Raw genomic sequence first — 57,671 nt, 5'->3', positions numbered from 1 at the left:
ACCGACAACACCTCGCCCACCAACTCCGGATCGAGGGCGGAAGTGGGTTCGTCGAACAGCATCAGCTTGGGCCGCATCGCCAATGCGCGAGCGATGGCGACCCGCTGTTGCTGGCCGCCGGAGAGTTCGACGGGGTAGGAGTGGCGCTTGTCCGCCAGTCCGACGCGGGCCAGTAGCTCGGCGGCTTCTTCGTTCGCCTCTTTGGGGGAGCGCTTGAGCACCTGAATCGGGCCTTCGATCACGTTCTGCAAAGCGGTCATGTGCGGGAAGAGATTGAAGCGCTGAAACACCATGCCGGTGCTCAAACGCTGACGTGCGATCTGAGCATCCGTCAGTTCGTGCAGTTTGTTGCCGACGATGCGGTAGCCCACCAGTTCGCCGTCGACCCACAAACCGCCCTTGTCGATTTTTTCGAGCTGATTGACGCAACGCAGCAGGGTGCTCTTGCCCGAGCCCGAGGGCCCGATGATGCACAGGACTTCGCCTTGTTCGACTTCAATGCTGACGTCTTTGAGGGCGTGAAACTGATCGTAGTATTTGTTCAGGCCGACGGCTTTGACGATGTTTCTCATGTTCACTCTCCTGGGCCTGACTTACGAACGCTTGCCGGCGCCGCGGGCAAAACGCAGCTCCAGCCGGCTTTGGCCGAACGACAGGACAGTCACCACCGCCAGATACCAGATGCCCGCGACGATCAGCAACTCCATGACCCGGGCGTTGGCGTAGTAGATGTTCTGCGCGTTGTGCAGTAATTCGGAATACTGGATGACGCTGGCGAGGCTGGTCATCTTCACCATGCTGATGAATTCGTTGCCGACCGGCGGGATGATTACGCGCATCGCCTGGGGCAGGATCACCCGGCGCAGTGCCTGCAGACGCGGCATGCCGATGGACTTGGCGGCTTCGTACTGACCGGTGTCCACGGATAACAAGCCTGCGCGCACGACCTCCGCGGTGTACGCGCCCTGATTGATGCTCAGGCCCAACAGCGCGGCAACGAAGGGTGTCATCAGGCTGACGGTATCGATCTCGAACACGCCGGGAATGCCGATGACCGGGAAGATAAGCGCCAGGTTAAACCACAGTAGCAACTGCAAAATCAGCGGCGTGCCGCGAAACAGCCAGGTGTAGGTGATCGCGACGTAACGCAAAATCGGGTTCGCCGACATGCGCATGATGGCCGTGATCACGCCGATCACCACCCCGAGGATCATCGCCAGAATCGACATGATGATGGTGTTCAGCAGGCCCCACAGAATGGCCTCTGAAGTCAGGAACTGGCCAATATAACCCCACTCGATCTGCCCGTTGGCAAACGCACGGGCCAGGCCGGCGAGTGCAACAATGATCAGGGACGCGAAGAAAATGCGCCCGTAATAGCGGCGTGGGACGTGTTCGTACTGGGTGATGTCAAACGCATTTTCGGTCTTCCTGCGCTCGGCTTGCAGCTGCTCCGCCTGATTCTGATTCATGTGTCTCTCCGAAGCTGTATGCAGACCGCGCCTGCCTGATCTGGGCAACCCTACCCAGCCTCCGCCGCAACGCAGGCCCGCTGCTGCAGCATGGAATCGTCCTGGATAGAGGGCAGTTACGAATTTAAAGTCCTGATCAAAGTGTCAGGTTATTTGATGTTGGATCCGCTTTCGGCCTATGTAGCGGAGTGCCGCGTGCGCGGTTGCCAATCAGGTTTTTCTGTGTTCATTATTATCAACCGGGCACGTATTTGTTGTGAGTCAGAGCCTGTTGAATCCAATAGGCGAGGTCAATAAGCATTATGGAAACTCCACTTTCCAATTCTGGAAACGTGCCGCCTAAACCGGGAATACGCCCCCCTCTTACTCTCAGCGGAATGGACTTCAAGCTGTTACGGGTGTTTCAGGCGGTGGTGGAGGCCGGTGGCTTCAGTGCTGCCCAGAACGAGCTGAACGTGGGCCTTGCAGCCATCAGCAAGCAGATATCAGACCTCGAAATTCGTATCGGCATGCGCCTCTGTACACGAGGCCGGGAAGGGTTTCATCTCACTGAAGAAGGCAAGCTTGTCTATCAGGCGGCTATCGAACTGTTCGCCTCGGTGGACAGTTTTCGCGACCGGATTAGTTCAGCTCAGAATGAGTTGATTGGCGATTTGAGTGTCGGCGTAATTGATAACACCCTGACCGATAAAAGTTCGCCGCTCATTGCCGCGCTTAGAGTAATGCACGATGAAGCGCCCAAAGTCAGACTGCGACTGCAAGCGTCCCAACTGGATGAAGTCGAGCGCGCAATGGTCGAAGGGCGCGTGAGTCTTGGCATCGTGCCGGTGTATCAGCGGCGCGAAGAGTTTGATTATTTCGAGCTGTACGAAGAGACCTCCCACGCCTATTGCGCAGTAGGGCATCCGCTGTTCGAAGTGGATGAGAGCGCGCTGAGCATCGACAGCCTGCGCGCATTCGATATCGTGAATCATCGCTATGCGATTCATCGCGACAAGGCGAGCTTCGTCAATTACGACAGCCAGTGCGCTTCGGCCTCGCAAGTCGAAGCGGTCGCCATGATGATCCTGACCGGCCGCTTTATCGGCTTTCTCCCCGAACACTACACGCGCAATCTGATCCGCGACGGCCAGCTGCGCGTGCTGCGGCCCGACCTGATCTTTCTACGCACACCGGTCAACCTCATCCTGAGACACAACGCCCCCCGAAGCCCGCTGGTCAAGGCGTTCGCTCGGGCTTTGGGGGTGGAATTGAGGGTGGGGCTGTAGCGTTAATATCACGCGATTGCCGCGAACGTGAGGCCGGTGGCGTGCAGCAAACACCGTCCCTGTGGGAGTGAGCTTGCTCGCGAAGCCGCCTTTTCGAGCGCGGGAGATTTGGCAGATGTGCCAACCTCATCGCGAGCAAGCGCGCTCCTACACCTATAGCGTGATCAGCGGGAAAACCCCGGCAAACCCCAATCCTCCAGCGGAAACTCGGTCAGCGAACCCAATATCAGGTCCGCATGCGCGTACTGCTCGATCGGCATGTGCGAGTCTGGCACGGCCACGGCGTACATCCCTGCAGTCTTGGCAGCGGTGACGCCAAAAGGGGAATCCTCAAACACAATGCAATCCTTCGGGTCCACGCCCAAGTGGCGCGCTGCAGCCAGGAAGATATCCGGCGCCGGCTTGGCCGCCGTGACTTCGGCGTGATCCGCCGTCACCACGTCTTTGAACAGCTCGAACCAGGCGCGGTGATTGCTCGTCTTCGCGTGGAAATAGTGAAGGGATGAGCTGGTGCCCACCGCGATCGGAATGTTGTGCTCGGCAAGATGCCGCACCAGTGCCTCGGCGCCACGCATCGGCACGGCGTGGGGGAAGCGCTCGTCCAGCATCGGTTGGCGAACGGTCAGGAACTCCTCGGGAGACATCGGCAGCTCGAGCGCGCTGATCACGTATTCGGCGAAATCCTGAGAGCCGCGGCCAATGGAATGCTGCTTCACGGCCCAGTCGAACGTCTTGCCATACCGCTTGGCGATGGTGTCGGTCACTTCGGTATAGATGCCTTCGGTGTCCAGCAGCAGGCCGTCCATGTCGAAGATCACCGCTTTGACCGGACCCTTGGGCTTTTGCACTTCGCTCATCTCATCGATCCCGTTAGCAAATTGGCGTCCAGCCTAACGCTTCGGCGAACGTCGTGGCTAGGCGCAACGGCTGCAAAACGTTCTCGCCAAGTGCTAATCTCGCCGGGCTCTCGGCAGCGCAAGGTGCTGCTCGGCCGCTTTGTGTGGCGCCGAAACCCTCCGGGGTCAAGGAAGGCAAGACCTCTCTTCAAGAACGGACATCTTCGAGTCGACACATGAAAAAATCAGTCAACATCGCCGTAGGCGTCATTGTGGTTGCGGGCGTCCTTATCACTGCAGGCGCCTGGTACACCGGAAAACGGCTGGAAGGCGCGCTCAACGACGCCATCCAGCAGGGCAATCAGCAGCTTCAAGCTGCGTTTGTCGGCCATGAAGGCAAGGCGAGTGTTGAGCTCCTTTCTCTGGACCGCCACTTTTTCACCAGCACTGCGCACTACAAGCTGAATATCCAGGACCCCAAATTCAATGACGGTCAGCCGGTCGAGCTGCTGTTTGTCGATAACATCGAGCACGGCCCATTGCCGTGGAGCCGCGTGAAATCGCTGCAACTGCTGCCGGTCATGGCCGCCAGCAACATGCAGATCGAGAAGAACGCCTTCTCCGAAAAATGGTTTGCCATGACCAACGGCCAGCCGCCGCTGACCGGCCACTTCAGCATGGGGTACGACCGCGCCGCATTGGGTCGTGTTGAATTGCTGCCGTTTGAATTCACCGATCAGACCGGCGCGTTCAAGTTTTCCGGTTTCACCCTGAATGCCTCGGGCTCGGGTGACGGCCAGAAGCTCGAAGCCAACGGTGTACTGGGCAGCGTCGACGTCACCGCAACTTCCGAAGAAGGCCCTGTGCACCTGACGCTCAAGGACTTCACCTTCAACACCGTTGGCACCAAGGGCAAATCGGGTTTCTACCTGGGTCATACCGACGCGAAAATCGCCTCGGCGACATTCCAGGCGGCGGGCCAACCGGCCATTCAGCTCAAGGACTTCGTCAACACCAGCCTGTTGCAGGAAGTGGAAGGCAACTTGAATGCTCAGGTGACCTATGACGTCGGCAACATCAGCTTCAACGGCAGCGACATCGGCGCCATGCAGATGCTCTGGAAGTTCGGCAATTTCGACATCGCGTCAACCCAGGCGCTGATGAAGATCTATCAGGAGAAAGTTCAGCCTCAAGCCCAGGCCGCCGCAGCAATGGGTGAAACCTACACGCCGCATTTGAGCCCGGCTGATGAGGCGCTGGTGCAGGCCGAGGTCAGCAAACTGCTGAGCGCCAAGCCGCACATCGAGCTGGAGAAGCTTTCGCTGAAAACAGCCAGCGGCGAGAGCCAGTTCAGCCTGTCGATGGACCTGGGCAACCCTTCGGCGCTTGATCAGCCGGGTGCGGAATTGCTCAAGCAGTTGCTCACTCAGCTTGACGCCAAACTGGTGCTCTCCAAGCCGATGATCAAGGACCTGGCCGCACTGCGTGCCAAGTCTGCCGGTCTGACCGACCCTGCCGCCATCGCGCAACAGGCGCAGGGCGCAGCGGAATCGGTCGGTGGCATGGCGGTCATGTTGCAAGTGGGCAAGGTCGAGGGCGACAACATTGTCTCCAGCCTGCATTACGCCAACGACGTGGTGGACTTCAACGGCGTGAAGATGCCGGCGCAACAGTTTGCCGCAATGATGATGGGCAAGTTTGTGATGTTCAGCGGCGGGCAGTGAGTCTGGTCCGGCCACCGCTGAGGTGGCCGGGCAACTTGCTTTTAACTGTCGTCAGACCGGCGGCTGACGCGCGATTTCTGTGGGCGCTTCGTGGCCTTCGCGCTCCGGCTGCACGGTGCGCGAGGACATCTCCGCACGCAGCTGAGGCAGGCACTGCGGATATTGCCGGGCGACGAAACTGATCAGCCGCTCGCGCATGTGGCATCGAGCATCCCAGCTGCGTGATGAGTCCGCCGAACTCAACAACACCCGCAATTGCATCGCCTTGGCGGTGGTGTCAGTCACCTGCAACACGCAGACGCGGCCATCCCAGAGGTGCGGGATTTCCTTGCAGATGCGCTCCGCCTCTTCGCGCAACTCCTCCAGTGGCAACGCGTAATCCACCCACAAAAACACCGAGCCAATCAGGCTCGACGTGCTGCGGGTCCAGTTCTGGAAGGGCTTCTCGATGAAGTACTGCAGCGGAATCACCATCCGCCGTTCATCCCAGATCTTCAGCACCACGTACGTGCCGCTGATCTCCTCGATGCGACCCCACTCACCCTCAACGATCACAACGTCATCCAGGCGAATTGGCTGAGAGATTGCGATCTGCAGGCCTGCGATCAAGTTGCCCAGCACCGGCTTGGCGGCGAAACCCGCCGCCAGCCCCGCGAGACCTGCCGATGCCAGCAGACTCGTGCCGATCTGTCGCACTGGCGGGAAGCTCATCAGAATCAATCCGGTGCCGAACAACAGCACCAGCACATTCAGGCAGCGCACCAGCACCCGCACTTGGGTCTGGATGCGGCGGGCCTGGAGGTTGTCTTCGATGTCCAGCGGGTTGCGGATCGCGACCGCTTCGCCAATCGCCTTCACGCAACTCAACGCCAGCCAGGTAAACCCGGCCACCACCAGCATGCCGTTCAGGTGCCGGACGCCGTTGATCAACATCAGGTCATCGGGGGCGGAGGTCCAGACCGTTTGCAGGGCCAGCAGCGGGATCAGCCACAGCGTGGGCGGTTCGGCGCGGTGAATGAGCTGCTGGGCGAAGACGAACGACTTGGCGACGCGGCGGAGCAAGACCAGCGCAATCCAGCGTCCCAACAGTGCGATGCCGATCGCGACGGCGGCGGCCACGAGGGTGTTGAGCCAGGGCAACGGCAATGCGTTCAGCCAGGCTTCCGGAAGTACGTGTTCCATAGAGGGGTCACCAACAGGACGGTTCAAAGGCAAGAGGTGTGAGCTCCCTCAGCGCTCATTGTTCCCCTGATCAACCCGCCGGCTTAGAAATCGTGACGGGCTGGAATCAGCGAGCCAGAGCATCCGACACCTGTACTCCATGTCGAATGCGCTGGCCAGTCCAGACTAATGGCCGGGCGACGCCTGACTGTCCAGTTCACGCTGCAACCGGGTTCGAAGCCGCCAGCACTGGCTGATCTTCTGCTCTCGCGAATAGTTCGCGCAACGCTCAGGCAGCACCGCGTTTCTGCAGTCCTTGTCCATCAAATCCATTGCCTGCTCGCTGCTGCAATCAAGCTGGCCGGGCAGCGCTTTCGCAACTTGTCCGGAGCTGGAGGTCGGCACCGGCTTCGGTGCCAGCGGGTAGAGACTGAAATAGATCGCAGAGGCCGCGATGACGATGATCGACAGGAATATTTTGCGCGCGTTTACATGCAGGAATGTCCTCACCGCTTCGCGAATAGGGGCGTAAATCTGCGGGTGGCGATAGGGCGACAGAAAGATCCAGGCCAGCATCAGCAGCGCGTAGCACAGCACCGCGGCAGGCCCTTGGGACGAAAGGATCACCCCGATCAGCACCAGCGGCACGCCGTGCCGAACGACCAGTGCCTGCGATGCCGGCCAATGCAGCCATTCCGGAAGCAGCAGGTCGCTGAGCCATTCATCAGCGTCTTCGATGGCCAGGCACACCGGGCGCCAGACCCGCATGGCAATCCGGCACAGGCCGGTCATGAAAAACGGATACATCAGCAGCATCACCGCCGCTTTCACGCCATCAAGAGTGCCTTTCATCATCTCGTTCGGGATCATGAAAAGAGCTGTGAACAGTACCCAGCCAATCCATGTCCAGACAGCCGGGTTCATCGGCTCAACCCGCAAGGTTCGCCAGCTCTGCAGATCCGCCTCGGGGAAGACGTCGAGCATTTCCGGATAGCGATTGTTGATCGTCGAGCACAGGCGCTCGCAGGCAATCCACACGTCCGCGCTGCAGAATCTCGCCAGTCGCAGCCGATCAACCTTGCGCCCCGGCTGGAGCACCAGCCGCGCTGCCTTCTCTTCGACGCTGTCAGTCTTGCCGCCCGCCAGCAGGCGCTGCCAGTGTTCGATGTAGGCGTACTTCTCGCATCGTTCGATCAAATTCCGCCAGATAAACTCCGGCTCGGGAAACACGCCCTTGCGGTCGTCCCAACCAAAAAGCTCGCAGACCCTGTCGAACAGCGCAGCCGTCCACCCTTTGTGATTGTGCAGAAAGAACATGACCCAGCGCTGCAGCTGATCGCGGCGTTCCAGCGAGGCCAGCCACGGTTGCTGAGCCAGCGCCTGCAACGCCGCAAGAAACTGGCGCTCTTTGCCTTCGGCCAGCGCGCGTTCGAGCCGCGCGCCTTCGCTGTCGAGCAGCCGCTGGGTCAGCTGGATTTCCCGGTCTGCGCTGATGCGTAACGACTGCCACGGCGTCAGCCATTGCAGCTGGTTGATAGCGGCTTCAAGCAAATCGCCGTTAGACGAATTTGCTTCCAGACACCGATCAAGCAAGCGTTGTTGGAAGGGCAAATCGCGGCCTTGTTCCACCGCGCGCTGATGCTGGCGCGGCAGATTTTCTGCGGTGGTCTCTTCCACCAGCACGCGTGCAGCCTGCCGCGCCATGGCTTCGGCATCCGGTGCCGGCTGAACCAGATCGGCCGTAGTGTGCGCTGACGTTACGGTCTCGACCGAGAGCGCCGATGCCTGGCCGATGGTCACCGCAGGCGAGTCGAACTCATCGTCTTCGTCGGCACGATTTCGTGACCAATCGAGCGCTCGCTCGTAGGCTTCCCGCAGGCGCTGAAACGCCTCTGGATCCTCGTCCGGTCGTGTGACTTTCAACAGTTTTGCGTATTGACGTTTGACGGTCCGCTCATCGGCATCGTCGTTCAGGCCCAGCAAAGTCCAAGGGTTCATGGCGCTTACCATTCCCCTCGCTCGAAGCGTTCGACCTGCTCGGTCAGCCGCTTGCGCACTTCGCTGATCTGCCGTTCATCCTGGGTTTCGAGCACGTGCTGAAACTGGCTGGCCCATGCCCCGACCATCTCGCGCGCCTCACCCAGGTACTCCTGATACAGGCGCTCGAGCTTTGCAGTCATGTGCGTGTTCACTTGCTGCTCGCGAGGATGCGTCTTCAACGAGTCGAGGGCTTTAAGCCGCTCCTGAATCTCGGCAGGCGTCAGCACGCCGGGATTGTTTTCAATCACCAGCGTGTGCGCTTCCCCGGTCATCGGAATGCGCACGTCGGCTTCGAGAATGCCGTTGTTGTCGTAGGTAAACCGCACGTCCAGGTCGACTTCACCAGCAGGACGGCGAGGCACCTTGATCTCGAGTTCGCCCAGGGCCACGTTGTCCTTCACCTTGCGGCTCTCGCCCTGAAAGATCCTCACAACGACGAATTGCTGATGATCGCTGAGGGTGCTGACAGTCCTGACCCGGCTCACCGGAACGACGGTATTGCGCTCGATGATGGGCAGGTAGTGGCCGCTTTCGAAGTGCTCGCCGATGCGTTGGGTGGTCTCGATGCCCAGCGTGTACGGGCACACATCCGTCAGCACCACTTCCTCCAGCGCCGAGTCGCGCGCTTTTAGGGCGGCCTGAATTGCTGCGCCTTGAGCAACCACCTCGTCGGGGTTGAGCGTGATGGACGGGAAGCGGCCGAACAGGCTGGCCGTCAGTTTACGGATCAGCGGCATGCGCGTGGTGCCGCCCACCAGCAGGATTTCATCCAGATCGGCAATACGGATGCGCGCGTCACGCAGCGCTCGTTCGATCGGGGCGCGCAGACGGTCCAGCAGGGGCGCGTAGAGCTCGATCAGTTGCTCCTGGGTCACTGGCTTGCGCCACTCGCGATCGCCATGACGCAGCACGAAATCAACACTCGCTTCCTGGCCCAGCGCTTTACGCACGCGCTCGGCTTCGCGGCGAAGGGATTGCTTCACCGTCAGTGCAGGTGGAAATTCACTCTCTTGCTTGTGCAGCGCCACGAAATGCTCAAGCAGCACATTGTCAAAGTCCTCGCCGCCGAGGAAGTTATCCCCGGCGCTGGCGCGCACTTCCATGACACCGTCGAACAGCTCCAGGATCGACACATCGAATGTCCCTCCGCCCAGGTCAAATACCAGAAACGACGTCTCGCCTTCTTTCTGATGCAGCCCGTAGGCCAGCGCTGCCGCGGTCGGTTCATTGATGAGTTTTTCGACCTTCAGGCCGGCCAGTTCGCCGGCCACTTTTGTGGCCTTGCGCTGCGCATCGCTGAAATATGCCGGCACGCTGATTACCGCTTCAGTCACCGGCTCGCCGAGCGCCCGCTCGACGTCTGCTTTCAGGCTTTTCAGCACCAGCGCCGACAGCTCTTCCGGACGATATTTGCGCGCGCCGAGCTTCACTTCATGCGCGCTGCCCATGTGCCGCTTGAACAGCGCCGTGGTTGTGCCCGGATGAGTTTGCAGACGCTCCTGGGCTGCCTTGCCCACCAACACCTGTCCGTCGTCATCCAGCCCGACGACGCTGGGCGTCAGCAGTTCACCCAGCGCATTGCTGACCAGTTGCGTGCCGCCATCGCGCCATACGGCGACCAGACTGTTGGTGGTGCCGAGATCTATGCCGACGATCATGCCGAATATGCTCCTTGCGGGACTGCTGTGTGACTGTCCGAATAAATGAAAATGACGCTCTAGGTAAGGCGTATCGGCGACAGGTGGCGCGGCTTTAGACAGAGCATTGGACGATGACCGGCTGGCAGTGACAGGGGACAGCGCGCGGCGAATACATTAACGGAGCAGGCGAAAGGTATCTCGCACATGCTCGGTGAGCGTTGTCGGGTTCTCCATGGCAGCGAAGTGGCCACCGTGCTCGGCCTCTGCGAAGAATCGCAGGTCGTCGAAACGCGCCTCTGCCCAGCGCCGGGACAGGCGAAGCAGCTCGCCCGGGAACATGCTCACGCCTGCCGGGATGGGTATGGCGCGTGCAGGGCCTTGCTGTTGCATTTCGCGCATTCCTTCCCAATAGAACCGGACCGAGCTGGGTCCCGCATTGGGCAGCCAGTACAGCATGATGTCGTCGATCAACGCATCGACCTCAATGACTCGCTCGGGCTCTGCGCCGCTGTCGGAGGCATCCTGGAACAGCGCGTAAATCCACGCCGCCAGGCCAACGGGCGAATCTGCCAGGCCGAAGCCTATCGATTGCGGCCGGGTGCTTTGCACCTTCATGTAGCCGGACAGCTCTCGCTCATAGCGTTGCGCATCAGCCAGCATGCCTTGCTCTTCAGGGGTGGCCTGCGCGATTTCATCTTCAGTGGGTTGGTACATCACCATATTCAGGTGAATACCGATCAGGCCAGGCGGACGCATGTGCCCAAGCGCGGTAGTCACTGCCGCGCCCCAATCCCCACCCTGGGCGGCCCAGCGCTGGCCATATCCCAAGCGGTCCATCAATTGCGCCCAGGCCGAAGCGGTCTTGCCTACGCCCCAACCGGGTGAACGTGGTTTATCACTGAAACCAAACCCTGGAAGTGCGGGGATCACCAAATGGAATGCATCGCTGGCGTCGCCGCCATGGGCGGTCGGGTCGGTAAGTGGCCCGACCATCGCCCTGAACTCCAGAATGGAGCCAGGCCAGCCGTGGGTCATTAGCAAGGGCAGGGCGTCAGGGTGAGGCGAGCGTATGTGAAGAAAGTGAATGCCAAGACCGTCGATCTCGGTCCGGCTGCTGTTCCATTGGTTGAGTTGCGCTTCAGTGGCGCGCCAGTCATAACCGTTGCGCCAGCGTTCGACCAGCGCGCGAAGGCGTTCAAGCCGTGGCCCCTGGCTGTTGTCGGAGACGGTTTCCGGGTCAGGCCAGCGGGTTTGCGCCAGGCGCTGGGCCAGATCGTCGAGTTGCGCCTGGGGAATTTGAAGAGGAAACGATTCGATAGGGTGTGTCATTGCTTGATCCCTTGCACATGAGTACGGGCCAATGTGTCACGGACGGATGCCCATTCACGTTGGCCATAACGGTCGTTGTCCAGACTGAGCAGCTTGCCGCGTCCACTCATCATGTCTCGCAGGTATTGCATGCCTTGCCAGGCGGGGAAGGGCTTGTCACTGGCAGGCGTGAGCGCACGCACCATGTAGATCAGGGCGGACAGCGTGCCGATATTCCCGGGGCGCAGGGTGCGGTAATGCTGCCCGGTCAGCGCGGTGAGGATGTTGGCAATCTGCGCGGGGGAGACGCTGTTGCCGGCAATGCGCAGGAAACGCGGCGTGTTGTGATCGAGCGCGGCATCGGCGGTGAAGGCAGCGACGTCGTCCTTCGCAGTGAAGTCCAGCGGCTGTTGCGCATCGCCGAAATGCAGCACTCGGCGGCCGGGGAGCACAATAGGCGCGTCGCCTTCGAGCAGCTCCAGAAAGCCACCGTTGAGGATTGAGGTGACGGCGATGTCGGCTGTATCGAGACGGGTGGCGAAGCGCCGGCGAAGGTCCAGGTTGCGGTTCTCCCCAGGACGGGTGCGGGTGTAGTCGAGCGAATAATCCGAGGGAATGAACTTGGGGACCCCAGCGGCAACAGCGGCCTGCAACAGCCTGCCTTGCTGCTCGATGATCACCTCTTCCAGGCCGTTGAGCGTGGACACCACGCAACCTGAGCCGGCAATGGCACCGCGCAGGCCTTGAGCGTCATCCAGGGAAACGGGCGTGACGGTGACGCCGCTGCTGCGCAGAGCCGTCAGCCGGGCTTGTTCAGTGCCTGGCCTAACCAGCGCGAGGACATGGGCGCCGCGCTTAACCAGCGCCCGGACCAGACGTTGGCCCAAGTCTCCTGTTGCGCCAGCAACCACAATGGGTAAAGCAGTAGTTTGATCCACAAAGCGCCTTCCTGGTCGGTGTGAAAGGGGTGAGGAGGAGCGGCTGCCTGCGCCGATTTAACTGAACGTTACCGTTTAGTTGACGCGCAAACAAGGGGCAGGTAAGTTGCCGCCCATGACGTTGATCACGACCAAATCCAAAGGTGGCAGGCCCAGGCAAAGCCAGGCGGGCGATGCCGAGCGTCGATTGCTGGATGCTGCGCTGCAGCGCTTTTTAGCCAAGGGCGTCGAAGGCACTTCATGCGAAGACATCGCCCGGGCGGCCGGCGCCAGCAAAGCCACCCTCTATGCGCGCTATGCCAATAAAGAAGCGTTGTTCGAAGCCGTGGTGCGCCGCCATGTCGCGACCTTGTTGGCGCCTGCCGAGGCGATTCCCGCGCTCCCGCTGGAAGGTCGCCTGAGACACGTGGGCCAAGGCATCCTCGAGCATGCGCTGCAGCCCGAGACCCTGGCCATGATGCGCATGGTGATAGCCACTTCCAGTCGGACCCCGCTGCTGGCGGCCGAAGTGAACCGTATTGGCTGGGAAGGCGGCTTCACCAGAGTGCGTTCGGCCATCATGGCAGGCTCGGACCAACCCTCGGATCCTGATGCGCTGGCCCTTCAATTCATCGACTTGGTGTTCGCGCCCCATCAGCTCAGAGCGTTGTTGGGGGGAGACCGGGAGCAGTTGGTCCAAACCATTCCGGAGCGGGTGGAGTGGGGATTGAAGCTGGTGCGGGCCGCTGGTTTGTTGGGATGAGTGCTTTGTTTCTAACGGGGCATGCGCATAGCACGGCTCGTTTGAGCATGCATGCTGACGACGCTAATGCTGTTAGCTGCTAAAAGCCCTGAGCCCTCACAGTGAGCATCAATCCGACAAACGCCGACACTCGTCCAGCAGATGCGCTTCACCTGAACGTGAGCGTTGTATAGATCCAATACAGCAAAGCGACTGCACTGATGGCCGCCCCCAGTATGCAAACCGCCACCCACCCAAAGTGCGCGTAGGTATAAGTCGCCGCAATGGCGCCCAAGCCACTCCCGACGGAGTAAAAACACATATAAGCCCCAACGAGCCGGCTTTGAGCATCGGGCCGCGCGGCGAAGATCAAGCTTTGATTGGTGACATGAACCGCTTGCACAGCGAAATCCAGCAATACCACGCCTGCGATCATCGCCAGCAGGGAGCTTTCGACAAACGCAGTGGGCAACCATGAAAAAGTCAGCAACGCCAAAGCCACACCAGTGGTGCGATTGCCGAGCCCTTGGTCCGTCAGTCGCCCGGCCCGCGCGGCAGCCAGTGCGCCGGCGACTCCGGCCAAGCCGAAAAGTCCGATCTGGGTATGTGACAGCGACAGGGGAGGCGCACTGAGCGGCAGAACCATTGAAGTCCACAACACACTGAACGCTGCGAAGATGAGCAAGGCGAAAGTGCCCCTGACGCGCAGCGTGCGCTCTGTCAGATACAGCTGGAATACTGAGTGCAATAACGGCCAGTAACCGCCTTTCGCAGGGAGCGTGGTGGAGGCGGGCATGGTCCGGAATAACACCATCGCGATGCCGACCATCAAAATGGCGGACACGAAATAAACGCCTCGCCAGCCCGCCAGGTCAGCGACCGCCCCCGAGACGAAACGGGCAAGGAGAATACCCAGCACGACGCCACTGGTTACGGTGCCGATAGCCTCGCCCCGCTGCTCGGGGCTCGCCAATGTCGCGGCATAGGCAACCACCACTTGAACCACCACCGCCATCAGACCCACCAGCACCATCGCGCCGAGCAGCATGCCCCACGTCTGGGCCATGCCAACGGCGCACAGCGCCAGAGCGGACAGAAGCAACTGGGTGAGGATGAGTTTTTTGCGATTAAGCAGGTCGCCTAGCGGCACGATGAACAGCAGCCCCACTGCGTACCCGGCTTGGGTCGCAGTGACCACGACACCGATGGTGCCGGGCGAGACCGACAGGCTGGCGGCCATGGACTCCAGCAAAGGCTGGGCAAAATAGACGTTTGCCACTGCCAATGCGCAGGTCACCGCGAAGAGAAAGGTTTGATAGCGGCTCAGCGAGGAAGTCGAAGTGCCGCGGGAAGAGTTGGCATGGCCGCCGGTAGCCTTGTTGGCTTCGAGATCCATTATTACCGGGGCAGGAGATTTGAGCGGCATCAGTCCATCCTTGGATCTGGTTTTGAAACAAAACCGGGACGGGGGTTTTAGCAAATCCGGTTATCTGAGCGCAACCATCTCGAAGGCACTGCGCAGCTAGCGATTACTGGGTGCGGACGGAGGCTTTTTGATAAGCCGCTTCGCTTGGCCAAGCGCCTGTACGGAGTTGTAATCACAAAAAAGCCCGCACAATGCGGGCCTCTTCGTCTGTAGCGGATTTTCCAGGACGCGTTGCGCGAACCTGAATCAATAATGGTGCACCTGACGGGATTCGAACCCATGACCCCTGCCTTCGGAGGGCAGTACTCTATCCAGCTGAGCTACAGGTGCAATGCGGGCGCCATAATACTCATCTGGCCGACGTGCGTCCATGCCGGTGACTCACTGTTCTCAATTTCACACGTTTCGGCACATTGGCGGCTACGCTGATTCGCATTCATAACACCCCAACCCCAGCCGTTCTTTTTTTCGAACGCACTCTTGTCCTTTAAGCCTGTTGTCCCTAGGATTCGTTTGAGATTTCAAACGCCCCGCCCGGCCTTTCTTCTATTCTCCAACCAGGGCCGGCGACAGTCTTATCCGGCGGCAGTCTCGGTCGAGGCGCCCGCACACAACCATTCGCTCCGCCGCGCGCGGTGCTGTTCAGGAGGCCGCAATGCAGCTCAAAGACTCGAAGTTGTTCCGCCAGCAGGCGTACATCAATGGCGCCTGGGCTGATGCCGACAGTGGCCAGACCATCAAGGTCAACAACCCGTCGACCAACGAGATTCTCGGCACTGTGCCAAAGATGGGCGCTGCTGAAACCCGCCGCGCCATCGAGGCCGCTGACAAGGCGCTGCCGGCCTGGCGTGCGCTGACCGCCAAAGAGCGTGGCGCCAAGCTGCGTCGTTGGTTCGAACTGATGATTGAAAACCAGGACGACCTCGGTCGCCTGATGACCCTGGAGCAGGGCAAGCCGCTGGCCGAGGCCAAAGGCGAAATCACTTACGCGGCTTCCTTTATCGAGTGGTTTTCCGAAGAGGCCAAGCGCGTCTATGGCGACGTGATTCCGGGCCATCAGCCGGACAAGCGCCTGATCGTCCTCAAGCAGCCAATTGGCGTCACTGCGGCGATCACGCCGTGGAACTTCCCTGCCGCCATGATCACCCGCAAGGCCGGCCCGGCGCTGGCGGCAGGCTGCACCATGGTGCTCAAGCCTGCTTCGCAAACCCCTTACTCCGCACTTGCTCTGGCTGAACTGGCCGAGCGCGCTGGCATTCCGGCGGGCGTGTTCAGCGTGGTGACCGGCAGCGCGGGTGATATCGGCAGCGAACTGACCAGCAACCCGATCGTGCGCAAACTGTCGTTCACCGGCTCGACCGAGATCGGTCGCCAGTTGATGGCTGAATGCGCCCACGACATCAAGAAAGTCTCGCTGGAACTGGGTGGCAACGCGCCGTTCATCGTGTTCGACGACGCTGACCTGGATAAGGCCGTTGAAGGCGCGATCATTTCCAAGTACCGCAACAACGGGCAGACCTGCGTCTGCGCCAACCGCATCTACGTGCAGGACGCGGTCTACGACGCTTTTGCCGAGAAGCTGCAGGTGGCTGTCGCCAAGCTGAAAGTAGGCGATGGCCTGGCGGAAGGCACGACGACTGGTCCGCTGATCGACGAAAAGGCCGTGGCCAAGGTCAAGGAACACATCGCTGACGCTTTGAGCAAAGGCGCGAAAGTGCTGAGTGGCGGCAACAGCCTGGAAGGCAACTTCTTCGAACCGACTATCCTCGTCAACGTGCCGAAAAACGCCGCCGTGGCCAAGGAAGAAACCTTCGGTCCGCTGGCCCCGCTGTTCCGCTTCAAAGACGAAGCCGAAGTGATCGCCATGGCCAATGACACCGAGTTCGGGCTGGCGTCGTATTTCTACGCGCAAAACCTGAGCCGAGTGTTCCGCGTGGCGGAAGCGCTGGAGTACGGCATGGTGGGCATCAACACCGGCCTGATCTCCAACGAAGTCGCGCCGTTCGGTGGCGTCAAGGCATCCGGTCTTGGCCGTGAAGGCTCCAAGTACGGCATCGAAGATTATCTGGAAATCAAATACCTCTGCCTCAGCATCTGAACCCGCTGAGTGGCAGACTGAAGGACTGTTCGACAACCTGCGGGACGCGAGAGCGCCGTTTCGCAGGTTTCAGTGGCACCAACCTATTGGTGGCCGGGAGGCCGCGACAGTCGATCATCGTATGCTGTTGCTGTTGACCCCCGCTGCTTGATCCTTGAACCGCGCCGCCCGATGAGCGGCGAATGAGGAAATGATGAGCAAAACTAACGCATCCCTGATGAAACGCCGCGAAGCTGCTGTCCCACGCGGCGTTGGTCAAATTCACCCGATCTTCGCTGAGTCCGCGAAGAACGCCACCGTCACCGACGTCGAAGGCAACGAGTTCATCGACTTCGCCGGCGGTATTGCGGTATTGAACACCGGTCACCTGCACCCGAAAATCGTGGCGGCCGTACAAGAGCAGCTGACCAAGCTGACCCACACCTGCTTCCAGGTGCTCGCGTACGAGCCTTACGTCGAGCTGTGCGAAAAGATCAACGCCAAAGTCCCGGGCGATTTCGCCAAGAAAACCCTGCTGGTCACCACCGGTTCGGAAGCGGTTGAAAACGCCGTCAAGATCGCCCGCGCCGCGACAGGCCGTGCAGGCGTCATCGCCTTCACCGGCGCTTACCATGGCCGCACCATGATGACCCTGGGTCTGACCGGCAAAGTCGTGCCGTACTCGGCCGGCATGGGCCTGATGCCGGGCGGTATCTTCCGCGCCATTTACCCGAACGAGCTGCACGGCGTCAGCGTTGACGATTCGATTGCCAGCATCGAACGCATCTTCAAGAACGACGCCGAGCCGAAAGACATCGCCGCGATCATCATCGAGCCGGTGCAGGGCGAGGGCGGGTTCTACGTCGCGCCTAAAGCCTTCATGGCGCGCCTGCGTGAACTGTGCGACAAGCACGGCATTCTGCTGATCGCTGACGAAGTGCAGACCGGCGCTGGCCGTACCGGTACCTTCTTCGCCATGGAGCAGATGGGCGTGAGCGCCGACCTGACCACCTTCGCCAAATCCATCGCCGGTGGTTTCCCGTTGGCCGGCGTGTGCGGCAAGGCCGAATACATGGACGCCATCGCGCCGGGCGGTCTGGGCGGTACGTATGCCGGTAGCCCGATCGCGTGCGCTGCTGCGCTGGCGGTCATGGAGGTGTTCGAAGAAGAGCATCTGCTTGATCGTTGCAAGGCCGTTGGCGAGCGCCTGGTCACTGGCCTGCGTGCCATCCAGGCCAAGTACCCGGTCATCGGTGAAGTCCGCGCACTGGGCGCCATGATCGCCGTCGAGTGCTTCGAGAATGGCGACACCCACAAACCTAACGCTGCTGCCGTGGCACAAGTGATTGCCAAGGCCCGTGACAAGGGGCTGATCCTGCTGTCCTGCGGCACCTATGGCAACGTACTGCGCGTGCTGGTCCCGCTGACCTCGCCGGACGAGCAGTTGGACAAGGGCCTGAAGATCATCGAAGAATGCTTCGCTGAAATCGCCTGACTTCATGCCGATGAGCTGCAGGCACATTTGATAAAAATGTGACCGCTCCATCAGGAAAAACCTGCTTCGGCAGGTTTTTTCGTTAATGAGATCAGAAATTTCTCTCTCGGTTTGTCCCCCTTCTCAGTCTTTGACTAAGGTAAGGAGACTGATGCCGGAGAGTCATGATGACCGTTGTAGAGGCGCTAGCCGTTCCCCGCGTGTTGATCGCTGAAGCGGACCCGTGGGCCCGTGAGATGCTCAACGAATTGGTCCTGGATGTACGTTGCGACGCGCAACTGGATATCTGTTCAAACGGCCGTGAGGCCATCGAGCTGATGAGCGGGTACATCCCGGACCTGGTGATCGCATCCCGTGAGTTACCGGGCGTCGACGGACTGAGCCTGCTTCGCGGGCTGCGGCAGTTGCGTCGCCAGCCGCCGGTTCGTTTCATTCTGCTGAGCAGTCGCAGCGACAGCGTCAGTGTCCGCGAGGCCGTGCAGCTGGCGCCCACCGCCTACCTCACCAAACCCCTGAACATGGAAGGCCTGCGCCAACGGCTGGAAACGCTGCTGTTGCAGGATGGCGCGCAGGTTGCCTGTGCGGTACCGGCGTTGGCGCCGGGTGTCGGGCTGGATGCGTTTCTGGAGAAGCGCCGGGAAGTGGCCGATGGCGGGCCGCTATTCGTTGATGTGACGGCGGCGGTGGCCAGCAGTCGAGGGGCATCGGGTGTTGACCTGAAGCTGCTGGAAAAGGCGTTGAGCCACGACCCCCACGTTACCGCACTGCTGATTGCCGCGGCGAGCAGCGCGTCGCAACACCAGGGCAAGCCCGTGCAAACACTGGGTCAGGCGCTTGCCGTGCTGGGTGGCACCCAGAGCGTCAACCTGGTTCAGGGTCTGGCGCTCAAGCGCGGCGCGGTGCTGACGGATGCAGCGTTATTGCTTCACGCCACCGAAATCTGGGAGGTCTCGCAACGCACCGCCGAATGCGCGCGCACGCTGGCGCGCAAGCTGGATCTGGATCATGAGCGTTGTTATTGCGCCGGTTTGCTCAGGGGCCTGGGCGAGCTGACGGTGCTGCGCTGTTTGCAGGGCTGGCTGATTGCCGGCGGTTCGCTGGATGAGGCAACTGTTCGCCGCGCGCTGGCGCAGTATTCGGCCTCGTTCGGCTCGGCTTTGCGTACGCGCTGGCGGCTGCCGCTGGAGCTGCGCGAGTTGATCGCGGCGGTGTATCAATACAACACCGGCGTTTTTACCCGCGAAATTTTGGCAATGAATGTCGCGGGACAAATGGGCTCACTGGGACTTGAAGACCCGCTGCAGGCGCTGGCAAAAAGCAAATCGGCCCGACTGCTGAAGATCAGCGAGTCGGATCTGGAAGGGATGCGTCGCAAGACGGTGGCTTAGCCAGAGGCTGATTTCAGAAAAGCAGGCCTATACCAACACGATCTGATTCTTGCCCTGGCGCTTGGCCTGGTACATCGCGGCGTCAGAGCGGGCGTAGAGCGCTTCAAGGCTCTGGTCCTGTTCGCCGAGGTTGGTCAGCCCCTGACTGGCGGTGATACCGAAGGTTTTGTCATTGCACTGAAAGCTCAGGCGCTGAATCTCACGCTGTAACCGCTCGGCAATCTGCTGGGCCATTTCCGGCGCACAGCCTGGGAATACGGCGGCAAATTCCTCACCACCGATCCGCCCGAACAGATCCCCACGGCGCAGCGTCTTGCGCCCGCATTCGGCAATGCGTTGCAGCACCAGATCACCTTCCTGGTGGCCGTAGGTGTCGTTGACCAGCTTGAAATCATCCACGTCCAGCAACAGGAACGCCATCGGCGTGCCCTGCAGACGCGCCTGCTCGAACTCGCGTTGAGCGCATTCGAAGAAGTGCCGGCGGTTGCTGCTCTGGGTGAGAACGTCGGTGGTGGCCAAACGCTGCAGCTCGTCTTCGAGGTGCTTCTTCTCGGTGATGTCTTCGGCGATGCCCACCACGATCAGGCGCTGACTGTGCTCGACCTGATGACTGACAAAGCATTTGTCGCTCAGCCAGCGGACCTGGCCGTCAGCACGAATGATCCGGTACTCGCGGTCTTCGATGGAGCCCTTCTCAAGCACTTCGCTCAGGCTGCGCTCGGCGTAGTCCAGATCGTCGGGGTAAATGCTGTCGCGCCACTCGCTGTAGTCCGCGAGCAGCAAGCCGGCCGAGCGGCCGAAAATGCGCTCGTAGGCGGGGCTGACATAGATCATGCGTTGCGTCTGCCAGTCGAACGCCCATAACACGGCGTTGACGCTGACCAGCAGAGAACTGAACAGCTGCTCGCGCTCGCTGAGGCGCGCCACTTCCGCCTGGGCATGCATCAGCGCCAGAAGGGTTTCTGCTGCGGCGGGTGTCTCAACGTGGGGAGTCTGGTTGTCCATGAGCACTGCATCTCAGAATAAGGTGCGGCGCATGCCACAACATGTCACACAGCATAGTGCGAAGGTGTTAGTGAGATAGGACTAATGGCACTAAGTTCCGATCGGTGCCACCCAGACGAATGGTCACCGATCAACGGCATCAAGCGTGGTGAGGCCGCAGCGAGTAGGTTTTCAGCTGATCGGCGAAGTCACGCAGCGACTGAATACCGCTGGCTTCGGCCTCGTGGATCCATTCCTTGATGGCCGCCAGCATGTCGTGACCATTGCTGCTGGTCTTCGCCCAGATCTGCTGCAGTGCCAGACGTTTCTCGTAGATCACTTTCAGTGCCTGGCTGTGCTCCAGCATGGTCTGGATGCGCGCTTGATGCTTGTCTTCAAGCAGGCTGGGCTCGCGGGAAAGCAGGCGTTTGGCACGTCGGAACTGATGACGTACAGAGGCATCGGCTTTCGCCAGTTCCTGCGCAACCAACGGCGCGATGACCAACTTGCGGTACTGGGCCATGATCTGGAACCGGTTGTTCAAGATCGCCATCGCCGTGTCCATGTCCAGATGGCCCTTGCCTTCAACGCGGTGCGCAATCGGCGCGACCCGCTGCACTTTTGCCAGGCGCAGCCAGCTGAACACTTTGATCCACGCCCAGCCCATGTCGAACTCCCAGCGCTTGACCGACAGCTTGGCCGAGTTGGGGTAGGTGTGGTGGTTGTTATGCAGCTCTTCACCGCCGATCAAAATGCCCCAGGGCACCAGATTGGTGGCTGCGTCGCGGCATTCGAAGTTGCGATAGCCGACCGCGTGGCCAAGGCCGTTGACCACGCCCGCCGCCCACACCGGAATCCACATCATCTGGATCGCCCAGACGGTGATGCCGATCACGCCGAACAGGGCGAGATCAATCACGCCCATGATCGCCACACCCAACAGGGGATAACGCGAATATAGGTTGCGCTCGATCCAGTCCTCGGGACAGTTTTTGCCGTAGATGCGCAGCGTCTCCGGGTTTTCCGCTTCGGCGCGGTACAGCTCGGCGCCCTTGCGCAGCACGGTTGACAGGCCCTTGATGACCGGACTGTGCGGGTCATCGACGGTTTCGCATTTGGCGTGGTGCTTGCGGTGGATAGCGGTCCACTCGCGGGTGTTCTGCGCCGTGGTGAGCCACAGCCAGAAACGGAAAAAGTGCTTGAGCCCTGCGTTGAGTTCCAGGGAGCGATGCGCTGAATAGCGATGGAGGTAGACCGTGACGCCGACGATGGTGACGTGTGTCATCGCCAGGGTGACTGCGACCAATTGCCAGACGGAAAGGTCGAGCAGACCGTTGTTCCACATAGGCTGAGTTGCCCTCGGTTGTAACGCGTGCGATGTACGGATCCGCCTGAACGGACCCTGAGACAGAAGGGCGCATTATCACTTAGCTCACAGATAAAAACAGTCGGTGTTTCAGAGAAGCGTCGCAAGATGTTTCTTGCTCTATAATTTCCGACTTTCGCAAGGTCGTTTCTATTTATGTCGAGCATTACCCGGGATGCGCTACGCACCGCAACGTTGTACGGGCTTGTGTCGATGGTGTGGCTGGCGATCAATGACTACTTGCTGCCGCGGCTGATTGAAGAGCCGGCCGTGCTGGCGCGAGCGCAACAGGCTGGCGGTTACCTTTGGCTGGCGCTTAGCGCAGTGCTGATTTATCTGGCTCGCTCGCGACTGCTGGGGTTCATGGGCATCGCCGAGTTGGCGCGCCGGGATGAGGACATGCAGCGTTTGCGACTGGCCGCGGCCGTGTTCGATACCACGCTGGAAGGCGTGCTGGTCACTGATGCCACAGGCGTGATCGTGCATGTGAATCGCGCCTTCAGCGAGATCACCGGGTATCAGCAGGACGAAGTGCTGGGTTTGCGCCCGAGTACGTTCAAATCAGGGCGCCATGGCCCTGAATTCTACGAACGCATGTTCAAGACCATTCTCAGCGCCGGGCAGTGGAGCGGCGAGATCTGGAACCGGCGCAAAAGCGGCGAGATCTACCCGCAGTGGCAAAGCATTCGTCCGATCAGGGATGAGCAGGGCAAGATCACTCAATTCGTTGCGGTGTTTTCCGACATTTCTTCGATCAAGCATTCCGAGCGCGAGCTGGCGCATCTCGCCCATTACGACCCGCTGACCGGTCTGCCCAATCGCCTGCTGTTCACTGACCGTGCCGAACAGGCGCACACCCACGCACGTCGCAACAAGCGCAGCCTGGCGCTGTTGCTCGTCGATCTGGACCACTTCAAGCACATCAACGAAAGCCTCGGCCACAGCGCCGGGGACGAAGTGTTGAAAGCTGCTGCCGAGCGCCTCCAAATCCATCTGGAGAAGGGCGTCACGCTGGCGCGGCTGGGCGGCGACGAATTCGCGATTCTGCTCGAAAACGCCCAGCAGGTCGCTCAATCCGCCGAACTGGCGCAGACCATTCTGGAGGGACTGCGTGAGCCTTTTATGGTCAGCGGGCAATCGCTGTTTCTGACGGCCAGCGTCGGCATCAGCATCTTCCCCTACGATGCGCTGACCGCCGAACAGCTATTGCGTAATGCCGACGCCGCGCTGTCTCAGGCCAAGCATCAGGGGCGTGAAAGCTACGCGATGTACACCGCCGAATTGACTGCCCATGCCCAGCGCCGCGTCGAGTTGGCCGCCGAGCTGCGACAGGCTGTCGAGGAGCACGAACTGCGAGTGTTTTATCAGCCGATTCATAACCTCCACAGCCGCTGTATCGAGGGCGTTGAGGCGTTGGTGCGCTGGCAGCATCCGGCGCGCGGTATGGTCTCGCCCGGTGAATTTATCCCCATCGCCGAGCAAAGCGGACTGATCGCCGACATCGACAACTGGGTGCTGACCGAAGCCTGTCGGCAGATGGGGGAGTGGCTTGCGGAGGGCGTGGCGATCTCCTACGTCGCGGTCAACGTGTCCAGTCGACTGTTTGGTCGTGGAGATCTTGATCGTCGGGTGGCCAAGGTGCTGGACGAAACCGGCCTGGCGCCGGAGTTTCTGGAGCTGGAGGTCACCGAAAGCGCGATCATGGACGACCCCGACCAAGCCATCGAACAGATGCACCGACTGCGGGACCTGGGGCTGAAATTGTCTATCGACGATTTCGGCACAGGGTATTCCTCGCTGCTGCGGCTCAAGCGCATGCCGGTGCAGAAACTCAAAATCGATCAGGGGTTTGTGGCCGGATTGCCGGACGACGATGACGACATCGCTATCGTCAACGCCATCATCGCTCTGGCACGGGCCATGGGCATGCGCGTGCTGGCAGAAGGCATTGAGCAGGCCAATCAAGCCGGCTTCCTGCTCAAGCACAACTGTGAACTGGGCCAGGGCTACTGGTTTGCGCGGCCCATGCCGGCGGAACAGATCGACTGGCACCATGCGCCGGTTTTTGTCTCTGCTTAAGACGGCAGCATGGCCACCGCTTACAGGTCCCATCGCCGCTTTTAAAGCGGCTGGCTGAACACACCCTCCGTAAATGCCTTTTGGTTATATCTGCATTCTTAAATAGTCTTTTTAAGAATATCTCTGCGTCTCTAATATCGCGCTCACGCCACAAGCAGCGTTTGCCCCCACGCTGCGGCAAAAATCTTTCAAGGAGCACGAACATGAGCGCATCTCTACGTAGCGTTGACGGCCAGGACGAAGCAAGCATTTTGCGTGAAATTCAAAGCGCGCTGCGTGACCTGCGCTTTGGCGCGGTTGAGATCACGGTGCATAACGCGCAGGTGGTCCAGATCGAGCGCAAGGAGAAATTCCGCCTGCAGAATCCGAGCAACAAGCAGGGTTGAGCCACGCTCCCGCATGACGAACACCGCATGACCTAGAACTAGAAAAATCCAACAACACCATTTGTCCAGGAGCCTGATTCATGTCCATTCGTCGTTATGCGCTGGCCGCGCTCGCCAGTGCGGTGTTTGCCGGTTCTGCTGTCGCCAAGGATTTCACCCTGCTGAACGTCTCTTACGACCCTACGCGCGAGCTGTATCAGGACTACAACGCCGAATTCATCAACTACTGGAAAAAATCCCATCCGGGCGACACCGTGAAGATCAACCAGTCCCACGGTGGATCGGGCAAGCAGGGCCGCTCGGTGATCGACGGCTCGCCTGCCGACGTGGTGACGCTGGCGCTCGCCGGCGACATCGACGAAATCGCCAAGCTGGGCAAGACCGTTCCCGCGGACTGGCAAACCAAGCTGCCGGACTCGAGCACCCCGTACACCTCGACCATCGTGTTCCTGGTGCGCAAGGGCAACCCGAAAGGCATTCATGACTGGGCCGACCTGATCAAGGACGGCGTGTCGGTGATCACGCCAAATCCGAAAACCTCGGGCGGCGCGCGCTGGAATTTCTTGGCCGCTTACGGCTATGGCCTGAAATCCAATGGCGGCGATGAAGCCAAGGCTAAGGAATACATCGGCAAGCTGTTCAAGCACGTGCCTGTGCTGGACACCGGTGCGCGCGGTTCGACCATCACTTTCGTCAACAACGGTCAGGGTGATGTGTTGCTGGCGTGGGAAAACGAAGCCTTTCTGGCGCTGAAAGAAGACGGCGGCGCCGACAAGTTCGACATCGTCGTACCTTCGCTGTCGATTCTGGCCGAACCTCCCGTGGCCGTTGTCGAGAAGAACGCCGAGAAGCACGGCACCACCGAGATCGCCACTGAATACCTCAAGCACCTGTACAGCAAGGAAGGTCAGGAAATCGCGGCGAAAAACTTCTATCGTCCTCGTGACACAGAAGTCGCGGCCAAGTACGAGAAGCAGTTCCCTAAACTGAATCTGCTGACCATCGATAAAGATTTCGGCGGCTGGAAGTCGGCTCAACCCAAGTTCTTCGATGACGGCGGTGTGTTCGATCAGATCTATATCCCGCAGTAACTGCAGCGCCCCACGGAATAAAAGGACCCGGACTTGTTCCGGGTAACGTGTGTAAACCAAGGACTTTTATGTCGCGACGCATATCCCCCGTCATACCCGGCTTCGGGCTGACGCTGGGCTACACATTGGTGTACCTCAGTCTGATTGTGCTGATACCGCTTGCGGTCATGTTCATCCACGCGTCCCAGCTGAGCGCCGTTCAGTTCTGGAACATCGTCACGGCGCCTCGCGTGCTCGCAGCGCTCAGGTTGAGTTTCGGCACCGCGTTTTTCGCAGCGATCATCAACGGCGTCATCGGCACGCTGCTGGCCTGGGTGCTGGTGCGTTACACCTTCCCCGGTCGCAAGATCATCGACGCGATGATCGATCTGCCCTTCGCATTGCCCACCGCCGTGGCCGGTATCGCGCTGACCGCGCTGTACGCGCCGAATGGTTTCATCGGCCAGTTCGCTGCCGATATGGGCATCAAAATCGCTTACACCCCGTTCGGCATCACCCTGGCGTTGACCTTCGTCACCCTGCCGTTTGTGGTGCGCACGGTTCAGCCGGTGCTGGCGGACATCCCCCGGGAAGTCGAAGAAGCCGCGGCGTGCCTTGGCGCAAAACCCCTTCAGGTGTTTCGTCACATCCTCGTGCCGGCCTTGTTGCCTGCCTGGTTGACCGGCTTCGCGCTGGCTTTTGCCCGGGGTGTCGGTGAGTACGGCTCGGTGATTTTCATCGCCGGCAACATGCCGATGAAGACCGAAATCCTGCCGTTGCTGATCATGGTCAAGCTCGACCAATACGACTACACGGGCGCCACGGCGATTGGCGTGATGATGCTGCTGGTCTCGTTCGTGCTGTTGCTGCTGATCAATCTGTTGCAGCGACGCATCGAAACCCCTAACTGAGGAGGCGCACCTATGTCTGATTCATCGCTCATTGCTGCGTCCTCCGCCAATGCTGCCCGTCGTGGCAGCGCGGTGTCGCGGCGCATTCTGATCGGCCTTGGCTGGTTGGTCTTCGCGTTCTTCCTGTTGCTGCCGTTGGTGGTGGTGATCGGCCAGGGCTTGAGTAACGGCCTCGGCGGATTCTTCGCGGCCATTCTGGAGCCCGACGCGCTGTCGGCCCTCAAGCTCACCGTGTTCGCAGTGCTGATTTCGGTACCGCTCAACGTGGTCTTCGGCGTCGCCGCAGCCTGGTGCGTGAGCAAATACTCGTTCCGCGGCAAGGCAATTCTGGTCACGTTGATCGACCTGCCGTTCTCGGTCTCACCAGTAATCGCCGGTTTGATTTACGTGCTGATGTTCGGTGCCCGTGGCGTGTTCGGCCCCTGGCTGCAGGAGCACGACATCCAGATCGTCTTCGCCCTGCCGGGTATCGTATTGGCGACCATCTTCGTGACGGTGCCGTTCGTGGCCCGCGAACTGATCCCGCTGATGCAGGAGCAGGGCACCCAAGAGGAAGAAGCCGCGCGCCTGCTGGGTGCCAATGGCTGGCAGATGTTCTGGCATGTGACCGTCCCTAACATCAAATGGGGCCTGATCTACGGCGTGGTGCTGTGTACCGCGCGGGCCATGGGTGAGTTCGGCGCGGTGTCAGTGGTGTCCGGCCACATTCGCGGCGTGACCAATACCCTGCCGCTGCATGTCGAGATTCTCTACAACGAGTACAACCACGTGGCTGCATTTGCCGTGGCGAGCCTGTTATTGATCCTTGCGCTGTTCATCCTGCTGCTCAAGCAGTGGAGCGAAGCGCGCATTAGCCGTCTGCGCAAAAACGCGGCGGAGGAATAATTCATGTCGATCGAAGTCCGTAACGTCAGCAAGAATTTCAACGCCTTCAAGGCCCTCGACGGCATCAGTCTGGATATCCAGAGTGGCGAGCTCGTGGCGCTGTTGGGCCCGTCCGGCTGTGGCAAGACCACGCTGCTGCGCATCATTGCCGGGCTGGAAACGCCGGACAAAGGCAGCATCGTGTTCCACGGCGAGGATGTCTCCGGTCACGACGTGCGTGATCGCAACGTGGGTTTCGTGTTCCAGCACTACGCGCTGTTTCGCCACATGACGGTGTTCGACAACGTCGCCTTCGGCCTGCGCATGAAGCCGAAGAACCAGCGCCCGAACGAGAGCCAGATCGCCGTCAAAGTGCATGAACTGCTGAATATGGTGCAGCTGGACTGGCTGTCGGATCGTTATCCGGAGCAATTGTCGGGCGGCCAGCGTCAGCGGATTGCCCTGGCCCGTGCGTTGGCAGTTGAGCCCAAGGTATTGCTGCTGGACGAGCCGTTCGGCGCGCTGGATGCCAAGGTGCGCAAGGAGCTGCGTCGCTGGCTGGCGCGGCTGCACGAAGACATCAACCTGACCTCGGTATTCGTGACCCACGACCAGGAAGAAGCCATGGAAGTCGCGGACAGGATCGTGGTGATGAACAAGGGTGTGATCGAGCAGATCGGCTCGCCCGGCGATGTCTACGAGAACCCAGCCAGTGATTTCGTGTATCACTTTCTGGGTGATTCAAACCGCCTGCACCTGGGCGAAGACAACCACGTGTTGTTCCGCCCCCACGAAGTGTCGCTGTCCCGGCATGAAGTGGAAGGGCACCACGCAGCGGAGGTACGGGACATCCGTCCGTTGGGCGCCACGACCCGTGTGACGCTGAAAGTCGAAGGGCAACCCGAGCTGATCGAAGCGGAAGTCGTGAAAGACCACGACAGCCTGACCGGACTGGCGCGCGGCGAGACGTTGTTCTTCAAGCCGAAGGTCTGGCAGAAGCGGGAGAGCATCTAGTTCGCTCTCTAATCAAATGGACAGCTCGGCCACCGCGCTGTCTGGGGGTAAATACAAATCTTGTGGGAGCGAGCTTGCTCGCGAAGAGGCTATTACATCCGCTAGATTTTCAGCGGCTGGAATCCAGCCTTCGTGAGCAAGGTGGAGCGCCACCCCGGTCACTCCCACATTCCTTTATCCGCGGGGACATCAGCGATGTCCTTCGACGATCGATCTGACTGGTTGTTAAAACACAGTTCTAAACCGCAGCCTTCTTCAAATCCCGCCGGTGCGTCTTGCCCACTCGCGCCTCGATGGCGTGCTGCAACTTCTTTCTCATTCCCAGCAGAAAAGCCGCTTCGGCGACGACAAACAGCGGGCCGATGATCAGGCCTGTGAGGTCGTCGACAAACGCGGGCTTGCGGCCCTCGTAATAATGGCCCACAAACTGAATAACCCAACCGAGTACGAACAACCCGACGCCTGCGCTAAGCCAGACCATGGTGCTCTGTTGCGCCAGGTGTGCGCCGAGCCACAGACACAGCGCGAGCAGGACACCCATCAGTACGCCGAAGAAGGCATCCAGCCGCAGGTAGAAAAGCGTCGCGGCCAGACTCACCAGCAAGGCGGGGGACACCCAAATCCCGCCGAGGGACCAACTGGTCCAGCCGGGGCGTGACAACAGCACGGCCACCGCAATCACGATCAGGGGAATGCCGACGAAGTGGGTGACGATATTGCGGGTGTCGCGGTGGTAGGCCGCGTACTGGCTGAGATGATCGACGAGGTTTTTCATTGTTATTCCTCTATGGATGCGTGGATCATGCCGCTGATTTTTTAGGCTGAGCCCGCGGGACGGTTCAGCCTGCAACAAAAACGCCGGCTATCAAAAGGAGATTCACATGACGAATGGAACCCAATGGCGCTCATGGTTTATCAACGACCGATGGTTCCGCGATCTGCCTGCGCTGTTGCAGGATAGCTTGCTGACCGGCATGCGGCAGCGCCGGGTGACGCCCGGCAAATCGATCTTCCAGCGGGGGGATCCGGCGCCTGGCCTGTACGCGTTGCTCACGGGCTCGTTGCGCATCAATCCCCTCAAACCGCAGCAAGCGGACATGCCCCCGGCAGAAGGCTATCGGCCGTTCTGGTTTGGCGAGGCCTCGTTGTTCGACGACCTGCCCGCGACCCACGATGTGTTCGCCCAGGACGCGGTCATTCTCCTGCACATGTCCCATGCGCCACTCAAGCAACTGCTGACAGATCACCCGCCGTTGTGGCGCCATTTTCGCGAGCTGCTGGGGCGCAAGCTCGGGCTCGCCGTCCCCGCCCTTGAAGACATCACCCTGATGCCCACCGAGGAACGCGTGGCGTTTCGGCTGCTGATGCTGGCCGAAGCCTACGGCGAGATGGATCGTTCGGTGCGCAGCGTGCCTCTGTCCGACATGGCCTCCAATCGCTGCCTCGGGCTGAGCGCTGAGGTGGTCAAACGGGTACTTGGCGCGTTCGCCGAACGGCAAATCGTGCGCCGCGATCACGACCTGATCCATGTGCTGGACACCGAATGGCTGCGCGAGACGGCGCTTCATCGCCTGACCGGCGCAGGCGCGTGATGGCGTCGCCGGTCAGCGATTCATACCTTCGCGGTACTGGCTGGGCGTCATGCCGGTCCAGCGCTTGAACGCGCGGCTGAAACTGCTGGTGTCAGCGAAGCCGAGCAGATAGGCCACTTCACTGAGCGAGCAACCGGGGTCGCGCATGTGTTGCAGCGCCAGATTCTGCCGGCACTGATTGAGCAGCAGATCGTAGCGACAACCTTCGTCGGCCAAGTGGCGCTGAAGGCTGCGCAAGCTCAGGTGCAGCGTGTGGGCGATGTGCTCGGCGGACGGCTCGCCTTCCGGCAATTGAGTTTCGATGGCGCCGCGCACCTTGCGCTCCCAGGTCAGTGCGCTGAGTTGCTCCAGGGTGCGGTTGAGCACGGCCTCGTTGTGCTCGGCCAGCTCGGGATTGGCGTCGTCCAGATGGCTGTCGAAATCCTCACAGGAGAAGATCAGCAGGTTCTCCGCCGCACCGAAGAACAGCGGCGCACGAAAGACGGCATGCCACGGCTGCGGATCTTCCGGTTGCGGCCGCATCAGGTGCACTGCCAGCGGCGCGTAATGACGCCCCAGGCGGTTGCGGCAGGTGCGCACGTAGATTGCGGCGAAGGCGTCCATCGCCTCATTGGCCGGCATCGGGCTGCCGTCGGGCACGCGGAAACGAAACTCGTAATGCTCGTCCACGCGTTCAAAACTCATGACCAGCGCGTCGCTCACCACCGGGTGATAACGCACGATGCGCTCGAACACCTCACGCAACGAGCCGCTGGCGACCAGCGCGTAACCGAGCGCATGGAAAGTCGTCGGGCTGACGAACCGTGACACCCGCAAGCCCAGCGCTGGATCGCCACTGGCCTGCACGGCGAGTTCCCAAAAACGGGTGGTCACTGTCACCGGGTATCGCGCGTTGGGATTATCCATCAGTTGCGGATCCAGGCCCGCAGCCTGGCTCAGCGCGAGACTGTCGAGGCCGAGGGCATCGAGTTGCTTGCGCAGGGCGCGGGTCCAGCTGGCGAGGATGCTCGGCTCAGGCATATAGGTTGGCGCTTCCGGTCTACAGATTGGCGTTCACGGTCAGGCAACTTCCCTCCTGAAGCGGCACAGTGGTGCCACGTTTTCTCATCCTGAAACCGGAGAATGGAAGCATGCACGACACTTCTGCAAGTGCTGCCGGACTGAATGCACAACAACGATCAGCGCATATTCGTGCGGTGGTGTCCGCCCATGGCGCCGTGCTGCGAGAACGGTATCCAGTGCTGCGGCACCAGGACGCCATCGGCGCCGGCATCCTGTGCTTCGCACTCATCGGCATGATCGGCAGCGCGGCGCTCTATCTCGGGGGTTACCTGGCCTGGTGGGCGTGTCTGCTGCTGAATGCGTTCCTCGCTTCGCTGACCCACGAGCTTGAACACGACCTGATCCACAGCATGTATTTCCGCAAGCAGCGCGTGTCCCACAACCTGATGCTGGCGCTGGTCTGGCTGGCGCGTCCGAGCACGATCAATCCCTGGATTCGGCGGCACCTGCACCTCAATCACCACAAGGTGTCCGGGACCGAGGCGGATATGGAAGAGCGCGCTATCACCAATGGCGAGCCGTGGGGCTTGGCGCGGCTGTTGATGGTGGGCGACAACGTCATGTCGTCGCTGATCCGCATGCTGCGGGCGAAAACCTGGACGCATAAATTCAGCATTCTGAAGCGCACCCTGCGTGTCTATGCGCCGCTGGCGCTGCTCAATTGGGGCGCTTGGTACGTGTTTCTTGGCTTCCATGCCGCCAACGGCATTGCCGGCCTGATGGGCAGCTCGATTGACTGGTCGGCGAATACGCTGGCGGTCATGCACGTCATCGACGTCGCTGTCGTGGTTTTGGTGGGTCCGAACGTGCTGCGTACCTTCTGTCTGCATTTCGTCAGTTCGAACATGCATTACTACGGCGACGTCGAGATGGGGAATGTCATGCAGCAGACCCAAGTGCTCAATCCGTGGTGGATGTGGCCGATGCAGGCGTTCTGCTTCAACTTCGGCAGCACCCACGGTATTCATCACTTCGTGGTGAAGGAGCCGTTTTACATCCGTCAGATGACGGCGCCCGTTGCGCACAAGGTGATGGCCGAAATGGGGGTGCGCTTCAATGATTTCGGCACCTTCGGACGGGCGAACCGGTTTGAACGGGTGGCCGAGAATGACCCGGTGCTCAAGCCTGCGCGGGGTTAATACCTGGCGGCCCATTGCGCCAGTCTCGCCGGCTTGTGGGGAATTTCTCCGGATAAAAATTTCTGTAACAACCGTCCCTTAATCTCTGCTCATCCCCGGCGAGCTGGGGGCAGACAGCGTGATTCTCAGGGTCACCCCTTTAAGGCAGGGGGTGGCCCTCTTTTTTGCGCCGTCCCCTGAAGTCGCGGCATATGTTTTCGAGCTATTAATAAATAGCTTCTTATTCTTTTTCGAATATATGTCCGATCCCTATACTCGCCCCCATGAACGCAGCATGCAGGAGGCGAAGGCCATGCATAACGAATCGATCCGTTACCTGATCGTGCCAGGCTGGCAAGGATCTGCCGACGACCATTGGCAAACCCACTGGCAGAACAGCCTGCCCAACAGCGTGCGTGTGGAGCAGGCCGACTGGCTCAAGCCGCGTCGAGAAGATTGGGTGGGTGAGCTGCAACGCGTTATCGCCTCTGACAGCACGCCGGTGATTCTCATCGCCCACAGCCTGGGTTGCGTCACCGTCGCCCATTGGGCGCAGCTGGCGCCACTGGCGAGTTTGGGTCAGGTGCGCGGCGCCCTGCTGGTGGCCCCCGCTGACGTCGAACGGCCCAATTGCCCGCCTGCTATTCGTAATTTCGCGCCGATTCCCGAGCACCTGCTGCCGTTCCCGACCCAAGTCGTCAGCTCGGACAACGATTCAGCCGTCAGCGCGTTGCGCGCGATGGAGATGGCCCGCAACTGGGGCGCGGAAATCGGCATCCTCAGCGGCGCGGGTCATATCAACGTGAAGTCCGGCCATCAACGCTGGGAACAGGGTTTCGCTTACCTGTACCGGCTGCAAGGGCGCATCGAACATTTCAACCGCCGCCGCGCATGACCACCGCGTTCGCGCCGGTTGTTGCGCTTGGGACCTCTTTTCTCACGATCACTTTCGCCGCAGTGAACCGACAGGCGCTGCGGCCTTTTTTTTAAAAACGCTTCGGTCAATGGATGGCCGGGGCGGGAGCCTGCCATGAGCCTTTCCGACATTTCGAGCAACCCGCTGTTGACCTTCCCTGATGCTGAAAAAAGCCCGCTGAGCATCCGCGCCAAGGCCTTGGTGTTCATCGATCCGCGATCGCGCCAATTGCGTGAAGAGATGGAGCTGCTGGCGCCGCTGGACTTGCCGGTACTGATCCGCGGCGAATCCGGCACAGGCAAGGAATTGCTGGCGCGTCATATTCACCGTGGCAGCGACCGGGCCGGGTTGTTCGTATCGGTCAACTGCGGTGCTATCAGCTCGACCTACGCCGACGCCGAGTTGTTCGGGTACGCCGCTGGCGCCCATAGCGGTTCTGCCAGCAGTCGGGCCGGCTGGTTCGGCTCCGCAACGGGCGGCACGCTGTATCTGGATGAGATCGCCGATCTGCCCATGGCCATTCAGATAAAGTTGTTGGCCGCGTTGGAGAACCACGAAGTCACCCGCGTCGGCGCCACGCAGCCCAGCCAGGTCGACGTCAGGCTGGTCGCCGCGACCAGCATCGATCTGCGCCTGGCTGTCGCCGCCGGCAAATTCCATGAGCGGCTTTATCGCTACTTGAACGAAGGACGCCTCGACCTGCCGGCGTTGCGCGAGCAGCCGGGCAACATCCTGCCATTGGCCGAGTACTTCCTGGGGATTTACAGCCAGCGCTTCGATTTCGAGATGCCGTTGATCAGCGAAGACGCGCAGCGGGTGCTCGAAGCCCATTACTGGCCGGGCAACACGCGGGAGCTGGAGAACGTCATCCACTTCGCGCTGCTGGTCAGCAGCGGCGCGGAGATCCTGCCCGAGCATCTGAATCTGCCTGTTCGCTGATGGCGCTTCGGCCTTGGCGCCAAGCAGCGGGTGGCAAAATGCTCACTGAGAACGAAAAAGCATAACCATCCGACTAAAAAGTATTGTCTCGGAATAAAAAATCTCGGTACTGTCCGCATCAGCCGCCACCCTGCCAAGGGCCGATCCCGCGGCAGACCGAAGACAAGTCGCCTACGAGGCGACCCGATTTCTATTAAGGACATCGCATGAAGAAGACGTTTTTGTTCACCGCACTGGCGGCTGCTCTCTCCCTGGGCATCAGCGCTGCTCAAGCGGCCGAGAAGCTCGTCGTGGGCGCCACCGCTGTTCCGCACGCCGAGATCCTCGAGCTGATCAAGCCTGAACTGGCCAAAGAAGGCGTGGACCTGCAGATCAAGGTCTTCACTGACTATGTGCAGCCGAACGTGCAACTGAACGAGAAGCGTCTGGACGCCAACTACTTCCAGACCAAGCCTTACCTGGACGGCTTCAACAAAGGCAAGGGCGCCACCCTGGTGACCGGCGTCGGCGTACACGTCGAACCGTTCGGCGGCTACTCGAAGAAGTGGAAGTCCATCGATCAGTTGCCTGAAGGCGCAACCGTTGCCATTCCGAACGAAGGCAGCAACGCCGGCCGCGCCCTGCTGCTGTTGCAGAAGAACGGCCTGATCACCCTGAAGGACCCGACCAACGCCTTGTCGACGCCAAAAGACATCGCCACCAACCCGAAGAAACTGAAATTCCGCGAGCTGGAATCGGCGCTGCTGCCGCGCGCGCTGGATCAGGTTGACCTGGATCTGATCAACACCAATTACGCGCTGGAAGCCAAGCTCAGCCCTAAAAAGGATGCGCTGATTCTGGAAGGTGCCGACTCGCCGTATGTGAACTACCTGGTGACCCGTACCGACAACGCCCATACCGACGCGATCGAGAAGCTGTCCAAGGCGTTGACCAGCCAGCAAGTCAAAGACTTCATCAACAAGAAGTACGACGGCGCGGTATTGCCGGCGTTCTGATGAAGGCCTGAACGCGCGATTGCAGCGGGTTCATTGATAAAAACGCGCTTGCCCGCCGCTGTTCCCGCTCCGCTGACGCATTGTCATCGGGTGCAGGGAATGGTGCCGGGCAAGCGCGTTTTTTGCGTTCAGAGCTCATGGATCGTCAGCATTCATCGGCTTGCGACTGCGCTGATGACGATGATGGCCGACGGCCGTCCCTAGGTCGTTCGGCGCTATGCATATGCTCTAACGATATTTAAAATTCACTTCTTATAGCTTTAAAGTCCTCCCTCCTCAGCCACACCTTTTGGAGTCGGAGTTCTCATGCCAGCAGCCTCCCACGCGTCTTCCGAGCAAGCGCCCGGTCAGCCGTTCGATGTGCGTCCATTCGCCGAAAAGGTGGGCGCGGAAATCGTCGGTCTGGATCTGTCCCGTCCGCTCAACGACGCTGATTTTGCCCGCGTGCACCAAGCGCATCTCGATTATCACGTTGTCGTTTTTCGCGATCAGCACATCACTCCACAGCAACAGATCGATTTCAGCCGCCGTTTTGGCGTTCTACAGATTCACGTGCTTAAGCAATTCCTGCTCGCCCATCATCCCGAGATTCTGATCGTCTCCAATATTGTCGAGAACGGTCAGCCGGTCGGGCTGGGCGATGCCGGCAAATACTGGCACTCGGATCTTTCCTACAAAGAGCTGCCGAGCCTGGGCTCGATGCTCTACGCCCAGGAGCTGCCAAGCGAAGGCGGCGACACCCTGTTCGCTGACATGCACCTGGCCTGGGACACGCTGCCTGAGCACCTGCGCAAAGCCGTGGAAGGGCTCAGCGCCGTACACAGTTACACCTCGCGCTACAGCCATGGGCATAACGCCGATAACTGGCGCCCGACCCTCAGCGCTGAACAGTTGGCCCAGGTCGCGGTGGTCAGCCACCCGATCGTGCGTACCCACCCGGAAAACGGGCGCAAGGCGCTGTTCGTCAGCGAAGGCTTCACGACCCACATCGTCGGCCTGCCGGAAGACGAGAGTCAGGCGATTCTGACTGAGCTGTACGCCCACAGCGTTCGCCCGGAAGGCGTTTACCGCCACAAGTGGCAGGAGAACGACATGGTGTTTTGGGACAACCGTTCGCTGATTCATCTGGCCGGTGGCACGCCCGACCACCTGCGCCGTCGCCTTCACCGCACCACCATTCAGGGCGATGCGCCGTTCTGATTCAGGAGAGCTCCATGAACGCTGTTCTGCAAAGCCACACGGCTAGCGATCGCTTGAACGCGCAACAGGCCAATCAGCCCACCGCTGAAGCGCTGCTGCAAGTACAGGGCGTCAGCCTTGAATACCGCACGCCGGAACGCGTGGTGCGGGCCACCCATCAAGTCAGTTTTGAAATCGATCCGGCCGACCGTTTTGTCCTGCTTGGCCCGTCGGGCTGCGGCAAGTCAACGCTGCTCAAGGCCGTGGCCGGGTTCATTCAGCCCAGCGAAGGGCAGATTCGTCTGGCCGGCCAGGAGGTAAAGGAGCCGGGGCCGGACAGAATTGTGGTGTTTCAGGAATTCGACCAGTTGCCGCCATGGAAGACGGTGATCCAGAACGTCATGTTTCCGCTGCTGGCTTCGCGCACCCTTAAGCGTCGTGAAGCCGAGGAGCGTGCGCGGTATTACCTGGAGAAAGTCGGCCTGAGCGCTTTCGCCGATGCCTATCCCCATACGTTGTCCGGCGGCATGAAGGCGCGCGTGGCGATTGCCCGGGCGCTGGCGATGCAACCCAAGATCCTGCTCATGGACGAGCCCTTCGCCGCGCTTGATGCGTTGACTCGCCGCAAGATGCAGGAAGAGCTGCTGGAGCTGTGGGAAGAGGTGCGCTTCACGCTGCTGTTCGTGACCCACTCCATCGAAGAAGCACTGGTGGTGGGCAACCGGATTCTGCTGCTCTCGCCCCATCCTGGCCGAGTGCGCGCCGAGATCAACAGCCATCAGTACAACTTGAAGAGCCTCGGCGGCGTCGAGTTTCAGGCCTCTGCGCAGCGCATTCACCGGCTGCTGTTCGATGAGGGCGAAGCGCCTGCGGTCGAGCCGGATCTGCGGTTTCAGGATGTTCGTATTGCCTACTGATCGCGGTCAGCCGAGCTGCTTAATCAAGAGATGTCACCCATGAGCCTTTCACCCCCTCTGCGGGAAGAATACGAAGTCGTGCTGGAGCCTTTCACTCAGGAAGATCTGGCCCGCGACATTCCCCTCGCGCAACGCATCTGGCAGGTCAGTTGGGTGCGCAAGGCCGTCATCCTCGCCGCCCTGGCAATCATCTGGGAAATCGCCGCCCGCATTCAGGGCAACGACCTGCTGCTGCCGAGCTTTCTGCAAACCGCTTCGGCGTTTATCGACGGCATCGCCAGCGGCGAGTTGCTGACCAAGGTCTGGATTTCCCTGACAGTCCTGGTCAAGGGCTACCTGATCGGCATCGTCCTTGCGTTCGGCCTGACCACGCTGGCGGTGTCCACTCAACTGGGTCGCGACCTGCTCGGCACCCTGACGGCGATGTTCAACCCGTTGCCGGCCATCGCGCTGCTGCCGCTGTCGCTGCTGTGGTTTGGCCTGGGTGAGAACAGCCTGATCTTCGTGCTGGTGCACTCCGTGCTCTGGGCGCTGGCATTGAACACGTACGCGGGGTTTCTCGGCGTCTCTGAAACCCAGCGCATGGCCGGGCGCAACTATGGCCTCAAGGGCCTGCGGTTCGTCTGGTACATCCTGATCCCCGCTGCGCTGCCGTCGATTCTTGCTGGCCTGAAGGTCGGCTGGGCGTTTGCCTGGCGAACCCTCATCGCCGCAGAACTGGTGTTCGGTGCGTCTTCGGGCAAGGGCGGTCTGGGCTGGTACATCTTTCAGAACCGCAACGAGCTGTACACCGACAAGGTGTTCGCGGGTCTGGCGGCGGTGATCATCATCGGTCTGCTGGTGGAAAACCTGCTGTTCAGCAACGTCGAGCGCCTGACCGTGAAGCGGTGGGGCATGCAGCGTTGATCTGCTTTATCAAACGAACACTCCGCCTTGTGGCCGCTTGATAGGCAATGAGGCTGTCACCCCTTTCGCCTTCATCGTGAGAAATGTATGAATTTTCCAAAGAGAGTTGCACCGTTCAAGCGCCCGACACTGACCACGCTCGCCGCCGCACTGGGGCTGGCCTTGTTGAGCAACGGCGCTCACGCTGAAGGCAGGATCAGCATCGCCCAGCAGTTCGGCATCGGTTATCTGATTCTGGACGTCGTTCAGCAGCAGAAGCTGATCGAGAAGCACGGCAAGGAGCAGGGCCTGGACATCAAGGTCGACTGGAACAGCATTTCCGGCGCCACCGCGATGAATGAGGCCCTGCTGGCTGGCGCGCTGGACGTCGTGTCGGCGGGCGTTCCGCCGATGCTGACCATCTGGGACCGGACCAAGGGCAAGCAGAACGTCAAGGCGATCGCCTCGCTGGGCTCGATGCCCAATTACCTCCTCAGCAACAACCCGAACGTGAAAACCCTCAACGACTTCACCGAAAAGGACCGCATTGCGGTGCCGGCAGCGGGCGTGGGTTTCCAGTCGCGCACCTTGCAGATCGAGACCGCCAAGCTGTTCGGGAATGACAATTTCAAGAAATTCGACAATATTTCGGTCAGCCTGCCGCACCCGGATGCTACGTCGGCGTTGATTGCCGGCGGTTCTGAGATCAGCGCGCACTTCTCCAGCCCGCCATTTCAGTATCAGGAGCTGGAAAACCCTAAGGTGCATAAAGTGCTGAGTTCGTACGATGTACTGGGCGGCCAGGCGACGTTCAACGTGCTCTACACCACCCAGAAATTCCACGACGACAATCCGAAGACCTACAAAGCGTTTTACGACGCACTGGCCGAGGCCGAGAAGATCATCAAGGCCGATAAGCCTGCGGCGGCGAAGACCTATATCGACGTCGAGAAATCCAAGCTGCCGTTGCCGCTGGTGGAGAAGATCGTCTCCGATCCTGAAATCGACTTCACCGTCGTGCCCCAGCGCACGTTCATTTACGCCGAAAAACTGCACGAGCTGGGTGTGCTGAAAAACAAGGCCGACAGCTGGAAGGATTTCTTCTTCGAAGAAGCCCACGGTGGCGCGGGGAGCTGATCCTCACTGTTTGTCGTGCTGTTTAGATGAGCCAGATAGAAGTGGCGGTGTGTCAATGCCGCCGCCTTCGCGACCGTCGTAACCTCCGATTGCTCCTACAGGGAATTTGCGTCCGCCCCCGACATTGGGCTTGGCACAAACTTGTGGGAGTGAGCTTGCTCGCGAATGCATTGTGTTAGCCCACGTCCCGGCATACATTGCGCCTGCGTTCCGCGCGCCCATATCAAGGTGGGTCAAGGAACCCTGATCAACGCTCACAGTCGCATGATCACATCGCTACGGCGTCCGGCGGCGCGGTGTCGCAACGGCATTGGCACAAGGAGCTTGCATGCCCGCCCAACCCCTCTTTTTTCATGGTCGTGTGACCGTTCTCTCCCTCGGTCTGTGCCTGGCCATTCTTGCTGGCTGTGAGAAGGAAAAGCCCCAGGAACCGGTGCGCGCACGCGTGCAGGCGCAGGAGGTCAAGACGGCCGATTTCGCCGCAGACGTGGCGCTGACCGGCGATGTTCAGGCGCGGGTGCAGACGCAACTTTCGTTCCGCGTGGGCGGAAAGATCATTCAGCGTTCGGTCGATGTCGGCGATCGGGTGTCGGCCAAACAAGTGCTGGCCAAGCTCGACCCCAAAGACCTGCAGACCAACGTCGACTCGGCCATCGCTGCCGTCGCCGCCGAGCAGGCCCGCGTGAAGCAAACCTCCGCTGCTTTCGTGCGTCAGGAAAAGCTCTTGCCCAAGGGCTACACCAGCCGCAGTGAGTACGACTCGGCACAGGCGCAATTGCACAGCAGCCAGAGCGCGCTCAAAGCCGCCCAGGCGCAACTGGCCAATGCCCGCGAGCAACTGAGTTACACCGCCTTGATCGCCGATGCGCCGGGCATCATTACCGCGCGGCAGGCCGAAGTCGGCCAGGTCGTGCAACCGACGGCACCGATCTTCAGCCTGGCCCGCGATGGCGAGCGCGACGCCGTGTTCAACGTTTACGAGTCGCTGTTCGTCAACCCGCCGACCGACCAGCCGGTCGAAGTGACGCTGCTGGACAACCCGAAGGTCAAGGCCGTCGGCAAGGTGCGCGAAGTCACGCCAGCCGTATCGGCGCAAACCGGCACGCTGCAAGTGAAGATCGCCCTCACCTCGCTGCCGCCGGGCATGGACCTGGGTTCGGTGGTCAGCGCTGCCCTGAGCGTGCCGGCCAGGACCAGCGTCGAGCTGCCATGGTCCGCGCTGACCAAAGGCCTGGGCGATCAGCTCGGCAAGCCGGCGGTGTGGGTGGTCGATGGGGATAACAAGGTCAGCCTGCGCAGCGTCACGGTCGGGCGCTACCTGACCGGCAAAGTGATCATTGTCGACGGTCTGAAGAATGGTGAAAAAGTGGTCGTTGCCGGTAACCAGTTGCTGCACCCGGACATGCAGGTGGAGCTTGCCGACGTGTACCCCGATGCCTCGAAACAGCCGACAGGAGCCCAGCAATGAAGCGCTTGTCGGGGGTTGTGCTGGCGGGCCTGTTGTTGAGCGCATGCAGCAAGGAAGAGCCGCCGCCCGAGCCGGTTCGGCCGGTCCTGTTCATCGAGGTGAAGCCACAGGCGCAGGAAAACCTGGGTCGTTTTGCCGGCAATATTGCCGCGCGCTATGAAAGCACCCTGGGCTTTCGCGTATCGGGACGCATCGCCCAGCGCAGCGTCGATGTCGGTGCACAGGTCAAGAAGGGCGACATGCTGGCGGTGCTCGACCCGACTGACCAACAGAATCAGGTGCGCTCGACCCAGGGCGATCTGGCCCGGGTCGAAGCCCAGCTGATCAACGCCCAAGCCAACGCCCGTCGCCAACAAGAGCTGTTTGATCGCGGTGTTGGCGCCCAGGCCGCGCTGGATGTCGCGGTCACTGACCTGAAAACCACCCAGTCGTCCTACGATCAGGCCAAGGCCGCGATGCAGCAGGCTAAAGACCAGCTGAGCTACAGCGAACTGCGCGCCGATCACGATGCCGTCGTCACCGAATGGAAAGTCGAAGCCGGCCAGGTAGTCAGCGCAGGTGAGCAGGTGGTGACGCTGGCGCGCCCTGACATCAAGGAGGCAGTCATTGACCTGCCGGCGCAACTGGGTGAGCAACTGCCCAGCGACGTCGTGTTCACGGTCGCCAGCCAGTTGGAGCCGGAGATCAATACCACCGCGACGGTACGCGAACTCGAGCCCCAGGCCGAAAGCACCACCCGCACCCGTCGCGCACGTTTGACCCTGGCGGATACGCCAGCGGCCTTCCGTTTGGGTACGGCGATCAGTGTGACCCTCAGCTCGGCGATCAAACCGCGCATCGAGCTGCCCGCCACGGCCGTGCAGGAAGTCGACGGCAAGACCCAGATCTGGATCATCGACATGCAAAACCAGACAGTCTCGCCACGCGCGGTCAATATCGTCAGCCGCAGCAATGGCTCGGCGATCCTGGACGGTGGCGTCAACAACGGCGATCACGTGGTAACCGCCGGGGTCAACAGCCTCAAGCCGGGGCAGAAAATCAAAGTCGATAAGGAAAGCCCGCGATGAAAGGGACGTTCAACCTCTCCGATTGGGCAATCAAGCATCAGTCTTTCGTTTGGTACCTGATGTTCGTCGGCCTGCTGATGGGCGTGTTTTCCTACATGAATCTGGGCCGCGAAGAAGACCCTTCGTTCACCATCAAGACCATGGTCATACAAACCCGCTGGCCGGGCGCGACCGTGGACGAAACCCTGGAGCAGGTCACCGACCGCATCGAGAAAAAGCTCGAAGAACTCGACTCCCTCGACTATGTGAAGAGCTACACCCGGCCGGGCGAGTCCACGGTCTTCGTTTACCTGCGCGACACCACCAGCGCCGGGGCCATACCCGACATCTGGTATCAGGTGCGCAAGAAGATCGACGATATTCGCGGGCAGTTCCCTCAAGGCCTGCAAGGGCCGGCGTTCAACGACGAGTTCGGTGACGTTTACGGCTCGATCTACGCCTTCACCTCCGACGGCCTGACCCTGCGCCAGTTGCGCGACTACGTGGAGCAAGTGCGCGTCCAGATCCGCGACGTGCCGGGCCTGGGCAAAGTCGAAATGATCGGCGAGCAGGATGAAGTGCTGTACCTGAACTTCTCCACCCGCAAACTGGCGGCCCTGGGGCTTGATCAGCGTCAGGTCGTGCAGAGCCTGCAATCGCAGAACACCGTGACGCCCGCCGGGGTCATCGAAGCCGGGCCTGAGCGAATTTCGGTGCGCACCTCCGGCCAGTTCGCGTCGGAAAAAGATCTTGAGAACGTCAACCTGCGCCTCAACGATCGCTTCTACCGCTTGAGCGATATTGCCGAAATCACGCGCGGCTACGCCGATCCGCCCAAGCCGCTGTTCCGCTTCGACGGCAAGCCCGCCATCGGCCTGGCCATCGCCATGAAGAAGGGCGGCAACGTTCAGGAGTTCGGCAAGCAGCTGCATGAACGCATGAGCGCCGCGACCGCGGACCTGCCGATTGGCGTCGGCGTTCATGTGGTGTCCGATCAGGCACAGGTGGTCGAGAAGGCCGTTGGCGGTTTCACCAGCGCGCTGTTCGAGGCCGTGGTGATCGTGTTGATCGTGAGCTTCATCAGCCTCGGCATGCGCGCGGGGCTGGTGGTTGCCTGCTCGATCCCGCTGGTACTGGCGATGGTCTTTGTGTTTATGGAATACAGCGGCATCACCATGCAGCGTATTTCCCTGGGCGCCCTGATCATTGCCCTTGGCTTGTTGGTCGATGACGCGATGATCACGGTGGAGATGATGGTGTCGCGCCTCGAAAAAGGCGACACCAAAGCCCAGGCCGCGACCTATGCCTACACCTCGACGGCCTTCCCGATGCTCACCGGTACGCTGGTGACGGTCGCGGGCTTCGTGCCAATCGGCCTAAACGCCAGTTCGGCAGGGGAATACACCTTCACCCTGTTCGCTGTGATTGCCGTCGCCATGTTGGTCTCGTGGGTCGTCGCCGTGCTGTTTGCGCCGGTGATCGGCGTGCACATTCTCAGCGAGAACGTGAAGAAGCACGACGAGAACGCCAAGCCCGGACGCATCGCAAGAGCCTTCAACGGATCAATGTTCTGGGCCATGCGCCATCGCTGGCTGACCATCATCATCACGATCTTGCTGTTTGCCACGTCGCTGTTCTGCATGCGCTTTGTGCAGAACCAGTTCTTCCCTTCATCGGACCGCCCCGAGATTCTGGTCGATCTCAACCTGCCGCAAAACGCCTCGATCAACGAGACGCGCCGCGCGGTGGACAAGCTCGAAGCTTCACTCAAGGACGATCCGGACATCGTCAGCTGGAGCACGTACATCGGCGAAGGCGCGGTGCGTTTCTACCTGCCGCTGGATCAGCAGTTGGAAAACCCGTACTACGCGCAGTTGGTGATCGTCAGCAAAGGGCTGGAAGAGCGCGGGGCGTTGACCGAGCGTTTGAAAAAGCGCCTGCGTGATGAATTCGTCGGCATTGGCACTTACGTGCAGCCGCTGGAAATGGGGCCGCCGGTAGGGCGTCCGATTCAGTACCGGGTCAGCGGCGACAACATTGACCAAGTCCGCCAGCACGCCATCGAACTCGCCACCCTGCTCGACCAGAATCAACACATCGGCGAAATGATCTACGACTGGAACGAGCCGGGTAAAGTCCTGCGTATCGACATCAATCAGGACAAGGCGCGGCAGTTGGGATTGTCGTCCGAGGACGTTGCGCAACTGATGAACAGCATCGTGACCGGCTCGGCAGTGACTCAGGTGCGCGATGACATCTACCTGATCAACGTCGTCGGGCGTGCGGTGGATTCCGAGCGCGGGTCGCCGGAAACCCTGCAGAACCTGCAGATCGTCACGCCGCAGGGCACCTCGATTCCGCTGCTGGCCTTCGCCAATGTGCGTTATGAGCTGGAGCAGCCGCTGGTGTGGCGTCGTGATCGCAAACCGACGATCACGCTCAAGGCCGCAGTACGCGACGAGATGCAGCCGACCGATCTGGTCAAGGAGCTCAAGCCCGAGATCGACAAGTTCGCCGCCGGTTTGCCGGTGGGCTACAAGATCGCCACTGGCGGTACGGTGGAGGAGAGCGGCAAGGCGCAAGGGCCGATCGCCAAGGTCGTGCCGTTGATGATCTTCCTGATGGCGACGTTCCTGATGATCCAGCTGCACAGCGTGCAGAAGATGTTCATCGTTGCCAGCGTGGCGCCGTTGGGGTTGATCGGCGTAGTGCTCGCGCTGGTGCCGACCGGGACGCCCATGGGCTTTGTGGCGATCCTCGGAATTCTTGCACTGATCGGCATCATCATCCGCAACTCGGTGATTCTGGTGACCCAGATCCACGAATACGAGGTGGCCGGTTATCTGCCGTGGGACGCGGTGGCGGAAGCGACTGAACACCGTCGTCGACCGATCCTGCTGACCGCCGCGGCGGCGAGCCTGGGCATGATCCCCATTGCCCGCGAAGTGTTCTGGGGGCCGATGGCCTATGCAATGATCGGCGGGATCATCATCGCCACCTTGCTGACGCTGTTGTTCCTGCCGGCGCTGTACGTGGCCTGGTACAAGATCAAGGAGCCGAGTGACGAGGAGCGTCAGAAAGCTGAGCGAGAGAAGGCTGAACACGAGAAGGCGGGCGAGGAGACTCCACAACAGCCGTGATTTAGGATCGGTCTGACAGACACTCGCCTGTCCCTGCCTTACTGTGCCCCGCTGAATCTATTAGCGGGGCTCGACGTGCCATCTCTCTCAGTGCGCTTGTGTGTTTGCCTTATGGTTAGCTGGCTGATGATGTCCGGCAGTTCGGCTGAAACGCTGGAAAACGAGTTCTGGCGGGTGAACGTTGATCCGCAGACACTCGCGGTCCGCGTCTCGCCAACCGGGCAACCTGCCTTGCAGGCATCAAACGGGGTCAAGGCGCATCGCGTCAGTGAGCTCAAGGCTTCGCAGGACTCCCTCGCGTGGCAGTGGGACGACGGTGCCTGGCATCTAGAAGTCCGGCTGCAGCAACGCGACCTCTTGCTGACCATCAAGGCCCGGGATGCCGGTGTGCTGGAGTTCCTGAATCAGCCGGGCGAGGCCATGGGCAAGGCGCTGATCTGGCCGATGGCGGAGGGTCATTACGTCCCTCGGGGGGACAGTGTCTGGCAACAGTTTCTGGTGGCCCAGGGCGAGATCAACACCACACAGGACCTGAGCTTGCCGCTGTGGGGAATGGACCACGGCGCGTTCACCCTGACCTGGCTGTTGACCAACCCGTTCAACAATCGTCTGAGTCTGTATTCGCAGGGTGTCGCGCTGGGGTTGTCCGCCCGTCATGAGTTCACGGCGCTGGATGTCAGTGCGCCAATGACCCTTCGCCTGTCTCTGGACGCCCCCGATCCGCTGGCCGGTGCAAGGCGCTATCGGCAGTGGCTTATCGACAATGGCGAATATCAGACGCTCGAAAGCAAGTTCGAGAAAACCCCGGAGGGGCGCAAGCTGCTCGGCGCCGCCCACGTGTATCTGTGGGGCAACGACTTGCTCGCGCCTGGGGACGTTAAATCATGGGAGCGCCTGACTCAGGTACTTGCGTCCAATGAGCCACTGGCCGTGCAACTGCGCAAGCGGCTGGATAAACAGGCCTTGGTTGCGCTGAGTGGAAGCCATGGGCAGTTGCAACACTGGCAACGGGTCACCCTGCTGCGCAGTCTGAACAACGCCTTTAATTCAGTCGCACGGCAAGCCTGGCAAAGCGATGCCCAGCCCGACGTGTCGCGGTTGGTCTCGCGTTACGGCGAGCTTCGCGGAGAGGTTGCCCGCCTGTTTGCCGGCGCCCTCGCTGAGGACCCGTCAACCTGGGGCGGCGCGCTGTCCCTTAAGGGAGTCAAAGATCTGCAAGCATCCGGTTGGTCCCGCCTGTGGCTTGGGCTCGGCGAAGGTTGGGAGGGTGGGCTCTGGCATCCCGAGGCGGTCGGCGCCGCCGTACAGGCAGGCTATCTGATTGCGCCCTATGACTCCTACGAAACGGCTCTGGCGACCCATGAAAATCCGGACTGGGTGACCGCTCACCTGGGCAGCGACGCACATCGTCAATGCGCCATCGTGCTGAAGGACGGCACGTTCAAGGCAGGTTTTCAGCAGTCCGGGCATTACACCGATCCACGTTGTGTCCGGCCGTTAATGGAGACGCGAATTACGGCTGTACAGGCCGTCGCCGGTTTCAACAGTTGGTTTCTGGATGCCTACGCCACGGGGATGCTGTTTGACAGCTATCGCCCCGGCGCGACCATGACCCAGATGCAGAACGCCGCCGCCAATGTCAGTGCTTCGCAGTGGGTGGCTGAAGCCCGAGCGCTGCCCTCAGGTTCCGAGGACGGCAATGCTGTCACCGCCGCAGGCATCCTTTTCGCTCACGGCATGCAGACGCCGGTGATCGGCTGGGGTGATTCGGACCTCAGTCAGCACAAGTCCTCCCGCTGGTACCTAGGGAGTTGGTATCCACCGGAGCAGCCGGACGTGTTCTTCAAACCGGTGCCGATCAAGGAGCCTTATCGCACCGTTCACTTCAACCCGACGACCCGTCTGCCGCTGTATCAAACCGTATTCCATGGATCAGTCATCACGACTCACCACTGGCTGTTCGACAGCCTGAAACTGGTGAATGTCAGGCAGCACAACGAGCTCGCTCAACTGCTCTATAACGTGCCGCCGCTGTATCACCTGAGCAGCGCGACGCTGGCCGAGCGGTTGCCGGTGATGCAGCGACAGGACAGTTTTTTCAGGCCATTGCACGAGCGCCTTGGCAACCAGGCGATGACGGCATTTAGCTGGCTGACCCATGATCGACTGGTTCAGCAGACCACATTCGCGGACGGAACAAGGCTGGTGGCGAACTTCGATGGCACGCCGCGTGAGGCAGTGGGCCGTTCGTTTGCAGAGCATAGCGTGACGGCGTTTGGGCCTGACGGAGCGATCAGCGTTTATCACGTAACAGGGGAAGGCGGCTGATGCACCCGGTGTTCAGGACGCTACTGCAGACCCCAAACCGTCATACCTTGCGCCAGACACTCGCCAGCCACGGCTGCTGCTCCCTCGGCAATCCCGGCGGTCGGTAGTAATGCTCGACTTCGCTGAACCCGGCCTCGGTCAGTAACGCGCTCCACGATTCGAGATCATGAAATGAACCGAAGCGCTCGCCTTTCCAGCCTTCCTGATTGTCGCCCCGGGGATTGGAGCTGAACAGCACGCCGCCGAGCTTCAACGCGCCGTGCAGCTCGCGCAGCACCCGAGGCAACTCCTGTCGGGGGACGTGGAAAAGCGAGGCGTTGGCGAATATGCCGTCGAAACGTTCGGCGGGCAGATTCAGCTCAAGGAAGTTCTGATGGAGCACGTCGCAGCCGCTGTCGGCGCGGGCCATCTCAGCGAAGCGTTCGGAGCCGTCCAGTCCGGTGGCGATGTGGCCCATGGCAGAAAATGTCTGAAGATCACGCCCTGGTCCGCACCCGAAATCGAGAATCTGGAACGGCGCCAGGCCGGTGATATTGCGCAGCAACGCATCAATGTTCTGGCTGACGTCATGATCACGAGTGCCTTCGCGAAAGCCCTCGGCGACCTCGTTGTAATTGCCGAGGGTAGTGGCGGTGATCTGAGCGAGATCATGTGGGTCGAGTTTCATCGTGCGGCCGTCTGAGCGTGGAAAGCCGCCAATATACCCCGCTCACGAATTGCAATCTCCTGGCGGAACTGCATGCCATTTGGTAGGACCGGTTCAACTGGTAAGAGGCCCGTGGCAGCGCCATCTATTTTGCAGTTGGACGTCTGACGCTTTCCCGGCTAAAGCCGGTCCACAAGTAAGGCATCCTGAGATCAGCGCTTATTCAGCCGCAATGCCAATCGATCCCCGCCCAGCTGAATCACCGCCACCAAGATCACCAGCAACACGATCACCGTGAGCATCACTTGGGTGTCGAACCGTTGATAACCATACCGATACGCGATGTCGCCCAAACCGCCAGCGCCTATCGCACCGGCCATGGCCGACGAATTGATCATCGTCACGATGGTGATGGTGAATCCGCCGACGATGCCCGGCAGTGCTTCGGGCAGCAGCACGTGCCAGACGATGTGCCAGCGGCGGCAGCCCATCGCCTGGGCCGCTTCGATCAAACCATGGTCAACTTCGCGCAGGCTGACTTCCGCAATACGCGCGAAGAACGGTGTCGATGCGATGGTCAGCGGCACCACCGCCGCCCATACGCCGTAGGTCGTGCCGACGATGAGCCGCGTGAACGGGATCAGCGCAACCATCAGAATCAGGAACGGCACTGAACGAAAGATATTCACGAACGCGCCCAGTACACGGTTTACATTGGGCGCTTCAAAAATGCCGCCTTTGCCGCTGGTGACCAGAATCACCGCCAGTGGAATGCCCAGTATCAATGCGATCAGCGACGACACGCCGACCATCAGGAAGGTGTCGATAACGCCCTGCCAGAGACGATCAAGCCACATAACCCAGTACCTCCGCCTGATGCGCGTGCTTGCGGGCGCGATTGAGTAATTCGTCTGCCGACAGCGGCGAGTGACTCACCGCCAGCAACAGATGACCCAGTGCACGCCCTTGAATACGTTCGACCCCGCCATGCAGCAGGCTCACGCGCCCGCCAAAGGCATTGAACAGCGCGGACAGATCAGGCTCCTTGCCATCGCCGCCGGTGAATTGCAGATCCAGCACAACGCTGGCGTGATGATCGGAAGGGTGCGGTTGCAAGCGCGCTTGAACATCCTCTGGCAGCGTATGTTGCAGCGGTGCCAGCAGTGTCTTGCTCACCTCATGCTGCGGATTGCCGAATACCTGCCAGACTGGCCCCTGCTCAACGACTTCACCTTTTTCCAGCACCACCACGCGGTCGCAGATTTCTCGAATCACCGCCATCTCGTGGGTGATCAAAATGATCGTCAGCCCGAGGCGCTGATTGATCTCGCGCAGCAGCCCCAGAATCGATTGCGTGGTCTCCGGGTCGAGGGCCGAAGTCGCCTCGTCGCACAGCAGAATCGCCGGATCATGCACCAACGCCCGGGCAATACCGACGCGCTGCTTCTGCCCACCCGACAACTGCGCCGGATAGGCCCTGTGCTTGCCCTCCAGCCCGACCAACTCCAGCAGTTCGGTAACTTTGCGCTGGCGCTGCGCCTTCGGCACGCCCGCGACCTTCAGCGGCAGCTCGACGTTCTGCCACACCGTCTTGGCCGACATCAGATTGAAATGCTGAAAGATCATGCCGATGCGTCGGCGCAGCGCCACCAGCGTGTCTTCATTGAAGTCGCCGATGTTCACCTGATCGATCAGCACGCGGCCGCTGCTGGGTTTTTCCAGACGATTGATGGTGCGGATCAGCGACGATTTGCCAGCGCCGCTTCGGCCGATGATGCCGAACACCTCACCGCACTGGATATCCAGATCGATGCCCTGAAGCGCCGGCACCGGGCCTTGCGGACCTTCATAGACCTTGCCCAGATTGATGAAGCGCACATGGGCGTGTTGCTTCTCCGGGTGCAGTTCTGATTGCTCGGCGGCATGAGGAGCAGCACTCTCAAGCGTCAAAGCGCGTTGGGCGGATGCCGTCATGATCAGTTCTTCCAGCCAACCTGATACAGCGAGCCATTGACCTTATCCAGGGAGGCGCGCACGACCGGCGAGTGTTGGTAGATGTCGATGAACTTGGCCAGCCGCGGGTCATCCTTGTGGTCCGGTTTGATGACGAACTGAATGACGTATTCCGGGTGGTCGAGGCCGTCGAACAGGATTGCCGAGCCGGCGTCGAAGGTCTTCGACAAACGAATGTAGGCCGGGTAGCCCTGCACCAGATCGGCATCGTCATAGGCGCGCACCAGTTGCACGGCTTCGACCTGAATCAGCTTGATCTTCTTCGGGTTGGCGGTGATGTCGTCTTCGGTGGCCTTGTAGCCAACGCCCGGCTTGAGGGTGATCAAGCCAGCCTTGGCCAACAGTTGCAGGCCGCGGCCACTGTTGATCGGGTCATTGGCGATTGCGACGGTGGCACCGGTTGGCAGCTCATCGAAGCTTTTGTACTTCTTGGAGTACAGCCCGACATTGTTGATGATGCCTGGCGCGTACGGCACGAGATCGAAGCCGGACGCGGCTTTGGCATTCTCTAGAAACGGAATGTGCTGGAAGTAATTCACGTCGATGTCGCCGGCGTGGAGGCTGACGTTGGGCGCGATCCAGTCGGTGAATTCCACTAGCTCCACCTTCAGGCCCTGTTTCTCGGCTTCGGCGACGGCCGCTTCCAGCGGTATGGCAAACGCGGCGGTGGTGCCGACTTTGAGCGGTTGATCGGCAGCGTGGGTGACGCCGGCAAGCAGGCCCAGGGACAGCGCGAGGGTGAGGAGGGTTTTGATCATTGAGGGGTAATCCGTGTCAGTGGTCTGGTTTGAATGCTTGGGTGTCTGTGAAGCCGTCTTCGCGAGCAAGCTCGCTCCCACATGGTTTGAGCTCGCTCACGCCTGCGATGGAGTGTGTGCCCTGAAGCTGGCCCCCGCATGCCGTTCCGGCAGTCTTGCGTCACCGTCTTCAAACAGCTTCTCGCGCAAGGTGCCGTGTTCGTACGCGGTCTTGTACGAACCCCGACGTTGCAGCTCCGGGATCACCAGATCGATGAAATCCTCGTAGCTCTCCGGAGTGACGATGCGGGTCAGGTTGAAGCCGTCCAGGCCGGTTTCCGCAATCCACGATTCCAGCTCGTCGGCCACCTGCTCGGGCGAGCCGATCAGCGTGATGTAACGGCCGCCCAGGGCGTGCTGATCGAGTAACTTCTGACGGGTCCAGTCGTTGTTCTTGAGAATCTTCGTGGCTGACTGAATGGCGTTGCCTTTCACGTGCTGGATCGGCTCGTCGAGCGCGTAGTCGGCGAAATCGATGCCGGTGGAGGCGGCAAAATGCGCCAGTCCTGCCTCGGCGCTGGCGTAAGTCAGGTACTCCGCATGCTTGGCCCGGGCCGCTTCTTCGGTGGGGCCGACGATGACGTTGAGGCCCATGAACACCTTGATGTCATCCGGGTTGCGCCCGGCGGCCACCGCGCTGGCGCGGACCTTGTCGACCTGCTCGCGGGTTGCGGGTTTGTTCTGCGCGCTGATGAACACGCACTCGGCGTTGCTGCCGGCAAACTGCAGACCGCGCTCGGAGCTTCCGGCCTGGAACAAAACTGGCGTGCGCTGTGGCGACGGCTCGCACAGGTGATAACCCTCCACCTGATAGAACTCGCCGCTGTGCCGCACGTAGTGGACCTTTTCCGGCTGCGCGTAGAGGCGCGCCTGACGGTCCTCGATCACCGCATCGTCCTCCCAACTGCCTTCCCACAGCTTGTACAACACCTCCAGGTATTCATCGGCCTGGTCATAGCGGCGGTCATGTTCGATCTGCTCGGTCAGGCCCATCGCGCGCGCGGCGCTGTCCAGATACCCGGTGACGATGTTCCAGCCCACGCGTCCGCGCGTCAGGTGATCCAGCGTCGACATGCGCCGGGCGAACAGGTACGGCGCCTCGTAGGTGAGGTTGGCGGTCAGGCCGAAGCCGAGGTTTTTGGTGACCGCGGCCATGGCCGATACCAGCAGCAGCGGATCATTCACCGGCAACTGGATCGACTCCTTCAGCGTGACGTCCACCGAGTTCTGATAGACGTCATAGACCCCGACGATGTCGGCGATGAACAAGCCGTCGAACAGCCCGCGCTCCAGCAACTGCGCCAGATCTGTCCAGTAGTCGAGGGTCTTGTACTGGGTCGACGTGTCCCGGGGGTGGGTCCAGAACCCGTGATTGATGTGGCCGATGCAGTTCATGTTGAACGCGTTGAGCAGGATCTTTTTCTTGCTCATCAAATCGTCCCCCGGCGTGGCGGGTTGACGTCATTGAGGTAGTAATTGCCGATGGCGTGGTACTTCCAGCGCACCGGGTCGTGCAACGTGTGGACCCGCGCGTTGCGCCAGTGCCGGTCAAGGCCGTGCTCTGCCAGCGTGGCTTGGGAACCGGCAAGTTCGAACAAGGTGCTGCCGGCTTCCAATGAGATTTCGGTGCTGATCGCCCGCGCTTCCGCCACGGCGATCGATGCCTGCGCCAGACTTTCCGGCGTCGTCTCAGCCTGGGCCCGATCAAGGCATTCGCCCGAACGTTCGAGCAAGGCTTCGGCGGCGTGAAGACGAATGCCGAGTTTGCCAAAGCTGTGCAGCGTCAGCGGGTCATCAACGGCTTTTTCGATGCCGGAGTCGATCCACGGCCGCGTGCGGGTGCGTACGAAATGCAGCGCGTCTTCAAAGGCAGCGCGGGCGATGCCGGTGTCGATGGCGGCATGGAGGATCTGCGCCAAAGGGCCGACAGTGGTCGGGCGCTCGAAGGCAGTTTGAAACGGCACCACGTCATCGGCTTCGACATACACGTTATCGAACACCACTGAGCCGCTGCCCGTGGTGCGCTGGCCGAAGCCGCTCCAGTCGTCGATCACGCTCAGCCCTGCTGCATTCGCCGGCACGAACGCCAACTGCTGCACGCCGCTGTCATCCACGACCGAGGTCGGTATGCGTTGTGCGTAAAGGGCGCCGGTGGCGTAGAACTTGCGGCCGTTGATGCGCCAGCCATTGCCGTCGCGACTCAGTCGGGTGGTGCGGTCGTGGGCGGTTTTGGTGCCCAGTTCGGCCAGCGCATTACCGAAGCGTTGACCGGCGAGGACCTCGGCGTACAGCCGCGCCTGCTGCGCCGGGCTGCCGTTGACCCGCAGGACTTCCAGCGCGTAGAAGTGGTTTTGCGGGATCTGCCCTAGCGAAGCGTCGGCCGCAGAGATGATTCGGATGACTTCGGCCAGGGTGATATTGGACACGCCTGCGCCACCAAAGGCCTTCGGCACGCTGATGCCCCACAGGCCCGAGCGCGAAAACGCCTCCAGTTCCTGATGGGGAAGCCGCCGTTCACGATCTCGAATGGCACTCTGTTGTCTGAAATTTTCCGCCAACGTGCGCGCGATGCGCAGCGCCTCGGCGGCGTCCCGAATGATCGCGGTCACGGCGGCCGCCTGCGTGTCACGCGGCAAGGGTTGAAGGCTCATAGGTGTGCTTCCAGTGGTCTGGTTATATCCAGGAGTGACGGGCAGGCAGGGCGCCATTCAGGTGCCAGGCGCCGACGGCGTGGACCTTCCAGCGGACCGGGTCGTGGAGGGTGTGAACCCGCGCATTGCGCCAGTGACGATCAAGATTGAATTCGGCCAGCGTCGCGCGACTGCCCGACAGCTCGAACAGTTTTTCACTGGCGAGCAGGGCGACCTGTGTCGTCAGCACCTTGGCTTCGGCAACCACGATGGACGCCCGCGCCGCTGAGTGTTCGTCGATGGGTTCGGCGGCAATTTCATCCAGCACACGGCCAGCCCTGCGCAACAGTGCTTCGGCGGCGTGCAGTTCGAGTTTCAACTTGCCGATGTCGGCGATCACATACGGGTCGTCGCTGGCACGCTCGACATTGGCGTCGATCCACGGTCGCGAACGCTCACGCACAAAACGGATGCCTTCGTCGATGGCTTCCCGGGCAATGCCTGCATCAATGGCCGCCTGGATCAGTTGCGACACCGCACCCTGAATGTTCGGCGCCAGGCCCAGTTTCCAGTTATCAACAACCAGCTCGCCACTCACGCGCACGTTTTCCAGCAGCACGCTGCCGCTGGCGGTGGTGCGCTGACCGAAGCCGGACCAGTCGTCGATGATGTACAGCCCCGGCGTCCCGCGTGGCACGAACACCAGCACCTGCTTGCCGTCGTCATTGATGGCCTTGATCGCGACCCAGTGGGCGAATAACGCGCCGGTCGAGTAGAACTTGCGGCCGTTGAGCAAAAACTGATCACCGTCTGCGGTCAGTCGTGTACGGATATCGAGGGTGTTTTTGGTCCCCCGCTCGGGGCCGCCATTGCCGATGCGTGCGCCGCCGAGAACGCTGGCGAAGAGGGTTTGTTTCTGAGCCTCTGAGGCGCTGCCGATCAGCGAATTGAGAATACCGAAGTGGTTTTGCGGAATCTGGCCCACGGCAGGGTCGGCTGCCGACAGGATGGCGAAGACTTCGGCGAGGGTTACGAATGACACCTGTGGCCCGCCATAGATCCGCGGTACCGAGATGCCGCCCAGGCCACTGCGGGTAAACAGCTCGATTTCCGACCAGGGCAATTGCCGCTCACGGTCTCGCGTGGCGGCATGGGTGCGCACGACGGCGGCCAGCTCATGGGCCGCCGCAATGGCGTCGGCGTCGTTGCGCAATAGGTTGGCGGGGAGCAGGGGAGGAGCCACGTCCAGGGTGTGCTGGACAGAAAGGGCGTTCAGATCAGTCATGGTGGTGACCTTCACGAGCGCGAGCACGGGAGTCGTTGTGCTTGACCATTCGAACCTCGAATCAATACCGCTGTGGCGGCGAGAAAATTGACGATGGTCCGGTGGTCCGGTGCATATACCCTAAGCGTGTATAAACATTAAATAAACTCACATTTAGGAATAAGCATAGAAGGTGATGCGGCGGATGCCGTCGCCAGCGCCGTGGCTTGGGTGTAGGTCAGGCATGAACCGAAAGCCAGGGCCAGAATCATGTACTTGACGATATGTCTGCAGGGCATGGTGGACACCTCGTGAGGGGTTTCACCGCAGGCTAGCAGCCTGTTTTCGCGCAGTGAGGAGGTGACCTGTAGGACGCTGATGGAGATGATGTGGGAGGTTTCCCCTCAGTGACTGATCTGTGGCGTCGATCACGATTGCGGCATGTGATTGGAGGCGCGAGGCCAGGGAGGCGGGCTGCAGACGTGTCGCAGCGCGCTGATGCTGCGCCGCGACAACGTCCTGAAGAGGGCCGACGTCAAGTTTCGGCCTCATCGGTCATGTCGGTCTCCACCTTGATCAACCGCGGCGGCGCCCAGCGCGAGTTGTTGCCGACACGGTCAATCACGCAATAGCTCACCTCCAGATGCGGATCATCGCCCGCCTCGCGCACCAACTCCGCCGGTACGTCCACAACAATAGGCATGCCGACGTCGTCTTGGGTGAGCGCTGGCAGATCCAGACGCATGTCGCCCCAGCGCAGGGTGATTTCATCGTAGGCGTCCATGTTGGGATAAGCGTCGAGAGTGAGTTGCACGCCCTCATCGAAGTGGCGCGCCGTCAAACCGCCTTGCATGACTGACTCGGCAAACGTCACGGGTGCCAGTCCCTGATTCTCATCACCCTCGCCGCTAACCAATTGACCGCCGGGAGTCTCCAGTTTGACCCATAGCTTGGCACCGGGAGACTTAATGGGTTCGCTGCCAATTTTAGTAACGCGATAGTAGGTTTTAACTTTTCCACTTCGAAGAAAACTTTCGGGTACATGTAGGACGGATGTGTGTCCGATGTCAGACTCTGATAGAAGTTTTGATGCGGCATAACAGCCTCCCCAAAACAATTCGATCAAGTCACCGCAGTCCATCTCTGGCCAGGGATCAATGTGTACCTGCAGATCGGCCGCCGCAAGGGCGCCAATCCCGTGCTTGTTCGACTGCGGAAGATACGGGGCCATCAGCTTGAAAGACTGAGTCATTACTGAGGTATGGATCATCTTTAATACTCTTCGAATGTGTGCCTGGGTTAAGGCAAGTCAGGTGGTTAATTCATCGCAACTGCAGCGTGAAAACGACTGGCACTAGTACACGCCGGGATGCGCAGGCATGGCAAACATTACAAACGGTGGTAATTAGAGGGTTGCCGTTTTGGAAAGAAAATACACCGAGAGCGATTTCAGCTAATTGTGTTGCGATGTTTGTGTCAACCGTAATTAAGTTTTTAGAGTGTGTGTAACGCAAATGCAGAAGTTTCCTACACTTGTGCGTTGCTTATGGGGAGGGAAGTGCGACTGTGGTCCTACCTGAGCCGCCGGGCACGCGGTACTCCACAGCCAGCAAGCTGATGAAAAAGTGTCAGCGGCAGTTATTTGTGGGTGAAGAAATGGTCAATCAACGTTGCGGGGAAGTGGAGAGAGTGAGGGCTGTTCGTATTGAAAAAATAGATAGATTGATGACGGCTAGCCGGCGTTGAAATAGTAGGACTTTTAGTGGGTCAACGCTTTTCTAAATATGAACGACAAAGAAAACGGCGCCTGTTGGCGCCGTTTTAAACACATAACGTGTCAGACTAATTCCTGCTGCGCTCAAGAAACTGCCTTGTGCGTTCTTCTTTGGGATTGGCGAACAGCGCTTTCGCTTCGCCCTGCTCGACGATGATGCCCTTGTCGATGAAGATCACCCGGTTGGCGACGTCCCGCGCGAAGCTCATCTCGTGGGTCACGATGACCATTGTGCGTTTCTCCAGCGCAAGAGCGTGAATCGTGTTGAGCACCTCGCCCACCAGCTCAGGATCAAGCGCCGAGGTTGGTTCGTCAAAAAGAATGACCTCGGGCTCCATGGCCAGCGCCCGGGCAATCGCCACACGCTGCTGTTGACCGCCGGACAGACGACGCGGATAAGCGTCCTCTTTGCCCGCGAGGCCGACTTTCGCCAACAGCGCGCGACCCAGCTCGACAGCCTGGTCGTGAGGCATCTTTTTGACCACGGTAGGGCCTTCGATGACGTTTTCCAGCGCGGTGCGGTGGGGGAACAGATTGAAGTTCTGGAAGACGAACCCGACATGCTGGCGCAGTTGCCGGATCAAACCCTGCTGCTGGCTTAACGGGCGGCTCAAATCGACTTTGATGTCGCCCACGATAATGCTGCCGCTCGTAGGCACTTCCAGCAGATTCAGGCAGCGCAGCAGCGTGGTTTTGCCCGACCCGCTAGGGCCGATGATTGCCACCACTTCGCCAGGCTCGACCTTCAGGTCAATGCCCTTCAGCACTTCGTTGCCCTTGAATTGCTTGGTCAGTTTTTCAACCGTGATCATGCCTCAGGACTCCACATCGTGGCGGTTGGCCCGCGCTTCCAGGCGATTTTGAAAATGCGCCAGGATGCTGCACAGCACCCAATAGATCACCGCAACGGTGAGGTACATGGTGAAAATCTCCAGCGTCCGCGAGGAGATCAGCTGCGCCTGGCGGAACACTTCCGGCACCTGAATGGTGGCGGCCATTGCCGTGTCCTTGACCAGTGAAATAAAGCTGTTGCCCAAGGGCGGCAACGCGGTGCGTGCAGCTTGCGGCAGAATGGCGCGGCGCATGGTCTGGGCGCGCGTCATGCCAATGCTCGCTGCAGCTTCCCATTGCCCTCGGTCCACCGAACCGATCGCGGCCCGAAGGATTTCGCAGGCATACGCAGCCATGTTCAGCGACAGGCCGATCAGCGCTGCGGTGATCGCATCCAGTTCAATCCCCAGGTCCGGCAGGCCGTAATAGATCATGAACAGCTGGACGAGCAGCGGCGTGCCACGGAAGAACGACACGTAAACCCTGGCAATGGCACTGATGACCCAGATCTTTGACAAACGCATCAGTGCCAGGCCGAAGCCCAGCACCAATCCGAAAAACATCGACCCCAGGCTCAAGCCCACCGTGTAATACGCGCCCTTGAGCAGGAAGGGCGCGGAGTCCAGCGCGAGCTGAAGGCTCTCTGGGATCATTTGGTCACGTCAGCCTTGAAGTACTTGTCCGACAGCTTGGCGAGGGTGCCGTCGGCGCGCAGCTTGTCGATGGCTTTGTTGATTGCGTCCAGCAATTCAGGCTCACCCTTGCGCAGTGCGACACCGGATTCCTGACGGGAGAACGCTTCGCCGGAAACGGCCAGCTTGTCCTT

Annotated in this window: 48 protein-coding genes, 1 tRNA gene and 1 pseudogene (2 of these 50 cut by a window edge); 25 read left to right on the top strand and 25 right to left on the bottom strand. The window is 60.5% G+C overall.

Annotated elements, in window-relative coordinates:
- Both FX982_RS06850 and FX982_RS06845 read right to left on the bottom strand, forming a co-directional pair.
- A protein-coding gene (locus FX982_RS06850; protein ID WP_172610102.1) for an amino acid ABC transporter ATP-binding protein crosses the window boundary here: on the bottom strand, positions 1 to 572 show its 5' portion. The gene continues 193 nt to the left of window position 1, outside the view; only the first 572 of its 765 coding nucleotides appear in the window; the start codon lies at positions 570 to 572; its stop codon lies off the left edge, out of view.
- Between the two features lie 21 nt (positions 573 to 593).
- Positions 594 to 1,472 (bottom strand): amino acid ABC transporter permease, encoded by an 879-nt coding sequence (locus FX982_RS06845; protein WP_122536719.1) that lies wholly within the window; start codon positions 1,470 to 1,472, stop codon positions 594 to 596.
- Between the two features lie 302 nt (positions 1,473 to 1,774).
- Here FX982_RS06845 and FX982_RS06840 point away from each other — a divergent pair, with 302 nt between their 5' ends.
- Complete coding sequence (locus FX982_RS06840; RefSeq protein WP_172610101.1) at positions 1,775 to 2,740, top strand: LysR family transcriptional regulator; 966 nt, start codon at positions 1,775 to 1,777, stop codon at positions 2,738 to 2,740.
- Between the two features lie 164 nt (positions 2,741 to 2,904).
- Here FX982_RS06840 and FX982_RS06835 read toward each other — a convergent pair whose 3' ends face one another.
- Positions 2,905 to 3,597, bottom strand: coding sequence for an HAD-IA family hydrolase (locus tag FX982_RS06835; protein WP_172610100.1), 693 nt, complete (start codon positions 3,595 to 3,597; stop codon positions 2,905 to 2,907).
- 215 nt (positions 3,598 to 3,812) lie between these two features.
- On the opposite strand from FX982_RS06835, the gene FX982_RS06830 reads away from it, so the two are divergent.
- A complete protein-coding gene (locus FX982_RS06830) occupies positions 3,813 to 5,300 on the top strand; it encodes a YdgA family protein (protein ID WP_172610099.1) in 1,488 nt (495 codons plus the stop codon).
- A gap of 51 nt (positions 5,301 to 5,351) precedes the next feature.
- On the opposite strand, the gene FX982_RS06825 is transcribed toward FX982_RS06830, so the two are convergent.
- From FX982_RS06825 to FX982_RS06805, 5 genes are all read right to left on the bottom strand, one after another.
- The gene (locus tag FX982_RS06825) at positions 5,352 to 6,482 is read right to left on the bottom strand and encodes a mechanosensitive ion channel family protein (RefSeq protein WP_172610098.1); all 1,131 of its coding nucleotides are present in this window, start codon (positions 6,480 to 6,482) and stop codon (positions 5,352 to 5,354) included.
- A gap of 165 nt (positions 6,483 to 6,647) precedes the next feature.
- On the bottom strand, positions 6,648 to 8,459 hold the full coding sequence (locus FX982_RS06820) for a J domain-containing protein (RefSeq protein ID WP_172610097.1): 1,812 nt from the start codon (positions 8,457 to 8,459) through the stop codon (positions 6,648 to 6,650).
- A 5-nt stretch (positions 8,460 to 8,464) separates the two neighbouring features.
- Positions 8,465 to 10,159: a molecular chaperone HscC gene (locus FX982_RS06815; protein ID WP_172610096.1), complete on the bottom strand. Its 1,695-nt coding sequence runs from the start codon at positions 10,157 to 10,159 to the stop codon at positions 8,465 to 8,467.
- Positions 10,160 to 10,315: 156 nt separating this feature from the next.
- The gene (locus FX982_RS06810) at positions 10,316 to 11,470 is read right to left on the bottom strand and encodes an epoxide hydrolase family protein (protein WP_172610095.1); all 1,155 of its coding nucleotides are present in this window, start codon (positions 11,468 to 11,470) and stop codon (positions 10,316 to 10,318) included.
- On the bottom strand, positions 11,467 to 12,387 hold the full coding sequence (locus tag FX982_RS06805; RefSeq protein ID WP_172610094.1) for an NmrA family NAD(P)-binding protein: 921 nt from the start codon (positions 12,385 to 12,387) through the stop codon (positions 11,467 to 11,469). The genes FX982_RS06810 and FX982_RS06805 overlap by 4 nt, the downstream gene beginning before the upstream one ends.
- Before the next feature lie 115 nt (positions 12,388 to 12,502).
- On the opposite strand from FX982_RS06805, the gene FX982_RS06800 reads away from it, so the two are divergent.
- On the top strand, positions 12,503 to 13,129 hold the full coding sequence (locus FX982_RS06800; RefSeq protein WP_172610093.1) for a TetR/AcrR family transcriptional regulator: 627 nt from the start codon (positions 12,503 to 12,505) through the stop codon (positions 13,127 to 13,129).
- A gap of 148 nt (positions 13,130 to 13,277) precedes the next feature.
- Here the strand turns inward: FX982_RS06800 and FX982_RS06795 are convergent, their stop codons facing one another.
- Positions 13,278 to 14,534 (bottom strand): MFS transporter, encoded by a 1,257-nt coding sequence (locus FX982_RS06795; protein ID WP_172610092.1) that lies wholly within the window; start codon positions 14,532 to 14,534, stop codon positions 13,278 to 13,280.
- A gap of 253 nt (positions 14,535 to 14,787) precedes the next feature.
- Positions 14,788 to 14,864: transfer RNA gene (locus tag FX982_RS06790), tRNA-Arg, on the bottom strand.
- Positions 14,865 to 15,189: 325 nt separating this feature from the next.
- On the opposite strand from FX982_RS06790, the gene gabD reads away from it, so the two are divergent.
- The 3 genes from gabD to FX982_RS06775 all read left to right on the top strand — a co-directional run bounded on the left by gabD (position 15,190) and on the right by FX982_RS06775 (position 19,494).
- Positions 15,190 to 16,632 carry an NADP-dependent succinate-semialdehyde dehydrogenase gene (gene gabD, locus FX982_RS06785; RefSeq protein ID WP_172610091.1) on the top strand — a complete coding sequence of 481 codons (1,443 nt, stop codon included), beginning with the start codon at positions 15,190 to 15,192 and terminating at the stop codon, positions 16,630 to 16,632.
- Between the two features lie 193 nt (positions 16,633 to 16,825).
- Positions 16,826 to 18,106, top strand: coding sequence for a 4-aminobutyrate--2-oxoglutarate transaminase (gene gabT, locus FX982_RS06780; RefSeq protein WP_172610090.1), 1,281 nt, complete (start codon positions 16,826 to 16,828; stop codon positions 18,104 to 18,106).
- A gap of 164 nt (positions 18,107 to 18,270) precedes the next feature.
- Positions 18,271 to 19,494 (top strand): HDOD domain-containing protein, encoded by a 1,224-nt coding sequence (locus tag FX982_RS06775; protein ID WP_172610089.1) that lies wholly within the window; start codon positions 18,271 to 18,273, stop codon positions 19,492 to 19,494.
- A 27-nt stretch (positions 19,495 to 19,521) separates the two neighbouring features.
- Here FX982_RS06775 and FX982_RS06770 read toward each other — a convergent pair whose 3' ends face one another.
- Entirely contained in the window at positions 19,522 to 20,499 is a 978-nt protein-coding gene (locus FX982_RS06770) for a GGDEF domain-containing protein (protein WP_122536733.1), read from the bottom strand.
- Between the two features lie 139 nt (positions 20,500 to 20,638).
- Entirely contained in the window at positions 20,639 to 21,823 is a 1,185-nt protein-coding gene (desA, locus tag FX982_RS06765; protein ID WP_172610088.1) for a delta-9 fatty acid desaturase DesA, read from the bottom strand.
- A gap of 177 nt (positions 21,824 to 22,000) precedes the next feature.
- On the opposite strand from desA, the gene dibA reads away from it, so the two are divergent.
- The 6 genes from dibA (at position 22,001) to FX982_RS06735 (ending at position 28,168) form a co-directional block, all read left to right on the top strand.
- Positions 22,001 to 23,923 (top strand): phosphodiesterase DibA, encoded by a 1,923-nt coding sequence (dibA, locus tag FX982_RS06760; protein WP_172610087.1) that lies wholly within the window; start codon positions 22,001 to 22,003, stop codon positions 23,921 to 23,923.
- 203 nt (positions 23,924 to 24,126) lie between these two features.
- Positions 24,127 to 24,309 (top strand): sulfur starvation response protein OscA, encoded by a 183-nt coding sequence (oscA, locus tag FX982_RS06755; RefSeq protein ID WP_065990977.1) that lies wholly within the window; start codon positions 24,127 to 24,129, stop codon positions 24,307 to 24,309.
- A gap of 80 nt (positions 24,310 to 24,389) precedes the next feature.
- Positions 24,390 to 25,400 (top strand): sulfate ABC transporter substrate-binding protein, encoded by a 1,011-nt coding sequence (locus FX982_RS06750; protein WP_172610086.1) that lies wholly within the window; start codon positions 24,390 to 24,392, stop codon positions 25,398 to 25,400.
- Between the two features lie 68 nt (positions 25,401 to 25,468).
- A complete protein-coding gene (gene cysT / locus FX982_RS06745) occupies positions 25,469 to 26,290 on the top strand; it encodes a sulfate ABC transporter permease subunit CysT (protein ID WP_172610085.1) in 822 nt (273 codons plus the stop codon).
- Positions 26,291 to 26,302: 12 nt separating this feature from the next.
- Positions 26,303 to 27,175, top strand: a complete 873-nt coding sequence (cysW, locus tag FX982_RS06740) for a sulfate ABC transporter permease subunit CysW (protein WP_065990981.1) — start codon at positions 26,303 to 26,305, stop codon at positions 27,173 to 27,175.
- A gap of 3 nt (positions 27,176 to 27,178) precedes the next feature.
- Positions 27,179 to 28,168 carry a sulfate/molybdate ABC transporter ATP-binding protein gene (locus tag FX982_RS06735; RefSeq protein ID WP_172610084.1) on the top strand — a complete coding sequence of 330 codons (990 nt, stop codon included), beginning with the start codon at positions 27,179 to 27,181 and terminating at the stop codon, positions 28,166 to 28,168.
- A gap of 238 nt (positions 28,169 to 28,406) precedes the next feature.
- On the opposite strand, the gene FX982_RS06730 is transcribed toward FX982_RS06735, so the two are convergent.
- Positions 28,407 to 28,943: a DUF962 domain-containing protein gene (locus FX982_RS06730; protein WP_172610083.1), complete on the bottom strand. Its 537-nt coding sequence runs from the start codon at positions 28,941 to 28,943 to the stop codon at positions 28,407 to 28,409.
- Between the two features lie 106 nt (positions 28,944 to 29,049).
- On the opposite strand from FX982_RS06730, the gene FX982_RS06725 reads away from it, so the two are divergent.
- Positions 29,050 to 29,760 carry a Crp/Fnr family transcriptional regulator gene (locus tag FX982_RS06725; RefSeq protein WP_172610082.1) on the top strand — a complete coding sequence of 237 codons (711 nt, stop codon included), beginning with the start codon at positions 29,050 to 29,052 and terminating at the stop codon, positions 29,758 to 29,760.
- A 12-nt stretch (positions 29,761 to 29,772) separates the two neighbouring features.
- On the opposite strand, the gene FX982_RS06720 is transcribed toward FX982_RS06725, so the two are convergent.
- Positions 29,773 to 30,780 (bottom strand): AraC family transcriptional regulator, encoded by a 1,008-nt coding sequence (locus tag FX982_RS06720; RefSeq protein WP_172610081.1) that lies wholly within the window; start codon positions 30,778 to 30,780, stop codon positions 29,773 to 29,775.
- A gap of 110 nt (positions 30,781 to 30,890) precedes the next feature.
- On the opposite strand from FX982_RS06720, the gene FX982_RS06715 reads away from it, so the two are divergent.
- The 12 genes and pseudogenes from FX982_RS06715 to FX982_RS06660 all read left to right on the top strand — a co-directional run bounded on the left by FX982_RS06715 (position 30,891) and on the right by FX982_RS06660 (position 46,890).
- Positions 30,891 to 31,961, top strand: coding sequence for a fatty acid desaturase (locus FX982_RS06715; protein WP_172610080.1), 1,071 nt, complete (start codon positions 30,891 to 30,893; stop codon positions 31,959 to 31,961).
- A gap of 292 nt (positions 31,962 to 32,253) precedes the next feature.
- On the top strand, positions 32,254 to 32,835 hold the full coding sequence (locus tag FX982_RS06710) for an alpha/beta hydrolase (protein WP_172610079.1): 582 nt from the start codon (positions 32,254 to 32,256) through the stop codon (positions 32,833 to 32,835).
- Between the two features lie 135 nt (positions 32,836 to 32,970).
- A pseudogene (locus FX982_RS06705) lies at positions 32,971 to 33,786 on the top strand (sigma 54-interacting transcriptional regulator); the annotation flags it as partial.
- A gap of 215 nt (positions 33,787 to 34,001) precedes the next feature.
- Positions 34,002 to 34,790, top strand: coding sequence for a MetQ/NlpA family ABC transporter substrate-binding protein (locus FX982_RS06700; RefSeq protein WP_172610077.1), 789 nt, complete (start codon positions 34,002 to 34,004; stop codon positions 34,788 to 34,790).
- Between the two features lie 306 nt (positions 34,791 to 35,096).
- A complete protein-coding gene (locus tag FX982_RS06695; protein ID WP_172610076.1) occupies positions 35,097 to 35,990 on the top strand; it encodes a TauD/TfdA dioxygenase family protein in 894 nt (297 codons plus the stop codon).
- 14 nt (positions 35,991 to 36,004) lie between these two features.
- Positions 36,005 to 36,886, top strand: coding sequence for an ABC transporter ATP-binding protein (locus tag FX982_RS06690; protein ID WP_438826303.1), 882 nt, complete (start codon positions 36,005 to 36,007; stop codon positions 36,884 to 36,886).
- Positions 36,887 to 36,925: 39 nt separating this feature from the next.
- Positions 36,926 to 37,792, top strand: coding sequence for an ABC transporter permease (locus FX982_RS06685; RefSeq protein WP_172610075.1), 867 nt, complete (start codon positions 36,926 to 36,928; stop codon positions 37,790 to 37,792).
- A gap of 87 nt (positions 37,793 to 37,879) precedes the next feature.
- Complete coding sequence (locus tag FX982_RS06680) at positions 37,880 to 38,908, top strand: ABC transporter substrate-binding protein (protein ID WP_172610074.1); 1,029 nt, start codon at positions 37,880 to 37,882, stop codon at positions 38,906 to 38,908.
- A 328-nt stretch (positions 38,909 to 39,236) separates the two neighbouring features.
- A complete protein-coding gene (locus tag FX982_RS06675; RefSeq protein ID WP_172610073.1) occupies positions 39,237 to 40,376 on the top strand; it encodes an efflux RND transporter periplasmic adaptor subunit in 1,140 nt (379 codons plus the stop codon).
- Complete coding sequence (locus FX982_RS06670; protein ID WP_172610072.1) at positions 40,373 to 41,443, top strand: efflux RND transporter periplasmic adaptor subunit; 1,071 nt, start codon at positions 40,373 to 40,375, stop codon at positions 41,441 to 41,443. Before FX982_RS06675 ends, FX982_RS06670 begins: the two co-directional genes overlap by 4 nt.
- A complete protein-coding gene (locus FX982_RS06665) occupies positions 41,440 to 44,562 on the top strand; it encodes an efflux RND transporter permease subunit (RefSeq protein ID WP_172610071.1) in 3,123 nt (1,040 codons plus the stop codon). Before FX982_RS06670 ends, FX982_RS06665 begins: the two co-directional genes overlap by 4 nt.
- Positions 44,563 to 44,673: 111 nt before the next feature.
- Complete coding sequence (locus tag FX982_RS06660; protein WP_172610070.1) at positions 44,674 to 46,890, top strand: glycoside hydrolase; 2,217 nt, start codon at positions 44,674 to 44,676, stop codon at positions 46,888 to 46,890.
- Positions 46,891 to 46,930: 40 nt separating this feature from the next.
- On the opposite strand, the gene FX982_RS06655 is transcribed toward FX982_RS06660, so the two are convergent.
- From FX982_RS06655 to tcyJ, 11 genes are all read right to left on the bottom strand, one after another.
- Complete coding sequence (locus tag FX982_RS06655; RefSeq protein WP_172610069.1) at positions 46,931 to 47,557, bottom strand: class I SAM-dependent methyltransferase; 627 nt, start codon at positions 47,555 to 47,557, stop codon at positions 46,931 to 46,933.
- A 191-nt stretch (positions 47,558 to 47,748) separates the two neighbouring features.
- A complete protein-coding gene (locus tag FX982_RS06650; RefSeq protein ID WP_122536756.1) occupies positions 47,749 to 48,393 on the bottom strand; it encodes a methionine ABC transporter permease in 645 nt (214 codons plus the stop codon).
- Positions 48,383 to 49,510, bottom strand: a complete 1,128-nt coding sequence (locus tag FX982_RS06645; RefSeq protein WP_172610068.1) for a methionine ABC transporter ATP-binding protein — start codon at positions 49,508 to 49,510, stop codon at positions 48,383 to 48,385. Before FX982_RS06645 ends, FX982_RS06650 begins: the two co-directional genes overlap by 11 nt.
- A 2-nt stretch (positions 49,511 to 49,512) precedes the next feature.
- The gene (locus FX982_RS06640; RefSeq protein ID WP_172610067.1) at positions 49,513 to 50,307 is read right to left on the bottom strand and encodes a MetQ/NlpA family ABC transporter substrate-binding protein; all 795 of its coding nucleotides are present in this window, start codon (positions 50,305 to 50,307) and stop codon (positions 49,513 to 49,515) included.
- A 96-nt stretch (positions 50,308 to 50,403) separates the two neighbouring features.
- Positions 50,404 to 51,777 (bottom strand): LLM class flavin-dependent oxidoreductase, encoded by a 1,374-nt coding sequence (locus FX982_RS06635; protein WP_172610066.1) that lies wholly within the window; start codon positions 51,775 to 51,777, stop codon positions 50,404 to 50,406.
- Positions 51,777 to 52,982 (bottom strand): SfnB family sulfur acquisition oxidoreductase, encoded by a 1,206-nt coding sequence (locus tag FX982_RS06630; RefSeq protein ID WP_172612995.1) that lies wholly within the window; start codon positions 52,980 to 52,982, stop codon positions 51,777 to 51,779. Before FX982_RS06630 ends, FX982_RS06635 begins: the two co-directional genes overlap by 1 nt.
- A gap of 37 nt (positions 52,983 to 53,019) precedes the next feature.
- Positions 53,020 to 54,261, bottom strand: coding sequence for an SfnB family sulfur acquisition oxidoreductase (locus tag FX982_RS06625; protein ID WP_172610065.1), 1,242 nt, complete (start codon positions 54,259 to 54,261; stop codon positions 53,020 to 53,022).
- 514 nt (positions 54,262 to 54,775) lie between these two features.
- Positions 54,776 to 55,510 carry a hypothetical protein gene (locus FX982_RS06620; RefSeq protein ID WP_172610064.1) on the bottom strand — a complete coding sequence of 245 codons (735 nt, stop codon included), beginning with the start codon at positions 55,508 to 55,510 and terminating at the stop codon, positions 54,776 to 54,778.
- A gap of 572 nt (positions 55,511 to 56,082) precedes the next feature.
- Positions 56,083 to 56,826: an L-cystine ABC transporter ATP-binding protein TcyN gene (gene tcyN, locus FX982_RS06615; protein WP_172610063.1), complete on the bottom strand. Its 744-nt coding sequence runs from the start codon at positions 56,824 to 56,826 to the stop codon at positions 56,083 to 56,085.
- A 3-nt stretch (positions 56,827 to 56,829) separates the two neighbouring features.
- Positions 56,830 to 57,498, bottom strand: coding sequence for a cystine ABC transporter permease (gene tcyL, locus FX982_RS06610; protein WP_172610062.1), 669 nt, complete (start codon positions 57,496 to 57,498; stop codon positions 56,830 to 56,832).
- On the bottom strand, positions 57,495 to 57,671 hold the 3' end of the coding sequence (gene tcyJ, locus FX982_RS06605; RefSeq protein ID WP_122624380.1) for a cystine ABC transporter substrate-binding protein. The gene runs 621 nt beyond the window's last position; the window shows 177 of its 798 coding nt (coding positions 622-798); the start codon falls outside the window, past its right edge; its stop codon occupies positions 57,495 to 57,497. Before tcyJ ends, tcyL begins: the two co-directional genes overlap by 4 nt.

This window comes from Pseudomonas graminis (genome assembly GCF_013201545.1).
Classification (GTDB): Bacteria; Pseudomonadota; Gammaproteobacteria; order Pseudomonadales; family Pseudomonadaceae; genus Aquipseudomonas.
Note: the sequence above shows the minus strand (reverse complement) of the source record. Positions and strands in the feature narration are given on the sequence as shown.

Coding starts and splice junctions, on each gene's coding strand:
- FX982_RS06730 (WP_172610083.1), bottom strand. CDS start 28,943: ATGAAAAACCTCGTCGATCATCTCAGCCAGTACGCGGCCTACCACCGC.
- FX982_RS06660 (WP_172610070.1), top strand. CDS start 44,674: ATGGTTAGCTGGCTGATGATGTCCGGCAGTTCGGCTGAAACGCTGGAA.
- tcyL (WP_172610062.1), bottom strand. CDS start 57,498: ATGATCCCAGAGAGCCTTCAGCTCGCGCTGGACTCCGCGCCCTTCCTG.
- FX982_RS06680 (WP_172610074.1), top strand. CDS start 37,880: ATGAATTTTCCAAAGAGAGTTGCACCGTTCAAGCGCCCGACACTGACC.
- FX982_RS06700 (WP_172610077.1), top strand. CDS start 34,002: ATGAAGAAGACGTTTTTGTTCACCGCACTGGCGGCTGCTCTCTCCCTG.
- FX982_RS06635 (WP_172610066.1), bottom strand. CDS start 51,777: ATGAGCAAGAAAAAGATCCTGCTCAACGCGTTCAACATGAACTGCATC.
- FX982_RS06725 (WP_172610082.1), top strand. CDS start 29,050: ATGACGAATGGAACCCAATGGCGCTCATGGTTTATCAACGACCGATGG.
- FX982_RS06800 (WP_172610093.1), top strand. CDS start 12,503: ATGACGTTGATCACGACCAAATCCAAAGGTGGCAGGCCCAGGCAAAGC.
- FX982_RS06650 (WP_122536756.1), bottom strand. CDS start 48,393: ATGTGGCTTGATCGTCTCTGGCAGGGCGTTATCGACACCTTCCTGATG.
- FX982_RS06770 (WP_122536733.1), bottom strand. CDS start 20,499: ATGGACAACCAGACTCCCCACGTTGAGACACCCGCCGCAGCAGAAACC.
- FX982_RS06825 (WP_172610098.1), bottom strand. CDS start 6,482: ATGGAACACGTACTTCCGGAAGCCTGGCTGAACGCATTGCCGTTGCCC.
- FX982_RS06645 (WP_172610068.1), bottom strand. CDS start 49,510: ATGACGGCATCCGCCCAACGCGCTTTGACGCTTGAGAGTGCTGCTCCT.
- oscA (WP_065990977.1), top strand. CDS start 24,127: ATGAGCGCATCTCTACGTAGCGTTGACGGCCAGGACGAAGCAAGCATT.
- FX982_RS06720 (WP_172610081.1), bottom strand. CDS start 30,780: ATGCCTGAGCCGAGCATCCTCGCCAGCTGGACCCGCGCCCTGCGCAAG.
- FX982_RS06845 (WP_122536719.1), bottom strand. CDS start 1,472: ATGAATCAGAATCAGGCGGAGCAGCTGCAAGCCGAGCGCAGGAAGACC.
- FX982_RS06675 (WP_172610073.1), top strand. CDS start 39,237: ATGCCCGCCCAACCCCTCTTTTTTCATGGTCGTGTGACCGTTCTCTCC.
- FX982_RS06830 (WP_172610099.1), top strand. CDS start 3,813: ATGAAAAAATCAGTCAACATCGCCGTAGGCGTCATTGTGGTTGCGGGC.
- FX982_RS06640 (WP_172610067.1), bottom strand. CDS start 50,307: ATGATCAAAACCCTCCTCACCCTCGCGCTGTCCCTGGGCCTGCTTGCC.
- gabD (WP_172610091.1), top strand. CDS start 15,190: ATGCAGCTCAAAGACTCGAAGTTGTTCCGCCAGCAGGCGTACATCAAT.
- cysT (WP_172610085.1), top strand. CDS start 25,469: ATGTCGCGACGCATATCCCCCGTCATACCCGGCTTCGGGCTGACGCTG.
- FX982_RS06625 (WP_172610065.1), bottom strand. CDS start 54,261: ATGACTGATCTGAACGCCCTTTCTGTCCAGCACACCCTGGACGTGGCT.
- FX982_RS06750 (WP_172610086.1), top strand. CDS start 24,390: ATGTCCATTCGTCGTTATGCGCTGGCCGCGCTCGCCAGTGCGGTGTTT.
- FX982_RS06820 (WP_172610097.1), bottom strand. CDS start 8,459: ATGAACCCTTGGACTTTGCTGGGCCTGAACGACGATGCCGATGAGCGG.
- FX982_RS06840 (WP_172610101.1), top strand. CDS start 1,775: ATGGAAACTCCACTTTCCAATTCTGGAAACGTGCCGCCTAAACCGGGA.
- dibA (WP_172610087.1), top strand. CDS start 22,001: ATGTCGAGCATTACCCGGGATGCGCTACGCACCGCAACGTTGTACGGG.
- FX982_RS06710 (WP_172610079.1), top strand. CDS start 32,254: ATGCATAACGAATCGATCCGTTACCTGATCGTGCCAGGCTGGCAAGGA.
- FX982_RS06685 (WP_172610075.1), top strand. CDS start 36,926: ATGAGCCTTTCACCCCCTCTGCGGGAAGAATACGAAGTCGTGCTGGAG.
- desA (WP_172610088.1), bottom strand. CDS start 21,823: ATGTGGAACAACGGTCTGCTCGACCTTTCCGTCTGGCAATTGGTCGCA.
- FX982_RS06695 (WP_172610076.1), top strand. CDS start 35,097: ATGCCAGCAGCCTCCCACGCGTCTTCCGAGCAAGCGCCCGGTCAGCCG.
- FX982_RS06795 (WP_172610092.1), bottom strand. CDS start 14,534: ATGCCGCTCAAATCTCCTGCCCCGGTAATAATGGATCTCGAAGCCAAC.
- cysW (WP_065990981.1), top strand. CDS start 26,303: ATGTCTGATTCATCGCTCATTGCTGCGTCCTCCGCCAATGCTGCCCGT.
- FX982_RS06620 (WP_172610064.1), bottom strand. CDS start 55,510: ATGATCCATACCTCAGTAATGACTCAGTCTTTCAAGCTGATGGCCCCG.
- FX982_RS06835 (WP_172610100.1), bottom strand. CDS start 3,597: ATGAGCGAAGTGCAAAAGCCCAAGGGTCCGGTCAAAGCGGTGATCTTC.
- FX982_RS06715 (WP_172610080.1), top strand. CDS start 30,891: ATGCACGACACTTCTGCAAGTGCTGCCGGACTGAATGCACAACAACGA.
- FX982_RS06655 (WP_172610069.1), bottom strand. CDS start 47,557: ATGAAACTCGACCCACATGATCTCGCTCAGATCACCGCCACTACCCTC.
- FX982_RS06775 (WP_172610089.1), top strand. CDS start 18,271: ATGATGACCGTTGTAGAGGCGCTAGCCGTTCCCCGCGTGTTGATCGCT.
- gabT (WP_172610090.1), top strand. CDS start 16,826: ATGAGCAAAACTAACGCATCCCTGATGAAACGCCGCGAAGCTGCTGTC.
- FX982_RS06810 (WP_172610095.1), bottom strand. CDS start 11,470: ATGACACACCCTATCGAATCGTTTCCTCTTCAAATTCCCCAGGCGCAA.
- FX982_RS06735 (WP_172610084.1), top strand. CDS start 27,179: ATGTCGATCGAAGTCCGTAACGTCAGCAAGAATTTCAACGCCTTCAAG.
- FX982_RS06815 (WP_172610096.1), bottom strand. CDS start 10,159: ATGATCGTCGGCATAGATCTCGGCACCACCAACAGTCTGGTCGCCGTA.
- tcyN (WP_172610063.1), bottom strand. CDS start 56,826: ATGATCACGGTTGAAAAACTGACCAAGCAATTCAAGGGCAACGAAGTG.
- FX982_RS06665 (WP_172610071.1), top strand. CDS start 41,440: ATGAAAGGGACGTTCAACCTCTCCGATTGGGCAATCAAGCATCAGTCT.
- FX982_RS06690 (WP_438826303.1), top strand. CDS start 36,005: ATGAACGCTGTTCTGCAAAGCCACACGGCTAGCGATCGCTTGAACGCG.
- FX982_RS06670 (WP_172610072.1), top strand. CDS start 40,373: ATGAAGCGCTTGTCGGGGGTTGTGCTGGCGGGCCTGTTGTTGAGCGCA.